Source organism: Pseudomonas sp. NFACC04-2 (genome assembly GCF_900119265.1).
Classification (GTDB): Bacteria; Pseudomonadota; Gammaproteobacteria; order Pseudomonadales; family Pseudomonadaceae; genus Aquipseudomonas; species Aquipseudomonas fluorescens_AA.
The window spans coordinates 1-55,065 of sequence record NZ_FPJC01000011.1 but is presented as its reverse complement, the minus strand read 5'-3'; the positions used below and the strand labels follow the sequence as shown (position 1 = coordinate 55,065).

Here is a 55,065-nt window from a genome sequence, read left to right as displayed (position 1 = left end):
CGCTGAAAACACCGATGACCCCGCACGGCTTACCGCGATTGTCGAAGCATTCCGCGACCTGTCTGCCGATTTGCCGATCGTGTGGCCAGTGCATCCGCGGACGAGAGCTGTTCTGCAGAAGAGCGGGCAATTGAATGATGCGCCTGAGAACCTGCACCTTATTGATCCAGTCGGTTATCTGGATATGGTACAGCTTGAGAAGCATGCAGCACTCATCGCCACTGATTCAGGGGGCGTTCAGAAAGAGGCGTTCTTTTACGGCGTTCCATGTGTCACGCTGCGAGATGAAACCGAGTGGGTTGAATTGGTCGAAGCCGGATGGAATCGATTGGTTTCGCCGAAGTCTTCGCAAGAAGTGACAACTGCCGTTCGTCAAGCCTTGGGTAGCAAAGGTCAGGCAGTGCAGCCATATGGTCAAGGCAACGCGGCCGAGCTGATCATACGCCGCCTTGTCGAGGACCTTGCTGAATGAAGAATGTCTGGATCCTCAACCACTACGCGCAGGAACCAGGGGGGGCCGGCGGTACTCGTCATTACCTGTTGGCGAAGAATCTGCCTGCGCACGGTTGGGAGGCTTCGATTGTCGCGGCCAGTTTGGAATACCAGTCTGGTCGGCAGCGTCTTGCAATTTCGGAGTCTACCAGGCTTGATCAGTATGGCGGCGTTCCCTTCCTGTGGTTGAAAACATCGGAATATGAAGGGAACGGTACTGCGCGCATGCGTAATATGCTGGAGTACACTTGGCAGGTTCTTAAACCCGGTAAACTTAATGCATTGAAGAAGCCCGACGTCATCATTGGCTCGAGCGTTCATCCGTTTGCGGCAGCCGCTGGGGCAGTGCTTGCGTGGCGATATAAAGTTCCTTTCGTTTTCGAAGTGCGGGATCTGTGGCCTGAAACGCTGATCGATATGGGGCGGTTAGAACGCAACAGCATGATTGCTCGGACACTTCGCGTATTGGAAAAGTGGCTTTATAAGCGTGCGAAGCGGATTGTAGTGCTGCTGCCTAAGGCGCATGAATACATAGAGCCTATGGGCATTGATGCGAAGAAAATCGTCTGGATTCCCAATGGCGTCGATCTCCAAGACTTTCCTCGCCCGGAGGATAAGGTGGGGGAAGGTGAGTTCACGCTTATGTATTTCGGAGCTCATGGTTCAGCCAATGGATTGGATAACGTTCTGCGTGCGCAGCATATCATCGAAGACAATCCCGAAATGTCGCATGTTCGGCTACGGATTATTGGCAATGGTCCGTGCAAGGCCGAACTGATCACCTTGGCTAAAGAGCTGGGCCTCAAACGCGTCAGTTTTGAAGACCCTGTTCCCAAGCGTGAGATACCAGCGTTGGCCGCCCAGGCGGACGCGTTTGTTTTCAACCTGATTAATGCTCCAGTGTTCAAATACGGAATCAGCTCAAACAAATTGTTTGATTTCATGGCCGGCCAGCGTCCGGTTCTGTTCTGCTGTGATGCGGGCAACAATCCCATCGAAGATTCTGGTTCCGGATATACGGTCGAGCCAGGTAACCCCAAGGCGCTAGCCGACGCGGTCGTCAGACTGTCCAGCCTGACGACCGCGGAGCGGGCGGCCATGGGGAATGCGGGAAGGCACTACATAGAAGTCGAGCATGGTTTCGACAAGCTTGCAGGAAGCTTGGCGCGTTGTTTGAATGAAGCTTGTGAGACCGGCAGATGAAGAGAGTCATGGACTTCACCGGAGCCCTTGTGGGCTTGATCATTTTGTCACCGGTCATATTGATCGTAGCAATATTGATCAAGCGCAGGCTTGGAGGGCCCGTGTTATTCCGGCAGGTTCGCCCCGGACGTGAGGGTAAGCCTTTTGAGATGATCAAATTCCGCACGATGCGTGATGCTTACGATCACAATAATGTCCCGCTGCCCGATGCACAGCGAATGACGCCGTTCGGTAGCTTCCTACGTTCCAGCAGCCTGGATGAATTGCCTGAGCTGTGGAATGTACTTAAAGGTGACATGAGCCTTGTAGGACCTAGACCGCTGTTGATGGAATATCTTCCGCTCTATAACGAGCGACAATACCTTCGGCATACGGTAAGGCCAGGCGTCACCGGTTGGGCACAGATCAACGGGCGAAACGCTTTGAGCTGGCCGGAAAAATTCGAACTGGATGTCTGGTATGTGGATAATCGCTCTTTTTGGCTAGATTTGAAGATAATCGCTTTGACGGTGAAGAAGGTCGTGAAGAAGGATGGTATTAGCGCTAGCGGGGAGGCCACTATGTCAAAATTCACGGGCAACCAGTAATGAAAAAACTTGCAATCCTTGGTGCAAGCGGGCATGGGAAAGTGCTCGCCGATACCGCCGAATGTTGCGGGTGGAGAGATATCACTTTCTTCGATGACGCATGGCCTTCTGTCACTAATAATGGCGTCTGGGCTGTGATTGGTACTTGCAATCAGTTGCTTGAGCGAGTCCGTGAGTTTGACGGGGTAATTGTAGCTATTGGTAATAATGCTGTTCGCGAGACCAAGCAGGCCGCACTCGCTCAGCATGGCGCTATTTTACTAACGCTGATCCATCCTGCCGCTTATGTCAGCTGCCATGCGACGGTAGGAGCGGGTACCGTAATATTTGCCGGAGCTGTTCTTAATGCCGGTGCCAGAGTGGGTTTGGGCGGAATTTTGAACACTGGGTGTAGTGTCGATCATGACTGCGTTCTAGGTGATTTCGTTCATATCAGCCCTGGTGCTAGGCTTGCCGGTGGGGTCGTGGCAGGAGATCGCGCATGGGTAGGCATAGGCGCGTGCGTAAGGCAGATGCTGACCATTGGTGCTGCCGGGGTAGTAGGTGCTGGAGCTGCTGTTGTGGCAGATGTGGCAGAAGGTACGACAGTGGTTGGCGTTCCGGCGCGGGTTTTAAAATAATTCCACTAATTTGGCCATGCGACGGTAGGCTGTGTTTTGTAGCCGTGCACTCTTGGCAGTTTGATGAATCAGGATTAGTTCATGCTGAATACCCCCTTTTCTCCGTGGCCATCTTTCTCTGAAGAGGAGGCAAACTGTGCTCGCGACATCATCCTTTCCAACAAAGTAAACTATTGGACCGGGGAGGAGTGTCGCCAATTTGAGCGAGAGTTTGCCGATTGGGCCGAGACTGATTATGCGGTCGCGGTGGCCAATGGTACGGTAGCGCTCGACTTGGCGCTGCAGGCACTGGGTATTGGTGCCGGTGATGAAGTGATTGTGACTTCCCGTACCTTTTTGGCCTCTGTTTCCAGCATCGTTAATGCCGGCGCCATCCCTGTGTTCGCGGATGTAAATGCGGATTCGCAAAATATTGATGCGTCAACCATTAAGGCAGTCCTGTCTCCTCGTACCAAAGCCATCATCTGCGTTCACCTTGCCGGATGGCCTTGTGATATGGACCCCATCATGGCCCTGGCGACTGAGCATGGGATCCGAGTAATTGAAGACTGTGCACAGGCGCATGGGGCTCGATACAAGGGTAAGGCGATCGGGTCGATAGGCCATATCGGTGCTTGGTCGTTCTGTCAGGACAAAATAATGACCACTGCCGGTGAAGGTGGCATGGTTACGACGAAAGATCGTGAACTTTGGGCCAAGATGTGGTCGTTCAAGGATCATGGAAAGAGCTGGGAAGCCGTGTATGAGCGACAGCATGCTCCCGGATTCCGTTGGCTGCACGAGAGCTTCGGCACCAACTGGAGAATGCTGGAGGTACAAGGCGGGATTGGCAGGATTCAGCTGAAACGGATGCCTCAGTGGCACCAGTCGCGGTTGGCTAACGCTCGCCGTATCTGGGATTGCGCGAAGGCTTTGCCGGGGTTGCGTGTTCCTGAGACTCCCAACGACATCGTGCATGCGGCGTATAAGTGTTATGTCTTCGTAGAACCGGATCAGCTCGCAGAAGGGTGGGATCGGGACCGAATTCTTAACGAGATCGGCGCTTGCGGCGTGCCTTGCTTTTCGGGTTCATGCTCAGAGGTCTATTTGGAGAAAGCTTTTGACAATACCCCGTGGCGACCCGAGGAGAGTTTGCCAGTGGCAGCGCGACTCGGAGAAACAAGCCTGATGTTTTTGGTTCATCCAACGCTGACGGAGGCCGAAATGGCCAAGACTTGCGAAGTGTTGACGATGGTCATGCATGACGCCGCTGGAAGATGAAATCCTGGGTGGTATCTCGCGCATGAGAACATGTGATTGCCGTAACATTTTCAAAGATCACGTTTGCACTGAGTCCGCTCCACGAATGAGTCCGCTCTATGACCCCCTACATTCCAAGCGAATAGCTGACGGCTGATGCTGTGTTCCCGATTTCCATCAGGAGCCCATCATCATGATGCGACCCAACACATGCGTCGAAAAAGTGTTTTATCAGCATTGTCCTGGGCTTTATGTCGCTACAGGCAGCTTGGGCGTCATCCAGGCTGCTTTGGGTCTGCTTGATCCGCTGGGTGTCTTTATTGCCGAGGCAACCGTTACTTCATCACGACGCCTGCTGCGAGGTGAAAAAACTTACGCGGGTCACCGTAGCCATGCTTATCAGCTTGCCTCCCGCCTATACGGTCGGCATTTGCCAGTGACGTCGGCGGTGGTGGCGATTAATATGTTCTGGTTGTTGCCCCTGGCGGCGTGTGTCGCATTGTGGAATGTGGATGGAATGTTGGCTTTAATCATTGCCTACGTGCCTTTTGTACAGCTGGCGGTCAGATTTAATCTGGCGAGCTCGAGAAGGCATAATTTAAAGGCAAAAGATCGCGTTTTGTTTATCGGTTGTCCAACGGTCGATGATGGAGCCGCGTTTATCAGGAATGGATAGGGTTTAGGAGTTGGCCGAGGTGCGTGAAGGGTTTATGGATAAATTAAGAACAGCGTTGCTGGGGCTGCCACGACGCCACAAACGCGCGATCCAGGTGGCTATGGACATCCTTCTCGTATGGCTCGCTTTGTGGCTGGCGTTTGTTGTTCGGCTGGGCGTCGACGCATTGGCAGCCCCAATTGAGACGCACCTTTGGCTTTTCACATTCGCTCCGGTGATCGCAATTCCGATCTTCATCCGCTTCGGGATGTATCGTGCCGTCATGCGTTATTTCGGCAACGACGCGCTGATTACCATCTGTAAGGCGGTCAGCCTTTCGGCCTTGTTACTGGCGCTTGTCGTGTATTGGTACAGCAATCACACCAACGTGGTCCCACGCTCCATCATCTTCAATTACTGGTGGCTCAGCCTGATAATGATTGGCGGGATGCGCCTGATGATGCGGCAATATTTCCTGGGTGACTGGTTCACCGCCGCCCAGCATGTGCCCTTCACCAACCGTGACGACGGCTTACCCAAAGTTGCTATATACGGTGCCGGTGCTGCAGGTAACCAGCTCGTGGCCGCGCTACGCATGGGGCGGGTGATGCGTCCGGTCGCGTTCATCGATGATGATCGCAGCATTGCAGAACGGGTGATTGCCGGGCTGCAGGTCTATCAGCCCAAACATATTCAAAGGATGATCGATGCGACCGGTGCCCAGGAGATTTTGCTGGCGATCCCGTCGTCGTCACGAGGTCGTAGGCGGGAAATATTGACGTTGTTGGAAGGTTTCCCGCTGCATGTGCGCAGTGTTCCAGGCTTCATGGACTTGGCGAGTGGCCGGGTCAAGGTGGACGACATCCAGGAAGTGGATATTGCGGATCTTCTCGGGCGCGATCCTGTGCCTGCACAGGCTGACTTACTTGAGCATTGCATCGCAGGGCAGTCGGTATTGGTTACCGGTGCGGGAGGCTCGATCGGTTCTGAACTTTGTCGGCAGATCCTGTCACTTAAACCGACAACGCTGCTGCTGTTCGAGCACAGTGAGTTTAATCTCTACAGTATTCTGTCTGAACTTGAACCGCGAATCGCTCGGGAATCATTGTCTGTTCGTTTGCTGCCCATCCTGGGTTCTGTACGGGACCAGGCCAAGTTGCTTGATGTAATGAAGACCTGGAATGTCGACACGGTCTATCACGCCGCCGCTTATAAGCATGTGCCGATGGTTGAGCACAATATTGCCGAGGGTGTCTTGAACAACGTGATCGGGACGTTGAACACCGCGCAAGCCGCGTTGCAGGCCGGTGTATCGAATTTTGTGTTGATCTCCACCGACAAGGCCGTGCGCCCCACCAATGTGATGGGCAGCACCAAGCGCCTTGCAGAACTGACCTTGCAGGCCCTGAGCCGTGAACTGGCGCCAGTGCTGTTCGGTGATAAGGCCAATGTCTCGCGAGTTAATAAAACCCGTTTTACCATGGTCAGGTTCGGCAATGTCCTGGGTTCGTCTGGGTCGGTTATTCCGCTGTTCCATAAGCAGATCAAGACCGGTGGCCCGTTAACCGTTACGCATCCCAAGATCACGCGTTATTTCATGACCATTCCCGAGGCCGCACAGTTGGTGATTCAGGCGGGCTCCATGGGCTTGGGCGGCGATGTGTTCGTGCTGGACATGGGCGAGCCGGTGAAGATTGTCGAGCTGGCAGAGAAGATGATTCACCTGTCTGGCTTGAGTGTTCGTTCGGAAAAGAATCCTCATGGCGACATTGCAGTGGAGTTCACAGGCCTGCGCCCTGGCGAGAAGCTTTACGAGGAGTTACTGATTGGCGATAACGTTGTCGCGACCTCGCATCCGATGATCATGAGCGCCAACGAAGATCATCTGCCGTGGGATGTGCTCAAGGCCAGATTGGCTGAGTTGCTGGTTGCCATCGAACACGATGATTATGCGAGGGTCCGCCAGTTACTTCGCGATACCGTCAGTGGCTACGCCCCGGACGGTGAGATTGTCGACTGGATCTACCAGCAGCGCCGCCTCGAACCGTGATTGTTACACAACCTGTAACGTACACGCTTTTGACAGCGCTCCATCATCGCCTAAGTTTGAGAAGCAGCTTGGGAAAAGCTGTTTCTCTCTTAACGATGTCATGGAGCGTCATTTATGCGTACAGGTTATTTCTACTCTCTGGTTTTTGCCTTCCTCACCAGCGTTTCTATCGCCGCAACTGCTGCGCCTGTGGAAAGTAGCGGTACGAAGGCTGCGCCGCAGATTATGGCTCAGACGTCGAAACCGCAGGCTCCCAAAGTGGATCTCAACGTGGCGGATGCTACTACGTTGGAGCACGAGATGGCCGGAATAGGCAGAATCAAGGCCGAGGCGATTGTTGCATATCGTGAGAGTAATGGCCCTTTCTCCTCAGTAGAAGAGCTATTGGAAGTAAAGGGGATCGGCAAGGCGATCTTGGACCGAAACCGTGACAAACTTGAAGCAAATTGATTTGATGCATTGAAAGACCGGTCATATGACCGGTCTTTGTATACAGGGGAATTGGCGATGGATACTCCATTGCATGACGTGTTGATCAATCATGGATTTAACGTACGCTCAGCCTAACGGGTCTGGGGTTTGAAGGGCTGGGTTCTAGGAAGATGTAAGGCAAGCGTCGTGCGAGCTATGTAGGCAGGAAGCTGAACGGAAGACCTTGATTCTCTAGCCTCTCTGTCAAGACCTGCACGCTATCGAGGTTTCCTTAATGTCGTGGTTAGTTTTCCCACTCATCATAACTGCGTCTTTTATGCTGACGTGGATCCTGCGTCGCTATGCGCTGTCGCATAGTCTTATCGATTTACCTAATGCGCGCAGTTCCCATACGACTCCCACTCCTAGAGGGGGAGGCGTCGCCATCGTATTGAGCTTTCTGACGGCCGTGCTGGCTTTGTTTCATTTAAATCTCCTATCTTCCGAGTATTTAGCCGCGTTGCTTGGAGCGGGCTCATTCGTAGCCATCAACGGCTTTTGGGATGACCACCGTGATATTCCTGCAAGGTGGCGACTTCTGGGCCATTTTCTTGCCGCATTCTGGGCGTTGTACTGGATTGGTGGTCTTGCTCCTATTTCCATTTTTGGACTGATTGTTGACTTGGGTATTATTGGTTACGTCGTCGCTGCGTTTTTTTTGGTGTGGATGCTCAATCTTTATAACTTCATGGATGGGATTGACGGCATCGCCGGGATTGAAGCGATATCCGTGTGCGCTAGCGTCGCCTTGTTGCATTTGCTGGAGGGGGATTCTCAGATCGAGGTGCCGCTCTTGCTTGGCTGCGCTGTCCTGGGGTTTCTATGCTGGAATTTTCCACCGGCCAAAATATTCATGGGCGACGTGGGGAGTGGCTTCCTAGGCATGACGTTTGGGATTTTCACGCTTCAGGCTGCGTGGGTATCGTCCGATTTGTTTTTTGCGTGGTTGATCCTCCTTGGTGTGTTCATTGTGGACGCTACTCTGACGTTGATACGTCGTTTACTGCGAGGAGAGAAGGTTTATGAAGCTCACCGCAGTCATGCTTATCAATTTGCCTCGCGTTATTGCGAACGGCATTTACCTGTGTCATTGGCGGCCGGAGCATTGACCATGATGTGGTTGTTGCCAGTCGCTTTCCTGGTAGTTGATGAGAAGCTGGAAGGCATTGTCGGATTGCTTGTAGCGTACTTACCGTTGGTGCTGCTGGCGTTAAAGTTCCGAGCCGGTGATGTGGAGGTTCGTTAATTGCCGGTTTTTTCGGCAAGACCATCATTAAACTAGAGCGCTTCTCGCCCAACCGTTGGATATGAGGAACGATGCCATGTACAAAGACTACCCAGCCGCCTACCAGGTCAGCAAAGGTTCAGCCCTGCAGGTGGATAAACCTTTCTACGAACGAATTCGCGCGCAGCAGGACAAACGCACCTTGATTGAACAGTTCGAAGTGCCAATCCGCACCGGCCGCGCCTGGCACGTACCTGCCGGTCATGTGTTCCGCGTCACGACCCCGGTGGGCCCGCAGGTGGGGGACTTCAACGTCTGGAACGCCCACGACCCACGGGAGCGCCTGTGGGCGGCGCGCACGCGGCAGCTTCAGGGTGCCCACGTCAGCACCCACGATCGGTTGTGGTCGAACCTGCCATTCCTGCGGCCCTTGGTAACCATCACCGATGACAGCCTGGCCGGCTATGGCATCGACGAGCATGGCGGGCGGCTGCATGATCTACTGGGAACACGCTGTGACCCGTACGTGAACAAAATGCTCACTGGCGAAGACTTTCATCACCATTGCCATTCGAACCTGACCCGTGCGGTCTTGCCCCACGGCCTGACCGAGTTCGACGTGCACGACGTGCTGAATATTTTCCAGTGTACCGGGCTCAATCATGACGACATGTACTTCATGAAGGCCTGTCCGGCGCAGAAGGGCGATTATCTGGAATTCTTTGCCGAGATCGATCTGTTGTGTGCCCTGTCCACCTGTCCGGGGGGCGATCTGTCGCTGGCGATGTGGGGGCCGGATGCGCAGGATCCTCTCAGCGTCTGTCGTCCGCTGGGTGTAGAGATCTATCGGTTGGAGGATTCATTGCTGCAGGGCTGGAGCCAGCCTGAGCGGGCGGCGTACAAAGGAATGCATGGCTTGCACATCGCCAAGGCGGATTGGGAGAAGTAGCGACATCGGCGCGGCAAGGCCCGTAGCTTCTGTGGCGAGGGAGCTTGCTCCCGCTGGGCTGCGCAGCAGCCCCAACAGTCACGACTCAATCGGCCTGGCACACCGAGCCAGTAGCTTTGAGAGCCGCTTCGCGCCCCAGCGGGAGCAAGCTCCCTCGCCACGGGTACGGTGTGTGAAGCTTCCTCACCACAAGAGTGGTGTGTGAGGCCGCGGTTAACGGTCCTTGGCTTCTTTCGCATCCATTTCCGCATTGCGCTCGGCAACACGCTTGCGCTGTTCTTCCGTCAATTCGACCTTGTTGGCGGTGTCGCGCAGCATCATCAGACCACCAACGATCGAGCCGATTGCAACAATCAGAATCAACCAGGCATACCAGGGCATAGGGCTCTCCTTGATGGCGTGATGGACGGACGAACATTCGCCAATCCATCGCACCTACCACTTATGAGCGAAGGTTGTTCGCAGTGGTTCCATACTACGCCCGTTCGGCTGGCTTCACCTCAAAGCCCGGTCAGCATCGCATCGGCGGGAGCGTCTGCGCGCAGTTGTGCAGTGAGGATGAAGTAGACGAAGCCAACTGCCATGAACCCGAGGAAAATCAGCCCGATCAGTGCGTTGAACCAGGCCATCGCCACCAGGCACACCAGCGCGAGCAACAGGGCGATCCCCGGCACGATCGGATAACCCGGTGCGCGGAAAGTACGTTCCAGGTTGGGTTCGGTTTTACGTAGTTTGAACAGGCTGAGCATGCTCATGATGTACATGACGATGGCACCGAACACGGCCATGGTGATCATTGCCGCGGTCAGGGTCATGCCGCCGAGGTTGATCAGGCCGTCGCTGTAGATCGCGGCGATGCCGATCAGTCCACCGGCGATGATCGCCCGGTGCGGGGTCTGGAAACGTGACAGTTTGGCCAGGGAGGCGGGCAGGTAGCCGGCGCGGGCCAGGGCGAAGAACTGCCGCGAGTAGCCCAGGATGATCCCGTGGAAACTTGCCACCAGGCCGAACAGGCCGATCCAGACCAGCATGTGCAGCCAGCCGGAGCTTTCGCCGACCACGGTTTTCATGGCTTGGGGCAGGGGATCGTTGATGTTCGACAGGGTGCGCCAATCGCCGACACCGCCGGCCAGGAACATCACACCCATCGCCAGGAACACCAGGGTCAGGATGCCGCTGATGTAGGCCTTGGGAATCGTGCGTTTCGGGTCCTTGGCTTCTTCGGCGGCCATGGCCGCACCTTCGATGGCCAGGAAGAACCAGATGGCGAAGGGAATCGCGGCGAACATGCCGGCAATGGCTGGCGCGCCGAACACATCGGAACCGGCCCAGCCGTTCAGGGCAAAGCTGCTGAAACTGAACGCCGGGGCCACGACGCCCATGAAAACCAGCAGTTCGGCCACCGCCAGGACGCAAACAATCAACTCGAACGTCGCCGCCAGTTTGACCCCGAGGATATTCAAGCCCATGAACACGATATAGGCGCCGACCGCCGCGTGTTTCGGGTCCAGCGCCGGGAACTGCACGTTCAGGTAAGCGCCAATGGCCAGGGCAATGGCCGGCGGCGCGAAGACGAATTCGATCAGCGTCGCCAGCCCGGCAATCAATCCGCCTTTCTCGCCGAAGGCGCGACGGCTGTAGGCAAACGGCCCGCCGGCATGGGGAATGGCAGTGGTCAGCTCGGTGAAACTGAAAATGAAGCAGGTGTACATGGCCGCCACCATGAAGGACGTCACCAGGAAACCGAGCGTCCCGGCCACGCCCCAGCCATAGCTCCAGCCGAAATACTCGCCGGAAATCACCAGGCCGACGGCAATGCCCCATAAGTGCAGGGTGCCCAGGGTGGGTTTCAGTTGTGTGTTCATCGGTGGCTCCCCTCGATCCATAGCAAAAGCGCTGGGGAGGGGCAGTGCAGTGGGCGTGCCAGTGTGGCGGGGGCGGTCGTAATGGGTGAAATCGTGTCGTATCGGGGATGTTCGCTGCCGGATGGCTTGGTTTTGTGCCCCAGTTCGGAGCGTCGGCGCCTGTCCGGGCCTCATCGCGAGCAAGCTCGCTCCCACAGGGTGGACACAGATTCTGTATTCACAACAGATCAGCCTGTGGGAGCGAGCTTGCTCGCGATTGGGCCAGCCCAGCCAACCAACCCCTCATTTTTTACACTTTCTTTATCCCCCAAGCCCTCTCTCGATCTCGTTCCTTTACAGCCTCCCTGCCGACAATCACTCCACACACGGCACGACGCCGTACCACGGAGAAATCCCATGAGTGTTCTGGACGGGGTGTCGCTGCTGCTGGCAGTGGCGCTGTTCATTTATCTGCTGGTTGCGCTGTTGCGCGCCGATCGGAACTAGGAGCGGCTATGCACGGTTATGACTACGGGCTGATCCTCGCCTTTTTCGCCCTGGTGCTGATTCCGGCACCGTTTCTGGGGCGTTTTTACTACCGGGTGATGGAAGGCCAGCGCACCTGGCTTTCCCCGATCCTCGGCCCGGTGGAGCGCGGTTGCTATCGCCTGGCCGGTGTCGATTCCAGCGCTGAGCAGAGCTGGCAGAAATACACCCTGGCCATGCTCGCGTTCAATCTGGCGGGTTTTGTGTTGCTGTTTGCGATTCTGCTGCTGCAGGGACATCTGCCCCTCAATAACGAGCAACTGCCCGGCATGGAGTGGACCCAGGCCTTCAACACGGCCGTGAGTTTCATGACCAACACCAACTGGCAGTCCTACAGTGGTGAAGCGTCCCTCAGCTACCTGAGCCAGATGGTCGGCCTGACCGTGCAGAACTTCGTCAGCGCCGCCACCGGCCTGGCCGTGCTGGTGGCGCTGTGTCGCGGAATCGGGCGCAAGTCCGCCACGACCCTGGGTAATTTCTGGGTCGACATGACCCGCGCCACTCTCTACGGGCTGTTGCCGCTGTGCCTGCTGCTGGCGTTGTTCCTGGTCTGGCAGGGCGTGCCGCAGACCTTCGCGCACTACGTGCACGGGGTCACCATGCAGGGCGCCGACCAGGTCATCCCGCTGGGGCCGGCCGCCAGCCAGATCGCGATCAAGCAACTGGGTACCAACGGCGGCGGTTTCTTCGGCGTCAACTCGGCGCACCCGTTCGAAAACCCGACGGCCTGGAGCAACTTGTTCGAAGTCGCTTCGATCATCCTGATTCCCGCCGCGCTGGTGTTCACCTTCGGCCATTACGTCAAGGACCTGCGTCAGAGCCGGGCGATCATCGCTTGCATGCTGGCGCTGTTCCTGATCGGTGGCGCGACGTCGCTGTGGGCCGAATACCAGCCCAACCCGGCTCTGAACGATCCTGCCGTCGAACAGACCGCGCCGCTGGAAGGCAAGGAGACGCGCTTCGGCACCACCGCCACGGTGCTGTGGTCGGTGACGACCACGGCAGCGTCCAACGGCTCGGTCAACGCCATGCATGACAGTCTCAACCCGCTCAGTGGCATGGTGGCGCTGGTGAACATGATGGTCGGCGAGGTGATCTTCGGCGGCGTCGGGGCCGGGCTCTACGGGATGCTGTTGAACGTGTTGATCGCCGTGTTCCTGGCCGGCTTGATGATCGGTCGCACCCCGGAATACCTGGGCAAGAAGCTGGGCGCCCGAGAGGTGCAACTGTTGGTGGCAACCCTGCTGGTGATGCCCGTCAGCGTGCTGGTGCTGGGTGCCGTCGCCGCGAGCCTGCCCGGGCCTGCCGCAGCGGTGAGTAACCCGGGTGCCCACGGGTTCAGCCAGTTGTTGTACGCCTACACCTCGGCGGGAGCGAACAACGGTTCGGCATTCGGCGGGTTTGGCGCCAACACACCTTTCCACAACCTGATGCTGGGCCTGGGCATGTTGATCGGCCGGTTCGGCTACATCCTGCCGGTACTGGCATTGGCTGGCAGCCTGGCCTTGAAGAAGACCGCGCCGATTGGCCAGAACAGCTTTCCCACCCACGGCCCGCTGTTCGTGACCTTGTTGACCGTGACCATCCTGCTGGTGGGCGGCTTGACCTTCCTGCCGACCCTGGCGCTGGGGCCGATTGCCGAACACCTGAGCATGGGCTTCTGAGGATCTGATGATGAATATGCCGATGAGCAAAACCGTCGCCGCCAAGGCGCCGGAACAACCGAAGACCCACCTGTCGGCCCTCTGGCGGCCAGCGTTGGTGCAAGCCTTCGTCAAGCTCGATCCTCGCCAGTTGCACCGTGCCCCGGTGATGCTGGTGGTGGAACTGACCGCGATCCTCACCACCGTGTTGTGCTTCATTCCCGACACTACGGTGCCGACGTTCGTCGCCGCGCAGATTGCACTGTGGCTGTGGTTCACCGTGCTGTTCGCCAACTTCGCCGAAGCCTTGGCCGAAGGGCGCGGCAAGGCCCGGGCCGACAGCCTCAAGGCCGGCAGCGAAGGTCTCAACGCACGTCGCCAGACTGCCAGCGGGTTCGAAACAGTCCCCGCCACTCGTCTGCGCAAAGGCGATGTGGTGCGCGTCGAGGCCGGCGACATGATCCCCGGCGACGGTGAGGTGATTGAAGGCATCGCTGCGGTCAACGAGGCAGCGATCACCGGCGAATCGGCACCGGTCATCCGCGAGTCCGGCGGCGATCGCTCGGCCGTCACCGGCAATACGCGGCTGGTCTCCGACTGGCTGCTGATACGCATCACCAGCAATCCAGGCGAGTCCACCCTGGACCGCATGATCGCTTTGGTGGAAGGCGCCAAGCGCCAGAAAACGCCGAACGAGGTGGCGCTGGATATCCTGCTGATCGGTCTGACGCTGATCTTCCTGTTGGTGGTGGTGACGCTGCAACCGTTCGCCCATTTCGCCAACGCCAGCCTGCCGCTGGTGTTTCTGGTAGCGCTGTTGGTCACCTTGATTCCCACCACCATCGGCGGGCTGCTGTCGGCCATCGGCATCGCCGGGATGGACCGGTTGGTGCGCCTGAACGTGATCGCCAAATCCGGCCGTGCGGTCGAGGCGGCGGGGGACGTGCATGTGCTGATGCTGGACAAGACCGGCACCATCACCTTTGGCAATCGGCGTTGTACGGCGGTCTATGTCGCCCCTGGTGTGAGTGCCAAGGAGCTGGCCGAAGGCGCGCTGTTCGCCTCGTTGGCTGACGACACGGCCGAGGGCAAGTCCATCGTCGAGTACCTGCGAGGTTTGCACCCACAGCCCGAGCCGGGCGTCGACGCACTGACGGCCGTGCCGTTCAGTGCCGAAACCCGTTTGTCCGGGGTCGACTATCAGGGGCGCATCTACCGCAAGGGGGCCGTGGACTCGTTGCTGGATTTCATCGGTCTTGCACGCAATGAATTGCCGTCGGCCCTGGCGCGGGAGATCGACAAGATCGCCCAGAGCGGCGGTACGCCGTTGCTGGTGTGCGCGGACGGCAAGCTGCTCGGCGCTATCCATCTCAAGGACGTGGTCAAGCCCGGCATCCGTGAGCGTTTTGCCGAGCTGCGCAAGCTGGGGATTCGCACGGTGATGGTCACCGGCGACAACCCGCTGACTGCCGCCGCGATTGCCGCCGAGGCCGGTGTCGACGACGTGCTGGCGGAGGCCACGCCGGAGAAAAAACTGGCGCGTATCCGTCACGAGCAAAATGACGGTCGGTTGGTTGCCATGTGTGGCGACGGCGCGAACGATGCCCCGGCCCTGGCCCAGGCTGATGTCGGCATGGCGATGAACGACGGCACCCAGGCCGCGCGCGAAGCGGCCAACATGGTCGACCTCGACAGCGACCCGACCAAACTGCTCGATGTGGTGCAGATCGGCAAGGAACTGTTGGTGACCCGTGGGGCGCTGACCACCTTTTCCATCGCCAACGACATCGCCAAGTATTTCGCCATCCTGCCGGCACTGTTCGCGTCGATTTATCCACAGCTCGGCGTGCTGAACGTGATGCACCTGAGCAGCCCGCAGAGCGCGATTTTGTCGGCCATTGTCTTCAACGCCTTGATCATCGTCGTGCTCATCCCTCTGGCCCTGCGCGGCGTGCGCGTGCAAGCGGCAAGCGCGGCGGCACTGCTGCGGCGCAATCTGTTGATCTATGGGCTGGGCGGGATCGTGGTGCCGTTCGTGGGGATCAAGGCGATCGATATGTTGCTGACGGCGTTGCACCTGGTTTGAGCCTGATGTTCGGCGCACAGATTTTTTGTGCCAGGAGAGGTTTTGTGGCGAGGGAGCTTGCTCCCGCTGGGTTGCGAAGCAACCCCCAGGAAATTGACTGCAACCAGCCTGACACGTAGCTGTGGCTGATTTTGGGGCTGCTTTGCAGCCCAGCGGGAGCAAGCTCCCTCGCCACGATGATTTTTTTGATTCGAGGATTTTGAAATGTCCACTCTGATTCGCCCGGCCTTGAGCCTGTTATTGCTGATGAGCCTGATCACCGGTGTCGCCTACCCACTGGTGGTCACCGGCGTGGCGCAGGTCGCCTTTCCCGCCCAAGCCAACGGCAGCCTGATCGTCGATGCCGCCGGCAAGGTCCGTGGCTCGACGCTGATCGCCCAGGACTTCACCGGCGATGCCTGGTTTCATCCACGGCCATCGGCCGTTGCCTTCGCCACGGTCGCCAGCGGTGCCAGCAATTTCTCCCCGAGCAATCCGGCCCTGGCCACACGGGTGATTGATGACGCCCGCAAACTTCAGGTGCCTGGTCAGGGCCCGGTGCCGTTGGCATTGCTGACCACCTCCGGCAGCGGACTGGATCCGCACTTGCCTCCGGCGGCAATTGCCTATCAACTGGCGCGTGTCGCCGCCGCGCGCAACCTGCCGGCCTCGACCTTGCAGCAATTGCTCGACGACAACATCGAGCAACCCCTGGTGGGCCCACCGGTGGTGAATGTGCTGGCGCTGAACCTGGCCTTGGAAAAACTATAGAACCTGTGGGAGTGAGCTTGCTCGCGATGAGGGTGTATCAGTCTCCCTCAATGGTGGCTGACCTACCGCTATCGCGAGCATGCTCGCTCCCACAGGATGGCTGAACCCATTCGAAACAAGAGAATCCCCAGCATGAGCGACTCCGGCCGCGCCGATGCACTGTTAGCCAATCTGCCCCGTAACGGCCGTGGCCGGCTCAAGGTCTTCCTCGGCGCGGCCCCCGGTGTCGGCAAGACCTACGCCATGCTGCAAGCGGCTCACACCCAACTGCGCCAAGGTGTTACGGTCATCGCCGGGGTAGTGGAGACCCACGGTCGCAGCGAAACCGAAGCGCTGCTCGGCGGCCTGGCGCAACAGCCGATGGTGCGCTCGGAATATCGCGGCGTGATGCTCGAGGAAATGGATCTCGATGGCTTGCTCGCCGCCCGGCCGCACTTGGTCCTGGTGGACGAACTGGCCCACAGCAACGCCCCCGGCAGCCGCCATGCCAAGCGTTGGCAGGACATTCAGGAATTGCTCGCGGCGGGCATCGACGTCTACACCACGGTCAATGTCCAGCATCTGGAAAGCCTCAACGACCAAGTACGCGGCATCACTGGCGTGCAGGTTCGCGAGACGTTGCCGGACTGGGTTCTGCAGGAAGCCGATGAGCTGCTGCTGATCGACCTGCCACCCCGTGAGCTGCTGGAGCGTCTGCGCGATGGCAAGGTCTACGTGCCGGAACAGGCCCGGGCGGCGATCGATGCGTTTTTCTCCCAGACCAACCTGACCGCGTTGCGTGAGCTGGCGATGCAGACCGCCGCCGCCCAGGTCGACAATGACCTGGCCCTGGGCTATCGACAACTGGGCCAGGCCGCGCCGGCGGTGCGCGGACGCTTGCTGGTGGGGGTGGACGGTGATGTGCAGGCTGAACGCCTGGTGCGCCATGCCAGCCGCGTCGCCCAGCGTCGGCATCTGCCGTGGAGCCTGGTGCACGTGGACAACGGCATCGCCCGTGACGAGGCCTCGCGCCAGCGCTTGCAGAATGCCCAGCAACTGGCTGAACGCCTCGGCGGCGAAGTGGTGCTGCTGCGCGCCGGCGAAGTGGCCAGGACGCTGATCCAGCACGCCAGCGAACGTCGCGCCACGTTGGTGCTGGTGGGCCAGTCCCGGCCGCGCCTGCGCCGACGGCTGTTTGGCGGCGGCCTCGCTTCGCGCCTGCTGCGCGATGCCCGGGGCCTGGAAATCAACGTGCTGGACAGCGATGAGCAACCGCGTCCTGCCCGTGTGCACTCAGGCGCCGTCCAGACCAGGTTCGATTATGTGCTGGCGTTGCTGGCGACCGTGGTGGCCAGCGCATTGGCCTGGGGCATCTCGGGATTGCTGGCCTTGCCCAATATCTCCCTGGTGTTCCTGATGGCAGTGTTGCTGGTGGCCGTACGCAGCAGCCTCGGCCCGGCGCTGGCCTGCGCGGCGCTGTCGTTCCTGGCCTACGATTTCCTGTTCATCCCACCGAACTTTTCCCTGACCATCCAGCGCGAAGAAGACGTGCTGACGTTGGTGTTTTTCCTGCTCATGGCGGCCCTGACCGGCAACCTGGCCGCTCGCCAGCGCCGCCAGTTGCAGGCCCTGCGCGACACCCAACAGGAAACCGGCGAATTGCTGGACCTGTCGCGCAAACTCACTGCCGCCACCGACCGCCAGGCCGTGATCAGCGCCGCCGCGCAGCACCTCAACGGTTGGCACGACTTGCAGCTATGCCTGCTCAACCGCGACAGTCAGGGCGGTTGGAAGGTCGAAAGCGGCGAGCCGTTGACCCTCACCGAGGCCGAGCGCGCGGCGGCCGACTGGTCCTGGCAGCACGATCAGTCGGCCGGCGCCGGCACCGGGACACTGCCCTCCGGGCGTTGGTGGTGGTGGCCGTTGTCGGCGGAGGGCGGGCCGCTGGCCTTGCTGGGTGTCTGCCCGAAAGAAGGCCAGCCCCTGAGTGGTCAGCGTCGCCGTTTGCTGGCGGCCCTCAGTCAGCCATTGGCCCAGGCACTGGCTCGGGCGCAACTGGCCCAGGACCTGGAAGCGGCGCGTCTGCACGGCGAGACCGAGCAACTGCGTAGCGCTTTGCTGGCTTCCGTGTCTCACGATCTGCGCACACCGCTGACCGCCATGCGCGGCAGCATCGACAGCCTGTTGGCGCTGGGGGAGGCGATCCCGCTGGCTGATCGTCGCGAGCTGCTCGAAGGCACTCGCGATGAAGCCGAGCGGTTGGATCGCTACATCCAGAACTTGCTGGACATGACTCGTCTGGGCCACGGTGCTTTGAAACTGGCGCGGGACTGGGTGGCGCCGGCCGATATCGTTGGCAGTGCGCTGAATCGCCTGCGAGCGGTGTTGGCGCCCCTGACGCTCACGGTCGAGGTGCCGGCTGAATTGCCCTTGCTGTATGTGCATGCGGCGTTGATCGAGCAGGCCCTGGTGAACGTACTGGAGAACGCGGCGCGGTTCTCGCCAGCCCAAGGACGCCTGCTGCTGAGCGCCGGGGCTTGCGACAATGAGGTGTTTTTTGCGGTGGCCGATGAAGGCCCCGGGATCCCAGAACAGGAGCGGGAGAAAATCTTCGATATGTTCTATACCGCCGCGCGCGGTGATCGGGGCGGGCAGGGCACAGGGTTGGGATTGGCGATCTGCCAGGGCATGGTCGGTGCCCACGGCGGGCGAATCAGCGTGGCCGATGGCCTCGACGGACGCGGCACTTGCATCACGTTGCACTTGCCGTTGCAGGCGCAACCGGGCATGGACGATGAAGCTTGAGCCTGGCTGAGATACTCTCTTGTCACTTGCGTGCCTTTCCACTGGATTGCAACGAACGAACCTCATGAGCCAGATCGCGACCCTTTTGGTCATTGATGACGAACCGCAGATCCGCAAATTCTTGCGCATCAGCTTGAGCTCCCAAGGCTACAAGGTGCTGGAAGCCGGCACCGGTGCCGAAGGGCTTGCCCAGGCGGCGCTGAACAAGCCCGATCTGCTGGTACTCGACCTGGGCCTGCCGGACATGGACGGCCAACAGGTGTTGCGCGAGTTTCGCCAATGGTCGACGGTGCCGGTGCTCGTGCTCTCGGTGCGGGCCAGCGAAGCGCAGAAAGTCGAGGCGTTGGACAACGGCGCCAACGATTACGTGACCAAGCCGTTCGGCATCCAGGAATTCCTCGCCCGCATCCGTGCCTTGTTGCGCCAGGCCCCGGCCGGCGAGCCACAGGAAGCCGCGCTGAAGTTCGGCCCGCTGACGGTGGACCTGGCCTATCGACGAGTGCTGCTGGACGGCACCGAAGTGGCCTTGACCCGTAAGGAGTACGCCGTCCTGGCGCAACTGGCGCGGCACCCGGGGCGGGTCATCACCCAGCAGCAGTTGCTCAAGGACATCTGGGGCCCGACCCACACCGAAGACAGTCATTACCTGCGGATCGTGGTCGGTCACCTGCGCCAGAAGCTGGCCGACGATCCGACCCGACCGCGGTTCATCGTGACCGAGGCGGGGGTGGGGTATCGGTTGTTGGGGGAGGGCGCTGTTTAGCCTTGAATAGGCTTCAAGTCGTGCACTAATGTGGCGAGGGAGCTTGCTCCCGCTGGGCTGCGCAGCAGCCCCGATACAGCCAACTCAATGAACCTGATACACCGAGCATTCGCTTCTGGGGCGCTTCGCACCCCAGCGGGAGCAAGCTCCCTCGCCACAAGGGCTCAGCGAGTGTGTTCAATTCTGTTCACGCTCATAGCGGTCCAGGGTATCGCTGGCAATCTCCCGCCCCAGGGCGATCAACTCCGGCGCCTTGTAGAACTCGAAAAACCGGCACACCCGTTTCGGCACGTTGATCAGCACATCCGGCGGGTAACCGGCGATCTTGTACTGGGCCAGCGAGGTCTGCATCACTTCGAAGCTCTGGTTGATCAAGTCCAGCAACGAAGCCGGACCGACGTTATCGATGATGAATGAGCCGGTGGCGGATTTCGGTGCGCCTTCGTTCTCTGGCGCGGCAGCCGGTTGTTGGCCCTCGGGCTCGGCCGAGTCGATCCACGGGTTGATGTCGGCGGCCTCGGCTTTCAAGGCTTCCTGCTCCAGCAGTAACAACTGCTCGGCCTGCTTGCGGCGAAACGGCAGGCGCGAGCCCAGGGAACTGACCAGGGTGTCGAAGCGGCGCCTGAACGCGGCGGGGCGCGGGATCACCGGTAATCGGTACTGTTTCTGGTTGGTGGCGTTGAGGTTGACCGCGATAATCAAGTCGCAGTGGCTCGACACCACCGGCACGATCGGCAACGGATTGAGCAGGCCGCCATCCACCAGCATGCGATTGCCTTGCATCACGGGTGTGAACAGGCTGGGAATCGCCGCCGAGGCGCGCATTGCCTGGTGCAGGCAGCCTTCCTGGAACCAGATTTCCTGCTGGTTGGTCAGGTCGGTCGCGACGGCGGTGTAGGGGATACGCAAGTCTTCAATGTTGAGTTCACCGACGATCTTGCGGATCTGCCCAAAGACCTTCTCGCCGCGGATCGCCCCCAGGCGAAAACTGACGTCCACCAGACGCAGGACATCCAGGTAATCCAGGCTTTCGATCCAGTTGCGATACTCATCGAGCTTGCCCGCCGCATAGATCCCCCCCACGACAGCCCCCATGGAACAGCCGGCGATGCAGGCAATATCGTAGCCACGTCGTTCGATTTCTTCGATCACCCCGATATGGGCATAGCCCCGGGCGCCACCCGAGCCCAATACCAATGCGATACGTTTTGTCATGACCCGGCCTCTTGTCGAACAGACTTCAACAATGCACTCATCGACGGCTCGGCTCAATCGTTGTGGCGAAGACGTCGTTTTTTGACACGCTGCGACGGCATTTGCGTATGCTCGGCCACACTTGAATTTACGCGGTCAAGCAAGGCACTTTTCGCCGTTGCCACCGTCTTAACAGCACGACTGTTGACCTGACCTGAGGTGTTATTGATGAAAGCCCGGATCCGCCTGCCCTTGGTGGCATCTTTGATGATTTTGGCCCTGGCCGGTTGCGCAGGCAAAACCGCTTACCGCGACAGTTGTGGCAGCCAGCTCGACAGCGCCTGGCGTGAACTGGACCTGGCCAAGGCCGAAGGTTTTGCCGGCACCGTCAGCTACTCCAAGGCCTTGTCCCTGCTGACGGGCGCCAAGACCCAGCAGCAATTCGAAGCGTTCGAAGGCTGCTCCAAGAAAGCCGAGAAGGCGCGTTTCTACATTCGCGAATCCCGCGCGGGACGATAAAGGCAGCCGCAAGCTACAAGCTGCAAGAGGGCGATACCCGCTGCTTCCACTTGCAGCTTGCAGCTCAAAGCTGCGTACGGAGTACGTTCCATGATCGATCGGCTGGTGGCCCGCATACTGGGCCTGGAAGTCCGCCTGTTGGCCTGTCAGGCCCGCTTGAATGCCCACACCGACAGCGAAGCGCTGCATGACCTGCGGACCACGGTACGCCGTTTGCGCAGCCTGCTTCGTCCGCTGCGCGGATTGCCCGGCGTCGAACAACTGGAAACAGCGGCTTCGGCGGTGGGCACCCTGACCACGCCCCTGCGCGACCGGGAGGTGTTGGCGGCTTACCTTGAACAACATGGCCAGGCCGAGGCGGCGCGGCGACGCCAGGTACAAATGGCCGATGCCTATCCCGCCGTGGCCGCGAGTGTTGAACTGGCCCAGTTGCTGATGATGCTCGATGCCTTCCCGCGTTTCGTTCGCGCCGCCCAACGTGAGGGGCTGCTGAAGGGCTTGCGCAAACGCATCGAAAAGCGCCTGGACAAACAGTGGAAGAAACTCGGCGAAGCCCTGCGCGATCCCGCCCATGACCGCCACCGGTTGCGCCTGCTGATCAAGCGCGTGCGCTACGCCATCGAAGCTTATCCTGAGCTCGACCGCCTGCCCGAAGCCGCCATGCCACGGCTCAAGTCCGCCCAGGGCGCGCTGGGCGACTGGCACGATTGCTGGCAATGGCTGGCCAGGGCCAAGGAAGAAACCGACCTGCAAGCTTGCGTGCCCACCTGGCACGCCACGATGGAAAAGGCCGAGGCCAAGTCCGACAAGGTGCTCGACAAATTGATTGCGAGTTGCTTCGAAAAGTCCTGAATCCACCCCGTTTCCCACTGTGGGAGCGAGCAAGCTTGCTCCCACAGTGGGGTGGGGGTGGCTTCGAGATCCTCGGCTTTTCTGTCAGCCTCTTTGGCCGGAATGAGCCCTGTGCCGCCTGCCTGGGCTGGTTAAGATGCCGTCATCCTTTTCCCCCGTTTTCGAGGTCGTCATGCACTTTTCCGAGTTGATCGATGCCGTGCGCCGGCAGCCAGGTGCGGTAACCATCGCGCCAGAATGGGGCCAGGGCCGGGCCACTTTTGGCGGTTTGGTGGCGGCGCTGCAATATGAGGCGATGCGTGCCCAAGTGCCGGCGGATCGCCCGGTGCGTTCCCTGGCGATTACCTTTGTCGGCCCGGTCGAGCCCGACGTGCCGGTCAGTTTCGAAGTCGACGTGTTGCGAGAAGGCAAGGCGGTAAGCCAAGTGTTGGGACGCGCGGTGCAGAACGGTCAGGTGGTGACTGTGGTGCAAGGCAGCTTTGGTGCCTCGCGCTCGTCCGTGGTGGCGGTACAGGCCGATCCCGCGCCGGAATTCAAGAGCGTGGAGCAATCCCAGGAGCTGCCTTACGTCAAGGGCATGACCCCAGAGTTCATGCGGCACCTGGCGATGCGCTGGAGCGTCGGCGGCGTGCCGTTCAGCGGCAATAAATCACGGAGCATGGGCGGCTGGGTGCGCTTGCGCGGCGATGTGCAGGAGCAGCCGCTGAACGAAAGCCATATCCTGGCCTTGGTGGACGCCTGGCCCCCGGCGTTGTTGCCTCATCTCTCACAAATGGCTCCGGGCAGCACGCTCACGTGGACCATCGAGTTCGTCCAGCCGCTGCTGGATCTCACGACCCTGGACTGGTGCAAGTACCTGGCCGAGATCGAACATGCCCAGGACGGCTACGGCCATATTGCCGCGAAGTTCTGGAGCGCCGATGGCCGCTTGATCGCCCTGAGCCGGCAGACGGTAACGATCTTCGGGTAAGGCCGCTTTGGCTAAGGTTTACGGTGGTGACGGTGGCGATCACGCCAGGCGCGCCACCAGCCCCCGCTGAGAAAGAACCGTGGAAAAGTCAGGAACTGCTCCACCAACAGGCGTGACACGGCATCCTTGCGATCGCTGAACGGCTCGGAAGCCTGGGCCTCCAGGCTGTGTCCGTGACGCTGCAATCCGAGTGCCGCGAGCAGGCCGATGACGCCGATGGCGATGTCCCCCAGGCTCAAGCTGAACACGCCCGTCACAATCAGCAGAAACGCGATGATGAACAGCGGCACGGCAATCAGGTGCAACACCAGGTTGGTGGGGTGGCGATGATTGTCGGGGTAGGCGCGCCATTGCCAGGCTGGAAGATTGGGATGACGTTTGCCCATGATGCTATTCCCTCTATTCGTGTGCACTTATGCTTGAAGAATAGGTGCCTGCCAGGGCGCCTGCGAATCGAGGTTGGTTATCGGGGCGATAGAGTTTCAAAGATTACATTTGAGTTGACTGTACTGGCCTCTTCACGAGCGAGCTCGCTCCCACATGGGGTCTGCCGGGTTCACAAACTTTTGTGTCCGACTCGATCCCATGTGGGAGCTTGCTCGCGAAGGCGTCCTCAAAGTTTGAGCTGCCCGATCGCCTTGCTCAACTCGCCCGCCAACGTTGCCAATTCATCGCTGGTGGTGGCTGAATCGACGGTCTGGCGCACAGTGTTTTCGGTCACGTCGCGAATGCTCACCACCGCCCGGTTCATTTCCTCGGCGACATGGCTTTGTTGCTCGGCCGCAACCGCGATCTGGGTGTTGCTCTCGCGCATTTGGGCCACCGCTGCGGTGATCTGTGCCAGCGCGTCGCCGGCCTCGCGGGCCTGCTGCACGCAATCGTCGGCCTTGAGCGAACTCTCCTGCATGAAGTCCACCGCGTCCCGGGTGCCGGCTTGCAGGGCCGAGACCATGGTGGTGATTTCATCCGTGGAGGCCTGTACCCGCTTGGCCAGGTTGCGCACCTCGTCGGCCACCACGGCAAAACCTCGGCCCATTTCCCCGGCCCGCGCCGCTTCGATGGCCGCGTTCAGGGCCAGCAGATTGGTTTGCTCGGCGATGCTGTGGATCACATTGACCACGCTGTTGATCTTCTGACTGTCTTCGGCCAGGCGCTGGATCATTTCGGCGGTCTGCTGCACCCCCGCCGACAACCCGGTGATCGACTGTTGCACCCGGCCGACTACTTCGTGACCGTTGCCGGCCAAGGTGTCTGCGGTTTTCGACAGGTCGCGGGTGGCGCCGGCGTGCTGGGCGATGTGATAAACCGTGGCGGACATTTCGTTGATCGCCGTGGCTGCCTGATCGGTTTCGCTTTGCTGGCCGAGCATGCCGTGGCGAACATCGTTCATGCTCGACGCCAGGCGCGCCGCACCACTGTCCAACTGCCGGGCAGTGCTGGCAACGGTGTCGACCACCCGTTGATAACCGGCCTGCATGGCGTTGAACGCAGCCGCCATCTGGCCCACTTCGTCCTTGCAGGCCAGCGGCACACGGGCGGACAGGTCACCGGTTTTTTCCACATGCAGCATCACGTCCTTGAGCGTGTTGAGCTGGCTGAGCAAAAAGCGGATCAACAACTGCGATGCGCCCAACATTGCCAGCATCAATACGAACACGGCCATGGCGTATTGGCTGAAGCGTTCACCGAACACTTGGCTCAGGCTTACCCCTTGAGCCAACACCGCGAGTGATTGTCCGTCAGCTCGACGGATCACTTGGGCACCCAGCAACGGATCGTCGCCAAGCAGCGGCCCGGCATCGAGTTCGACCCAGCCATCGGCCTGAACCAGCGAAGTCAACGGTCGTTCGTTGAACACCGGAACCTGGTCGCGCCGGAATGCCAAGAGATCCTCAGCCCTGGGCAACGGTTGCCCGGCAGGCCAGGCATTGAGCACCTGTGCTTGGGCCTGGGCGTTTGCCTGGGCTGCGTGGTTGCGCGCCTGCTGTTCGAGGTGCACCGCGTAGAGCACCAGGAGCAAGGTGGTGATAAAGGCGACCGCATTGACCGCCCAGAATTTGTATTTCAACGAGATATTGCTAAGCCAGGCACCCATGGAAGGTTTTCTCTGATAGCGTAAACAGCATTGGCAAGGTGCCATTATTCTGCCGCTATTCAGGCGCCGGGATTTTGATGTGGGTCAACAGACAGCGGGGTCCCAGGGTTTTGATGTGGGCCAACAGACAACAGAATCCCTTGTGGGAGCGAGCTTGCTCGCGATAGCGGTGTGTCAGTCAGCCAATGAGCAAGCTGGTGCGCCACTATCGCGAGCAAGCTCGCTCCCACAGGGGGTTGCAGGGTTCAGGAGATCGTGGGCAGTCCAAAGAACGCTCGGGCGCAGGCGCTGCTGTGGGCTGCCAGGTCTTCCTGGGTTTCGCCCCGGTGCAAGGCCACTTCGCGCAGGACTTCCGTCAGGTAGGCCGGCTCGTTGCGCCCGTTCTTGGGTTTGGGCCGCAGCGTGCGGGGCAGCAGGTAGGGCGCGTCGCTTTCGAGCATCAGCCGGCCACGGGGTATTTCGCGCACCAACGGGTGCAGGTGCGTGCCCCGGCGTTCGTCGCAGATCCAGCCAGTGATACCAATATGCAGGTCGAGATCGAGGTAGCTGTACAACGCCTTTTTTTCCCCGGTGAAGCAGTGCACCACCGCTGCCGGCAATTGATCGCGAAACTCCCGGAGAATGTCCAGCAAGCGCTGGTCGGCGTCGCGCTCATGCAGGAAGATCGGTAATTGCAGCTCAACCGCCAGGGCGAGGTGTTCCTCTAGGACCTTTTCCTGCTGGGGGCGGGGCGAGAAGTCTCGGTTGAAATCCAGTCCGCATTCACCCACCGCACGCACGCGGCTGTGCATCAGCAGGTCCTTGAGGTGCCGGGCGCTATCGTTGGTCCACTCGCTGGCGCTGTGGGGGTGAATGCCAGCGGTGGAAAACAGTCTTTCCCCGGTCTCGTCGAGGTGTTGGCACAATTGCAGGGCTTGTTCGCTGCCCTCGATGCTGGTGCCGGTCAAGACCAGTTGGCAGACCCCGGATGCATAGGCACGCTCAAGCACCGCCTGGTGTTTGTCGGTGAAACTGGGGTTGGTCAGGTTGACGCCGATATCGATGAGTTGCATGGTGCTACCTCGGCCCAAAGGCCGGAAAGCATATCAGAGCTGTAGATTTATAAGAAAAGCCAAGAACTACAATGAGTTGAGGCTGTCTGTTAAGGCCGCGAGACACATAGGGTTGGTATAAAAGCCATCACTGTGCCAGTCTTCCGCACTTTTTCAGCGCCCCTGGCGCTCTGTTTCTGTCGACTCAGCCTCGTGTTTCATGGAGGCGGTCCGCAGTGTTCCTTCCGGAGAGTGGATGACACGTCCCCAGGTATTGTTACTGTTGTGTTGTTCGCTGCTGTTGCCGATACCGGCCGAAGCACGGCTGCCCGGGCCGGTGCAGGCGGCGCCGGGCACGGTGCGTGACCTGGCGCAGATCCGCAGCAGCCGTGTGTTGAAGGTTTTGGTCAACCAGAGCCGCAACAGCTCCGGTGAAGTCCAGGGGCAACCCATTGGCGTCGAATACCATCGGCTGCGTGCTTTCGAGCAATATCTCAACGGTCATGCCCGGGACGGCCAGGAAATCACCCTCAAGATCATTCCCAAGGCCAAGGACCAACTGCTCGGTGCCTTGCAGCGCGGGGAGGGCGATCTTGTCGCGCCGGGTGAGCTGCTTGAGCCTCAGGCCGGCCATGCTGTCAGCGCCAGCAATCCGATCCGTACCGACGTGCCTTTGCTGTTGGTGGGCATCAAGGGAGAGAAGCGTTACACACGCGTGGAGCAACTTTCCGGCAGGACCCTGGCCCTGCCCAACGGCAGTGCGGCCGGGGATGCCGTGAGCCAGATCAACCAGAAACTGGCGCTGCTCAAACTGCCGCCAGTGAAGATCGAATGGGTCGATCCTACCTTGGCCGTGGAAGATGTCCTGGAGATGGTCCAGGGCGGGATTTTCCATTTGACCATCGTCGAGCAACCCATTGCCGAGCGCTGGGGCAAGATCCTGCCCAAGCTGCGCTTCGACCGCCAGGTGCTGATTGGCGAGCCGGGTGACGAGTATTGGTTTGTTCGCCGTGACGCCGCCATGCTGCGGGCGAGCATCGACCGGTTCCTGGCGACCTATAAGGTGCCCGACAATCAGGACGCGGCATTCCTGCGCATCTACCGGCGTTTGTACCAGGTTCACTATCCGCTGGCCCGGGCCAATCGCCAACGCTTGGAAAAGCTGCGCCCGGTGCTGCAAAAACATGCCGATGCCCAAGGCATGGACTGGCTCAACCTGGCGGCTCTGGCTTTCAAGGAATCCGCCCTGCAACCCAATGCCCGCAGCGGTGCAGGCCCCACCGGCCTGATGCAGATCACCCCGGCGGCAGCCCAGCGGGTCGGGGTCGATAACATCCAGAACGTGGACGCCAACGTGCAGGCCGGCGCCAAGTACCTGGCCCTCATCCGCCGCAAGTTCTTTGCCAGCCCCAAGCTCAACGATCGCGAACGCATGGCCTTCGTCCTGGCGGCCTACAACATGGGCCCCGAGCGCGTCCAAGGCATGCGAGCCGAGGCCCGGCGGCGGGGGCTGAACCCCAACCAATGGTTTTTCCAGGTCGAACGCATTGCCATGGAGCAGGTAGGAATGGGGGCCGTCAGCTATGTTAATAGTGTGAATAAGTACTACCTGGCGTTTGATCGTGAACGGGAGTCCTTGGAACCGAAGGAGCAAAAGGTTGCATTGCGTAAATGATCGAATAAACTGATTGGTATTACGGGCTTTTTCCGCTTTTAGCATGAGTTTTATTGATTAGTATAGCGACCACTCTCTACTACTCCCAAGGAATGACCTATGAGCACTCTCATCAACAAAGTTCTGTTCACCCGCGCCGGCTATGGCTTGACTGTCCTGCGCATCGCCGTCGGTGTCATATTCGCCGCCCACGGCGCGCAGAAACTCTTTGGTCTGTTCGGTGGCTACGGCCTTGCAGGCACGGCGCAGTGGATGGAAAGCATCGGCCTGACCCCGGGCTATGTGATGGCGACACTGGCGGGAGGTACGGAGTTTTTCGCCGGGCTGGCGCTGATCGTCGGTCTGCTGGCGCGTCCTGCGGCACTGGGCCTGGCCTTCCTGTCGCTGGTGGCGATTTTCTCCGTGCACATCGGTAACGGCTTGTTCATGGCCAACAACGGTTATGAATTCGCCCTGGCGTTGCTGGCGGGCAGTATTGCCGTGCTGATCGAAGGGGCGGGCAAGTTGTCGGTCGATCGCGCCATCGCGGGTTGAGTGCACGATTGGAACCCGAGGCCCGTCTTGTACGGGCCTTTTTTATGGGGAGTGATTCTTGACACTGGCCGGTCAGCTTCTCTAGGATGCCGTTCATGCGCCGATTTAAACAGCTACTTGCGGGGCGCCAGGTGACTCATCACGTTGCCGATAGAAGCCGAAAGACACGGCTTCGAAATACCGCTAAAGCGCTGGTTCGGTGTTGCCTCTCACCTGCCATGCAGACTTTCGAGGCAGAGACACGACACGATGAACGCACCCAGTCCCCTTGTACGTCTTGCGCCGATCACGGCGAACCTTGTGCAACGCAATCCGAAAATTCTCCTGGGCGGCACTCACCAGCCAACACTCTTGCGTTACCTCGACGGCTGGCCGCGTCGCAACCACGGGCCTGCCGCTTTCCTGATCCAGTTTGTCGAAGACGGTGAGTCACTGGCGCGTTTTGCCAATGACAGCTTCGACCTGGCTGTCATCCAGTCCCCCAGCGCAGCGGACGCTCCTGAAATGATCCGGCAACTGACCCGTGTCGCACGGCAGGGCTTGATCACGCGCCGTTGAGGTGAGGGTCACGGATACGCGATGTCCACGATGTAGACCCGTTTTTCGCCCGTGGGCGTCTGGACGCTGACCTCGGCGTCCAGGGCCTTGCCGATCAGCGCCCGTGCCAAAGGCGAGTCGATGCTGATCAGGTTCTGTTTCAGGTCCAGCTCGTCCGGGCCGACGATGCGGTAGCGTGATTCCTTGCCGTCCTCATCTTCAACCGTGACCCAGGCGCCAAAATACACCCTGTTCGGATCGCTGGGTTTCTCACTGACCACTTTGAGCGCTTCGAGGCGCTTGGTGAGGAAGCGCACGCGACTGTCGATTTCCCGCAGCATTTTCTTGCCGTAGGTGTATTCGGCATTTTCCGAACGATCACCCTGGGCCGCCGCCTCGCTGACCGCCTGGGTCACCTGGGGACGGCGCACATGCCACAGCTCATGGAATTCAGCGCGCATCCGCGCTTCACCCTCGGGGGTGATCAGCGCGGTGCCGGCGGTGCGGGGTGGGCGATAACGGCTCATGGCAACTTCTTTTGATAGCGAAGCCGGGAGTCTATCAACCCTCGCGCAATACTGTCAGCGGGCTGGCGTTGAGCGCCCGACGGGTGCCGAACACCCCGGCCGCACCGATCAACAAAGCCCCCAGCAGCGGCAATACCAACAGCCATGGATGCGGATGCCAGGGCAGGTCGAAGGCGTAGCGGTAAAGCACCAGGCTCACCAGCTCCGAACCCAGGGCCGCAAGCAGGCCACTGACGGCGCCCAGCAGGCCGAACTCGATGCGCCGGGCCTTGACCAGCAGGGGGCGTTCGGCGCCCAGTGCGCGCAACAGCGCGCCTTGGCGGATTCGTTCGTCGAGGGTCGCCTGCAGGCCGGAGAACAACACCGCCATTCCCGCCGCCAGCACGAACAGCAACACGTACTCCACGGCCAGGGTCACCTGGGCCAGGATGCTGCGCAGTTGTTCGAGCAAGGCCTCGACTTGCAGGATCGTCACCGCCGGAAAGGCCCGGGACAGGTCGACGATCTGTTGGTCGTGTCCCGGCGCCAGGTAGAAACTGGTGAGGTAGGTCGCCGGCAGGTCTTTCAATGTACCGGGTTGGAAGATCATGAAGAAGTTGGGTTGGAAATTGTCCCAGTTGATTTCCCGCAGGCTGGTGACCTTGGCTTCACGGTTGACGCCGCCCACGCTGAAGACCAGGCGGTCACCCAACTTGATCTTGAGGTTCTCGGCTACTTTGCCTTCCACCGAAACCCCCGGGACATCGTCCGCAGGTTGCTGCGGCCACCAGGTCCCTGCAGTGACGACGTTGCCCGCTGGCAGCTCCGCGGCCCAGGTCAGGCTCAGGTCGCGCTGCAGCGCCCGGTCACCCGCCGAGTCCTTGGTGACGAACTCCGTGGCCGGTTCGCCATTGATGCTGATGAGGCGGCCGGGCACCACGGGGTAGAGCGGGGCCGATTGTGCGGACAATTCCAGCAGTTTGTCGGTGAAGGCCTGCTTGTCGTTGGGCAGGATGTTCAGGGCGAAGTAGTTCGGCGCGTTCTTGGGCAACTGGTTTTGCCAGGTGTCCAGCAGTTCACCACGCAGCAACGCGATCAACGCCATGGACAACAGGATCAGGCCGAACGCCAAGGCTTGACCGGCGGCTGCCAGGGGATGGCGCAGCAATTGGCCGAGGCCCAGGCGCCAGGGCAGGGCGGCGCGGGCCAGCAGGCGACGCAGGCTCTGGAGCAGCAGCAACAACAAGCCGCCCAGCACCAGCGCGGCAACGACGCCACCGCCCAGCAGGGCGAAGGTCAGGACCAGGTCCAGGCTCAGGCGCCACATGATCAGGCCCAGGGCTCCCAATGCGGCACCGTAGATCACCCAGGAGCTGGAGGGGATCGGCAGCATGTCCCGGCGCAGCACGCGCAACGGTGGCACTCGTCCCAGCGCAGCCAGTGGCGGCAGGGCGAACCCCGCCAGCGCCACCAGCCCGGTACCGATCCCGGCGATCGCCGGCAGCAGGCCACCCGGCGGAACGGTGGTGGGCAGCAGGTCATGCAGCAGGGCGAACAGGCCCAGTTGGGCGACCCAGCCGAGCAGGGCGCCGCTGATACTGGCGAGCAGGCCCAGCACCGTCAATTGCAGGCTGAACAGCACCATGGTTTCCTGGCGTGAAAGGCCCAGGCAGCGCAGCAGCGCGCTGGCATCAAAGCGTCGGGTGGCAAAGCGGTTGGCCGAGAGCGCGACGGCGACCCCGGATAGCAACACCGCCACCAGACTGGCCATGTTCAGGTAGCGCTCGGCCTTGCCCAGGGCGCCGCCGATCTGACGGTTACCGTCGCGGGCATCCTGCAGGCGCTGGTTGGCTTCAAGGCCAGGTTTGACCAGGTCGCGGTAGGTTTGCAAGGCCGGTGCCGGACCGCGCCACAGGTCGCGATAGCTGACACGGCTGCCCGGTTGCACCACGCCGGTGGCTTCCAGGTCCTTGAGGTTGATCAGTACTCGCGGGGTGAGGCTGTAGAAATTGCCGGCGCGATCCGGTTCATAGGTCAGCACTCGGGCCAACCGCAGGGTTTGGTTGCCAACGTCGATGCTGTCGCCGATCTTCAGGTCCAGTGCCGTCAGCAGCCGTGCCTCGACCCAGGCCTCGCCAGGGTTCGGACGGCCGCCGGTTTCTTCCGACGCGAAGGGGGCTGGGCTGCTTTTCAGCTCGCCGCGCAGTGGGTAGGTGTCATCGGCCGCCTTGACGCTGGACAACTGGATGCCATTGTCGGTGGCCACGACACTGGAGAACTCCACCACCCGGGCGTGTTCCAGGCCCAGTTCGGTGCCGCTGCGTATCTGCTCCGGACGGGCCGGCGAGCTGCCTTCGAGCAGCAGGTCGGCGCCGAGGAATTCGGTGGCGCGCATCATCATTGCGCCGTTGAGGCGGGCACCGAAGTAGCCGATGGCGGTACTTGCCGCCACCGCCACCAGCAGGGCGAAGAACAACACCCGCAACTCACCGGCGCGAGCATCGCGAAGCAATTGACGGACAGCGAGACTGAACAGGCGCAACAGCGGCAAGCGTGCCATCAAGGCTCCAGAGGGGCGACCATCTCGCCGGCTTCAAGTCGGATCAGGCGCCGGCAGCGATGGGCCAGGCGTTCATCATGGGTGACCAGCACCAGGGTCGTGCCGCGTTCCTTGTTCAGTTCGAACAGCAGGTCGCTGATGCGCTCGCCGGTGTGGCTGTCGAGGTTGCCGGTGGGTTCGTCGGCAAACAACACGTCGGGCTCGGCGGCAAAGGCGCGGGCAATCGCCACACGTTGCTGTTCGCCGCCGGAGAGCTGGCGCGGTGAATGGGTCAGGCGCTGGCCCAGGCCGACGCGCTGCAACAGTTGTGTGGCGCGTTCACGGGCATCCTTGCGGCCGTCCAGTTCCAGCGGCAGCATGACGTTTTCCAGTGCATTGAGGCTGTCGAGCAACTGGAACGACTGGAAAACGAAACCGACATGCTCGGCGCGGACCCGCGCACGCTGGTCTTCATCCAGTGCGCTGAGGGCCTGGCCGGCGAGTGTGACCTCGCCGCTGCTGGGCAGGTCGAGGCCGGCCAGCAGGCCCAGGAGGGTGGATTTGCCGGAACCGGACGCGCCGACGATGGCCAGGCTGTCGCCTTTGTTCAGTTCCAGGCTGAGTTCGTGCAGGATGGTCAGTTCACCTTCCGCGCTGGCGACCACTTTGCTAAGGTCCGTCGCGGTGAGAATGCTTGAGCCCATGGAGAATCCGATGCGTGTGTGGTTTTTGAGTGCCGGCCTGGCCTTGATGTGCATGGTCCAGAACGCAGCGGCGGGTACAGTCCTGATCGTTGGCGATAGTATCAGCGCGGCTTTCGGCCTGGATACCCGGCAAGGTTGGGTAGCGTTGCTCGAACAACGGCTCAAGGCCGAGGGTTTTGACGATAAAGTGGTCAATGCGTCCATCAGTGGGGACACCAGCGCCGGAGGCCAGGCGCGGCTGCCGGCGCTGCTTGCAGCCCATAAACCGGACCTGGTGATCCTGGAGCTGGGTGGCAACGATGGCTTGCGCGGGCAGCCGCCAACGCAATTGCAACAAAACCTTGCAGCGATGATCGACAATTCCCGCGCAAGCGGTGCCAAGGTGTTGTTGCTGGGCATGCAACTGCCGCCCAATTACGGGCGCCGTTACACCGATGCCTTCGCCCGGGTCTACAGCACCCTGGCCGAGGAGAAAAAAGTGCCGCTGGTGCCGTTTTTCCTCAAGGATATCGGAGGTGTTCCCGGCATGATGCAAGGCGACGGATTGCACCCGTCCGTCGCGGCCCAGGGCAAGTTGCTGGAAAATGTCTGGCCGACGCTAAAACCGCTGCTTTGACGCTTTTCTACAGGCGGGCTTTCGGCTAATGTGGCGCCCCCGATTTGGAGCCCCCGATGCCGCGTCCCGCCTGGTCCCTGTTTGCCTACCAACTGATCGAGCCCGACGAGCAGCTGGATCTGTTCGCCTGCCAGGAAGTACGGGTGCATCTGGTGACCCGGCAGTTGGAACTCGGTGGCTCGGCCGACCGCACCCTTTGCGGTAGCCTGCTGCCGGCCCAGCCGCGCTGGTCGAGCGTCGATCGCAAGATTTTCCAGGATCATCGCCTGTGCTCGCTGTGCCGGGCGATCCTGGAGTCCCAGAAGCGCGGCACCTCGCCGATCTGGCCGGAGCTGCGGTTCGAGTTGTAATCCTCGGATTCCAGGCTGTCCTTGTGGGAGTGAGCTTGCCCGCAATGACGGTGGCATATTCAATATCGGTGCAGGCCGACCCACCGCTATCGCGAGCAAGCTCGCTCCCACAGGGGGGCTTGAAAGTCCTCTAACCTGTTGCACATCGGACGCTTGATTGCCGCTCTCCCCGAAATAATGGGTGGCAGTGTACAATCGCCGTTTTAATACCCTTGTTCGATCTGCGAAGGATTTCCCGGATGTTGCCGCGCTTGCCTGCCGTCGCCCGCTGCCTGTCTCTTGCCGCCCTGTGTATGGCGGGCCCCGTTGCCGCACTCGAACTGCCTCTGCCACCGCCGGGTGAAGACATCATTGGCCAGGTGCAAGTCATCAAGGCCAAATACGAAGATACCTTTGCCGACCTGGGCACCACCTATGACCTGGGTTACAGCGAGATGGTCGCCGCCAACCCTGGAGTCGATCCCTGGTTGCCGGGCGCTGGCACCGAGATCGTGCTGCCCACTCGCTTCATCCTGCCGCCGGGCCCGCGCGAGGGCATCGTGATCAACTTGGCCGAGTACCGTCTCTACTATTTCCCCAAGGGGCGGAACGTGGTGTACACCTTCCCGCTGGGGATTGGCCGTGAGGGCTGGGGGTCGCCGATCGCACACACCAGCATCATTGCCAAGACACCGAACCCGACCTGGACTCCGCCCGCATCGATCAAGGCCGAACACGCTGCCGACGGCGACCCGTTGCCGAATGTCGTGCCCGCCGGGCCTGATAACCCGCTGGGCCCTTTCAAGTTCACCCTGGGCACCCCGGGCTACCTGATCCATGGTTCGAACAAGAAGTTCGGCATCGGCATGCGGACCAGCCACGGTTGCTTCAGGATGTTCAACAACAACGTACTGGAAATGGCCAGCATGGTGCCGGTGGGCACGTCGGTGCGGATCATCAACGACCCCTACAAGCTGGGCTTGAGCGGTGGCAAGGTGTACCTGGAAGCGCATACGCCACTGGACGACAAGGGCAACCCGTCGGTGGTGGACAAGCACACCGCGGTGATCAATGCGATGCTCAAGCGCGAAGACATCACCAGTAACCTGCGCATGAACTGGGACGTGGTGCGGGACGTGGTGGCGGCGGAAGATGGCCTGCCGGTGGAAATTGCCGTTCCCAATACCTCGGCACCGATGGTCTCGAGCGCGCCGATCGACTTGCAGCAGTAAAGCTCGAAAGCAACCCGCCGACGTTTCGCGATGTCGGCGGGTTTTTTATCGCCTGCTTAAACGCCAAGCAATAAAAAAGCCGACCCAAAAATGGGTCGGCTCGATAACAATCCCGAAGGACTATTACTTGCGGCTAGCTTTTTCCAGCATGCGCAGAGCACGCTCGTTAGCTTCGTCAGCAGTCTGTTGTGCTTTTTGAGCAGCAGCCAGAGCTTCATCAGCTTTACGGTAAGCTTCGTCTGCACGAGCCTGGGAACGAGCTGCTGCGTCTTCGGTAGCAGTCAGACGTGCTTCGGTTTCTTTCGATGCGCTGCTGCAACCGGTAGCCAGAACTGCGGCCAGGGCCAGAGCAGAGAATTTCAGAACGTTGTTCATCGGTTTCCCCTTCAAGGACTTTCTATTAGTGACTGTCTCCCCAGACTGAGGAGTTAGCCGGCGTACATACTACCCATTACTTGTAGTAAGTAAACTGACGTAGCGCAAGAAGCAAAAAAATTGTAGGCGGTGATTCTTTTTCGAGCAACTTTTCTTAGGGTTGTTGAAAAAATATACAGCCCCGAGCCCTTGGCTGGAGTGCGTCGACGAAAAAAGGTTCCGCAGCAGGGGAGAACTCTTGCAGTCCTCGCTAACGTCGTTGTTTATTGATTCACCTACACTTTTGTACATTTTTTGTGCAACGTCCCAGGCATCTTTATTGGTATTGGCGGTGACTTTAACTACGCGCGCTCGTCTCAAGACTCAACAACTGGCGATGTTCAGCTATTGCACCGTGACCGACTACCGCTCGACGATGGCGCTCAATCGATAAACCCGACCAGGTTTACCCCTTCGATGACAGGTGTGCCTTGAGCATTTGCGTCATTGGTGCCTACTATTCACGACGTGCTCGGGTTTGAGCGGATCGATTTTGGCGCTCGGTGACCAGGAAGGCACGGGGTGGCGTAGATGTTCCTTCGCCGGAAAAACATCGGTAAGGTAGGGGTCGGCATTCAGACCCGCGAGGAGTAGTGATGAGCGAGGCGGTTACCATCCACCATGACCAGGCTGGTCATCAGTTCGAGACCAATGTGGACGGTCATCGTGCCTATCTGACCTATATGGACCTGGGCAAGCAGACCCTGGATATCTATCGCACCTTCGTGCCCAACGCCTTGCGCGGCCGGGGCATCGCGGCAGCGCTGACCGAAAGGGCGCTGCAATACGCTGAAGAGATGGGCTACACGGTGATCCCGTCCTGCTCTTACGTGGAGCGTTACATGGAGCGTCACCAGCGGCACGCGGCGAAGCTCTGAGAAAACGGATTCCCCATAAAAAAACGCCGGACTGAAAAGTCCGGCGTTTTTTTATGCCTTAAAGGGAAGCAAAAGATCGCAGGCTTCGCCAGCTCCTACATCCCCAGCCCAAATACATGTAGGAGCTGTGTAGGAGCTGTCGAGTGAAACGAGGCTGCGATCTTTTCAACTACGCTGCCGCTTCGGCAACACGTCCTTGAGTTTGGCGTGCATGCTGCGCAAGGTGTTCTCGGTCGCGCTCCAGTCGATGCAGGCATCGGTGATGGAGACGCCGTACTGCAAGTCGGCGAGGTCTTTCGGGATTGCCTGGCAGCCCCAGTTCAAGTGGCTTTCGACCATCAGGCCGATAATTGACTGGTTGCCTTCCAGGATCTGGTTGGCCACGTTCTCCATCACCAGCGGTTGCAGCGCCGGGTCCTTGTTGGAGTTGGCGTGGCTGCAATCGACCATGATGTTCGGCTTGATCTTGGCTTTGTTCAGCGCCTGCTCACACAGCGCGACGCTGACCGAATCATAGTTCGGCTTGCCGTTGCCGCCGCGCAGCACCACGTGACCGTAGGCGTTGCCCTTGGTGGTGACGATCGACACGCCACCTTCCTGGTTGATGCCCAGGAAGCGGTGCGGGCTGGAAACCGACTGCAAGGCGTTGATCGCCACGGTGAGACCGCCGTCGGTGCCGTTCTTGAAGCCCACCGCCGACGACAGGCCGGAGGCCATTTCGCGGTGAGTCTGGGATTCGGTGGTGCGCGCGCCGATGGCCGACCAGCTGATCAAGTCCTGCAAGTACTGCGGCGAGATCGGGTCCAGGGCTTCGGTGGCGGTGGGCAGGCCCATTTCCGCCAGGTCCAGCAGCAACTGGCGACCGATGTGCAGGCCGTCCTGGATCTTGAAGGAGTCATCCAGGTATGGGTCGTTGATCAGGCCTTTCCAGCCGACGGTGGTCCGCGGTTTCTCGAAATACACGCGCATGACCAGGTACAAGGTGTCGGAGACTTCCGCCGCCAACACTTTCAGGCGCTCGGCGTATTCGTGGGCGGCCTTGATGTCATGGATCGAGCAGGGGCCGATGACCACGAACAGGCGATGGTCGGTGCCGTCCAGGATGTTGCGAATGACTTCCCGGCCCTTGGCCACGGTGCGCAGGGCAGCATCGCTCAGGGGGATATCGCGCTTGAGCTGGTCAGGCGTGATGAGGGTCTCGTTGGAGGCGACGTTAAGGTCATTGATCGGTAAATCAGCCATCGTGTTACTCGTCAGGTCACGGGTGCCGGCCGCCAGCGATCCCCGCGCGGCGGTGCACAGCGGATTTTAAGCGCGTCGGGGAGCCGAACCTTATCGCGTTACGAGGTGGCTCGACAATGGGCTGGGGCCGGTTTAATGCCCTATAGGCCAGGGAAAAGGCCTTGGCGATGGCTCTGCAACAGATTCGTGAGCGGATGTAATGAAGATTGCATGCCATGCTGCTCGCGCCGATAGTGTGCAGGGGATTTTTACCAGGAGAGTTGCAACGATGCAGGCAGGGGTTAAACCGCGGATCGGGATGATCGGCACCGGGGCGATTGGCGGGTTTTATGGCGTGATGCTGGCGCGTGCCGGTTTTGACGTGCACTTTCTACTGCGCAGCGAGTTTGCTGCCGTGGCCGAAGCCGGTTTACGAATCGACAGCGCGGTCCATGGCGCGCTGGCCCTCGACCCCGTCCAGGCCTATCGCTCGGCAGCCGATATGCCGCCCTGTGACTGGCTGCTGGTCGGCGCCAAGACCACCAGCAATGCCGACCTGGCTCCGGCCATTGCCCAGGCTGCCGCTGACGGGGCAAAAGTCCTGTTGCTGCAGAACGGCCTGGACGTCGAGGACGATCTTCGACCGTTGTTGCCCGATTCGCTGCATCTGCTGGGTGGCCTGTGCCTGATCTGCGTGCATCGCGTCGGCCCTGGCGTCATCGCCCACCAGGCACTTGGCGCGGTCAACGTCGGTTATCACAGCGGTCCCTGTGCCGATCAGGCGCAACGCATGGCGATCGTCGAAGAGGCGGCGACGTTGTTCCGCAGCGCCGGTATCGAGGCCCAGGCCATGCCTGGCTTGCAACAGGCGCGCTGGCAGAAGCTGGTGTGGAATGTGCCATACAACGGTCTTTCGGTTTTGTTGGGCGCCAGTACCACGCCGTTGATGGCCAGCGCTCATAGCCGCGAATTGATCCAGGCGCTGATGGCGGAGGTGGTCCGCGGTGCGCAAGCCTGCGGGTATCACATTGCGCCGGGTTATGCCGAGTATCTGTTCGCGATGACCGAGAAGATGCCCGACTACTGGCCGAGCATGTACCACGATTATTCCCACAAGCGGCCGCTGGAGCTGGACGCGATCTACGGCCGGCCCTTGGCGGCGGCGAAAGCGGCAGGGTGTGAGCTGCCGAAAATCGAAGCCTTGTATCAGGCGTTGGCGTTCATGGATCGCTGTAACCGCTGAGCGGGGCGAAAGGGGAGTGGCATGGCAAACAACATCGACGACAAACTGGTGCTGGCGATTTCGTCGCGGGCGTTGTTCGACCTGAGGGAAAGCCACAAGGTGTACCTGTCGAGTGGCGTCGAGGCTTATCGGCAATACCAGATCGAGCATGAAGACGAAGTCTTGGCACCCGGTGACGCGTTCGCTCTCGTGCAGAAACTGCTGGACCTCAACGAGCACCTGGGGCGTGCCCGGGTCGAGGTGATCCTGGTGTCGCGCAACAGTGCCGACACCGGCCTTAGGGTGTTCAACTCGATCCATCATTATGGGCTGGCGATCTCGCGCGCGGCCTTCGTTGGCGGCCGCAGTCCTTACCCGTACCTCAAGGCATTCGGCTGCGACCTGTTCTTGTCCACCCACGCTGAAGACGTGCGCAGCGCCCTGGACGCCGGATTTGCCGCGGCGACCATCCTGTCGGGTGGGGCCAGTCGCGCCGCCAGCGCAGAACTGCGCATTGCCTTCGACGGCGATGCCGTGCTGTTTTCCGATGAGTCGGAGCGTGTCTACCAGGCCGGTGGTCTGGAGGCTTTCCAGGCCAGCGAGCGCCAGGCTGCCCGTGAGCCGCTGCGAGGCGGGCCGTTCAAGGGCTTCCTGGCGGCGCTCAACGCGCTGCAGCGCGAATTTCCCGAGGACGCCTGCCCCATCCGTACGGCCTTGGTGACCGCCCGTTCGGCACCGGCCCATGAGCGGGTCATCCGGACTTTGCGTGAGTGGGATATCCGTTTGGACGAGTCGCTGTTTCTCGGCGGCTTGACCAAATCGGCTTTCCTGGAGGCCTTTGCCGCCGATGTGTTTTTCGATGACCAGACCGGCCACTGCGAATTGGCCCGGGAGGTCGTCGCCACCGGTCACGTGCCCCATGGCATCAGTAACGAAATAAAGCCCTGACTGCCCCTGAGTCGGGACGTCAGGCCGCACGTCGCAGTCCCCAAGGCGCTGCTAAGCTGAATCAATCTCCGCCATTCTGGCACGTGAGGAGGTCACATGATTCGTTCGATGCTGTACGCCACAGACCTGGGCCTTTATGCCCCTTATGTGATGCAGCATGCCTTGGCGCTGGCACGGACGTTTGAAGCCGAGTTGTATGTGGTGCATGCGGTAGAACCGATGGGGCTGTTCGCCGAATCGGTGTTGCAAAGCTATCTCGATGAGCAGGCGCTGAACGAATTTCATCGCCAAGGTCTGAATACGGTGATGGCCAATATCGAACAGCGGGTGCTCGACAGTTTTCGTGAGGAATTGGGGGAAGGGCAACAGGACTTGAAACTGATCAGGTCGGTCAGGGTGTACCAGGGCGATCCTTCCCAAGTCATCCTGGAGCAGGCTGCGAAACTCTCCGTGGATTTGCTGATCGTAGGCAGTCATTGCCAAGGGGCGAACGGTGAAACCCCCTTGGGCAGGACCGCTGCCCGGGTATTGCAGTTATCCCGGGTACCGGTCTACCTGGTACCGCTGGTCCAGCGTCGACGTCAGGGCGAGGCTTGAGGCTAAATGATGGCGTTTTATAAAAAGTTCTAGATTTATTGTCGAAACCTTCCATATAGTTATATACCGTCGCTGATGCCCGTGGCGTCCAACTGCTTTGAGGGATACATATGAAGCTTCAACAACTGCGCTACATCTGGGAAGTGGCGCACCACGACCTCAACGTTTCCGCTACTGCCCAAAGCCTCTACACGTCGCAACCCGGCATCAGCAAGCAGATCCGCCTGTTGGAAGACGAACTGGGCGTCGAAGTCTTCGCCCGCAGCGGCAAGCACCTGACCCGCGTGACACCGGCCGGTGAGCGTATCATCACCACGGCTGGCGAGATCCTGCGCAAGGTCGAAAGCATCAAGCAGATCGCCCAGGAATTCTCCAACGAGAAAAAAGGCACCTTGTCGATCGCCACCACCCACACCCAGGCCCGCTATGCGCTGCCGCCGGTGATCAGCAACTTCATCAAGCAATACCCCGATGTGGCGCTGCACATGCACCAGGGGTCGCCGATGCAGATCGCCGAGATGGCTGCCGACGGCACGGTGGATTTCGCCATTGCCACCGAGGCCCTGGAGCTGTTCGGGGACCTGGTGATGATGCCGTGCTACCGCTGGAATCGCTGCGTGGTCGTGCCCCAGGGGCATCCGTTGACCAAGCTGCCGAAGCTGACCCTCGAAGCCCTGGCCGAATACCCGATCGTCACCTACGTATTCGGTTTCACCGGTCGTTCCAAGCTCGACGAAGCCTTCAGCCATCGTGGCCTGACGCCGAAAGTGGTGTTCACCGCCGCCGACGCCGACGTGATCAAGACTTACGTCCGCCTGGGCCTGGGCGTGGGCATCGTCGCGAAGATGGCCGTCGATACCAAGCTCGACAGTGACCTGGTGGTGCTGGATGCCAGCGAACTGTTCGAATCCAGCGTGACCAAGATCGGTTTCCGTCGTGGCACTTTCCTGCGCGGTTTCATGTGCGATTTCATCGAAAAATTCGCGCCGCACCTGACCCGGGAAGTGATGGCCAAGGCCATCCAGTGCCACAACAAGCAGGAACTCGAAGAGTTGTTCGACGGCGTCGAACTGCCGGTGCACTAAAAAACGTGACCTGCCTAGATCGCCTCGGTGACAGTGAACTGTTGCCGGGCGCCCGCGACCACGATCTCCACCTCATCCCCTTCGAACTTGCCCAGCAGGCCTCGGCCCAACGGTGAGCGAGGGGTGATGACGGTGATCGGCTGGCCTACCAGCGAGACCTTCAAGCCTGCCGCATCCGGCCCGAGGAAGAGCCATTGCTGGCGGCCATGCTCATCTTCCAGTCCGATCAATGTGCCGACCTGAACGCCGCGCTGCTCGTCGTAAGGCCTCAATGTCAGGTTTTGACAAAGGGTGAGCGCCTGGCGGATTTCTTCCACGCGCCGGGCTTGTCCGGCGGCGAGATAGGACGCCTCGAGGCCCAGGGTGTCGTATTTGTTCTCGGCGATGTTTTCTTCGTGGGTCGCGGTTTCGTAGGCGGTTTGCGCGGCGCGTTCGGCGATATCGAGATCAATCTCGAGCTTGTCGAGAATCAACTGGTGGACGGTCTGTTTGTTCATGTCATTCGCAGAATTGCAGCACGTTGGCGCGACTTTTTTCACTGGGCGCAGTCTGGTCCTGTTGCAGCCAGAACTGGCACTTGGGGTTGGACAGATTGCGAGGATTGCTGCGGGCCTGATCAAGCGCCTGGCGCTGCTCGTTCCTTTGCAGGTTTTGCTGATATTGCTCGAACATCGGCGTGGGCGGCTCGGGGGGCGGTTGTACCACCGGTGGTTGCGCCAGTTGATGGACGGCGGCGGCCACCGGTGCCAGCTGTTCGTTGAACAGGAATCTGGACAGTAGCCAGCCCGTCAACACGATGGCCAGGAACCCCAGCCACAAGCCCAGGGCAATGCTGAAGGTCAATTGCAAAGCCGTAAGGCGCGAGGGTGTCGAGTGATCGGGCATGGCTGCTTCCTGGCAGGGTCATGGGCAGGCGCTGATTGTCGCATGAAGATTAATCGCCGTCGGCTCTTCTGCGCGATCGGTTTATTCGGGACAATCAGGCCTTTCACAGGGAGTCGGAAATGGCTGTGCGCTGGGATATTTTTTGCACCGTCGTCGATAACTATGGCGACATCGGTGTCACTTGGCGCCTGGCTCGGCAATTAGTGGCCGAGCACCAATGCGCGGTGCGCCTGTGGGTCGACGACCTGCGTGCCTTCAAACGGCTATGTCCGCAAATCGATATCACCCTGTCCGAGCAATGGCAGCAGGGCGTACAAGTGTGCCACTGGCCCGCGCACTGGCAGCCCACTGAAGCCGCCGAGGTAGTGATCGCCGCGTTTGCCTGCCAGTTGCCGAGTGCCTACATGGAAGCGATGGCCGAGCGCCAGACGACGCCCTTGTGGATGAATCTCGATTATTTGAGCGCCGAGGACTGGGTGATCGGTTGCCATGGCTTACCGTCAGTCAAATACAAACACGTGCAGAAATATTTCTTTTTCCCGGGCTTTCGGGAGGGAACGGGTGGCTTGCTGCGTGAGGCCAGTCTGCTGGAGCGCTGTCGGCAATTCCAGCAGGATGCCGAAGCGCAACGCAGTTTCCTGCAGGGATTGGGCGTCGAGCGGGCGCCGCAAGCCTGCCTGATCTCGCTGTTTGCCTACGAGAACGCCGGGCTGGCGAGCTGGTTTGACGCAATGGCAGCCGATACCCAGGCATTTCATGTGCTGGTTCCCGAAGGGCGAGTGCTGGGCGACGTCGAGCGTTGGCTCAGTGTCGAAGGCCTGAAGGTCGGTGCGCTGCATCGCCGCGGCGCACTGACGGTGCAGGTGCTGCCGTTCGTTCGACAGGATCAGTACGACCAGTTGCTGTGGTGCTGTGATTTCAACGCCGTGCGTGGCGAAGACTCCTTCGTGCGCGCGCAATGGGCCGGTCGGCCGCTGCTCTGGCATATCTACCAGCAGGAAGAAGACGTCCACCTGGAAAAGCTCGAGGCATTTCTCAGGCTCTACAATCAGGGGCTTTCACCGGCCGCGCAAAAAGCGACCAGTGGTCTCTGGCGGGCCTGGAATGCCGGCCAGGACATGGCCGAGCATTGGAAAACCAGCCGTGAACAGCACCGGGAACTGGCCGAACATGCCCAAGCGTGGTGTCTGGAACAGGCCTCGCGACCCGATCTTGCCGCAGCGCTGGTGAAGTTTTATGTAAATTGGATATGATACGCGGCCTAGATTTTTGTAAATCCCATCCAAATTCGGATATTCGCAATGAAAACTGGTAAAGAACTGAAACCCGGGACCGTGATCCGTCTCGAAAACGATCCTTGGCTGGTTCAGAAAGCTGAGTTCACCAAGTCGGGTCGTAACAGCGCGATCATGAAGACCAAGCTGAAGAACCTGCTGACCGGTTACAAGACCGAGATCGTCTACAGCGCCGACGACAAACTGGACGACGTGATCCTCGACCGCAAAGAAGCGACCCTGTCCTTCATCAGCGGTGACACCTACACGTTCATGGACACCACTGACTACACCATGTACGAGTTGAACGCCGAAGACATCGAAAGCGTTCTGCCATTCATCGAAGAAGGCATGACCGACGTCTGCGAAGCCGTGTTCTTCGAAGAGCGCCTGGTTTCCGTAGAACTGCCGACCACTATCGTGCGTCAGGTTGACTACACCGAAGGTTCCGCTCGCGGTGACACTTCCGGCAAGGTCATGAAGCCTGCCAAACTGAAGAACGGTACCGAACTGTCGGTCGCTGACTTCATCGAAATCGGCGACATGATCGAGATCGATACCCGCGAAGGCGGTTCCTACAAAGGTCGCGCCAAGTAAGCGAAGCCTTTTGTATGAAAAAGCCCGACCATTGAGTCGGGCTTTTTTATTTCAGGACTGAATACCAGATCCCTTGTGGTTCCATCATCACTTGAGGTGCTGCTTGAGCTCTTCGGACACCTGCAACATCGCCGAACGCACCGCAGGCACCTGGCTGACCACGTTGAGCAAGCCATAGTCGTGGATCATGCCGTTGTAGCGCACGGCCGTGACGGGAACACCGGCCGCGTCCAATTTGCGGGCATAGGCTTCGCCTTCATCGCGCAAGACGTCGGCCTCGGCGGTCTGCACCAGCGCTGGCGGCAGGCCCTTGAGTTGCGCGGTGCTGGCCCGCAGCGGCGAGGCATAGATCTCGCCGCGTTGCCCGGCGTCGGTGGTGTAGTTGTCCCAGAACCACTTCATCATGTTTTTACTGAGGAAGTGCCCTTCGGCGAACTGGTTGTAGGACGCCGTCTCGAAGCTGGCATCGGTCACCGGCCACAGCAATGCCTGGAAACGGATCGCCGGCGTACCCTTGTCCTTCGCCATCAAGGCCACGACCGCCGCCATGTTGCCGCCGACGCTGTTGCCCACCACGGCCAGGCGCTTGCCGTCGACGTTGATTTGCTTGCCGTGTTCGGCCACCCACTTCGTCGCGGCGTAGGCCTGGTTGATCGCCACCGGGTAATGCGCCTCGGGTGAGGGCGTGTAGTTGACGAACACCGCGACGGCACCGGACCCCGCCACCAGATCCCGGACCAGTCGTTCGTGAGTCGGGAAGTCGCCCAGTACCCAGCCACCGCCGTGGAAGAACATGAACACCGGCAACTCACCCTTGACCCCGGCGGGGCGAACGATGGTCAGGCTGATCGGCTGGCCATCGACCTGGATGGTTTTCTCGCTGACGTCGGCCTTGGGCAAGGTCATCTTTACTCCCGCCTGGGCGCCTACCAGGACGGCGCGGGCGTCCTTGGGCGACAGCTGCTCCAGTGGCTTGCCGGTGCCGGCATTGAGCGCGTCGAGAAACGCCTGGGTGTTGTGTTCGACGATGCCGTCGGCGAAGGCGCTGCTGACGCTGAGGGCGAGAAGGGTGCCGGTCAGGGCTTTGCTGAATGTGTTCATGTGCATCTCCTTAAGTTCGGGGCCAGGGTTGGTGGTCAGACGGTCACGTGCAGGCGCACATCCACGTTTCCGCGGGTGGCGTTGGAGTACGGGCAGACGCGGTGAGCCGCGTCCACCAGGCTTTGGGCGTCGGCCTGGTCCAGGCCTGGCAGGCTGATGTGCAGGTCGATGTCAAGGCCGAAACCACCGGGGATCTGGCCAATGCCTACGTGGGCGGTAATCGAAGCGTCGTCCGGGATCTTGCGTTTGCTTTGGCTGGCCACGAATTTCAGGGCGCCGATGAAGCAGGCCGAATAGCCAGCGGCGAACAATTGCTCAGGGTTGGTTGCCGCACCGCCCGCACCGCCGAGTTCCTTGGGCGTAGCGAGTTTGACGTCGAGGATGTTGTCACTGGAAATCGCACGACCGTCACGGCCGCCAGTGGAAGTTGCGATTGCGGTGTAGAGCGTTTGCATGATGGGAGCCTCGCTTCAGGGTTGATTTTGTTGCGCTAAATGTTTGCGCGCCAAGTAGGTGTGAAGCGAATGTATAGCGCTAATATTTTGTGCGCAAGATAAATTTTCGAGGTGAGTAAGAAAAGGCAAGCTGAAAAGGCTTGTAACCCTTGATATAGAGCGGTTTCTTGATGTTTAAAATTTTTTCAGCTGTGGGCTGGTAGGGAGGCCGCTATCGCGAGCAAGCTCGCTCCTCAAAGGAGGTGGGAGTGGGCCGCAAATCCAATGTGGGAGCGAGCTTGCTCGCGATAGCGGTGGGTCAGTTGGCGCAGATATCGGATGTACCGGCGCCTTCGCGAGCAAGCCCGTTTTCGCAGGGGGGAGTCAAAGGCTGTCTTGCAAATGCCCGCGTAGCGCTTGCAGGTCAAGCTGCAGCTTCTTCAACTGTTCCAGGGTCTGGCCGCTGGCGGCGAGGATGCATTGGGGGATGTCGAGGGCTTTTTCCCGCAGGGCACGGCCTTGTTCGGTGAGTTCGACAATGACCACACGTTCGTCCTCACGGCTGCGGGTCCGGCTCAACAGGCCTTCGGCCTCCAGGCGCTTGAGCAATGGGGTCAGCGAGCCGGGGTCGGTAAGCAGGCGTGTGCTGATTTCACCGACGGTCAATCCATCCTTTTCCCACAGCACCATCATCGCCAAGTATTGCGGATAGGTCAGGCCCAGGGCCTGTAGCAGCGGCTTGTAGACCTTGGTCATCAGCAGCGACGTGGAGTGCAGGGCGAAACAGACCTGGTTGTCGAGCAACAGGGCTTCGCAGGCTTCGGGGGTGTCGCGCAGGGTGTTCATGGCAAAACCTTCAATCAATGATCGTTACGAATCTAGCGGGCGAATCTTTAATGCGCCAGATAATTCTGACATTTCGGATAGATGTTACGTTTCCCCGCTGGCGCCGACTGCGTAGGATAGGCGCCTGAGGAAAAGGGGAGTCTTCTGTGTTCGAATTTGCACTGTTCTTGGTGTTTGGTGCCGTGTTGGGCACCTTGGGGGGATTGTTCGGGATCGGTGGCGGCCTGATTGCCATTCCGGTGCTGGGTGTCTGGTTCGGCCTCGACCAGCAAATGGCCCAAGGGACGGCGCTGGTCATGGTGGTGCCCAATGTAATGCTGGCGTTGTGGCGCTACCACCAGCGCAATCGCATCGAATTGCGCCATGTCCTGCCGTTGGCTTCCATGGGGTTCTGCTTTGCCTGGCTTGGCTCGATCTGGGCCGTGGGGATTGATGCCGATAGCATGCGGATCGGCTTCGTGGCGTTCCTGATCGCGCTGACGCTCTACAACCTGGTCCGCATGTTCGCCGCCACCGCACCTGCTTCGGCGCAAATGCGGTATGGCTGGCCGTGGCTCGGCGTGCTGGGCGCCGCATCCGGCACCATGGGCGGTCTGTTCGGTGTCGGTGGTGCCGTTGTCGCCACCCCGATCCTGACCAGCATTTTTGGCACCAGCCAGGTGGTTGCCCAAGGCTTGTCCCTGGCGCTGGCCTTGCCCAGTACCGGCGTGACCCTCGCCACGTACGCGTTTCACCACGAAGTGGACTGGAGCATCGGCCTGCCGCTGGCCGTCGGTGGCCTGCTGAGCATCAGTTGGGGGGTGAAAGTCGCCCACGCCTTGCCGGAGCGGCTGCTGCGCGGGCTGTTCTGCGGTTTCCTGGTGCTGTGCGCGGTGTTGCTCGCCTTTAAAGTTTGAATCCTTCGACGATGTGTTCGGCCAGGCACTCGGTGATCGGCGACGGGTTATGCAGGTTGCGGATCAGCATGATGCTGGCCTCGGGCAGTTCCGGCAGGTCTTCGGCCTCGCCCAGTACGCGCATGTCCGGGGTCAGCAGGCTTTCCAGTTGCGCCGTGATTGCCAGGCCGGCGCCCACCACCGCCATGAGCGCCGACAGGCTCGAGCTGTTGTACGCCACGCGATAATCGCGGCCCATGGCATCCAGCGCATTGCAGGCCCATTGCCGGCAGAAACAATCGCTGTTGAACATTGCCAGCGGCAGCGGTGTTTGTTCATGGACGTTGAAGCAGGCGGCTTCGGCCCAGACAAACCGCTCCTTGCGCAGCAACTGGCCGATTTCGTCCCCCGGTTTACGGGTGACGATGGACAGGTCCAAGTCCTGGCGCAGCAGTAGCTGCTTGGACGACTCGCAGTGCACTTCGATTTCGATCAGGGGATAGAACTGGGCGAAACGTTGCAGGATACCCGGCAGGAAGCGCATCACGTAATCGTCCGGCGTGCCGATGCGCACCGTGCCGACCATGTGCGGTTCTCGCAGGGTATTGAACACCTCGCTGTGCAGCTTGAGGATCCGCCGGGCGTAACCCAGCAGCACCTGGCCTTCAGCGGTGAGCTTGACCTGGCGCCCGTCACGCTCGAACAACCGTCGCTGCAAGACGTCTTCCTCCAGCCGCTTCATCTGCATGCTGACGGCAGACTGAGTGCGATTGACCAATTCCCCGGCCCGAGTGAATCCGCCCTGGTCGGCGATGGCGACAAAGGTACGCAGCACTTCCGTATCGATGCTCGGGTAACTCGACAATTGATCAATCTCCGAGATGTATTGCATAAGAAACATTCGTTGGATTGATCTTAGCGTTAGCGCGAGACTTGAGCCATCCCCAACGGAGGACATCACGATGAAAGGTCAAAAAGGTTATCTACTGATAGACAAACTCTCCCACGGCTTTTCCATCAGCGCCTTGTTGCACAAGTTTAGCCGCTGGTACGAATTGCACCATGAGCGCGAACTGCTGGCCGGAATGAGCGACGAGGCGCTCAAGGACATCGGCGTGAGTCGTGCCGACGTGGAGAAGGAAGTGGTTCGGCCATTCTGGGATGACCCCATGCACAAATGAGCCATCCTTTCCTACACAAACCCCTTATTGGTGAGGTAGGTTGCGAGCAGACAAGGAGATCTCCATGCCCGCGACTGTGTCCTTTACCCTCAAACAGGCCCGGCGTCTGGCGTTGGCCGCCCAAGGATTCGATGGGCGTTCATCGCCAGCTTCGGTGCAACCCGCGCGCCTCAACCGTCTGATCGAACGCCTCGGCGTCCTGCAGATCGACTCCGTCAATGCGCTGGTGCGCTCGCATTACCTCCCGTTGTTCTCCCGCCTCGGTCACTACCCACGCGATTTGCTCGATCAAGCTGCCTGGAGCCTGGGCCGACGCCGCACGTTGTTCGAATATTGGGGCCATGAAGCATCGCTGCTGCCGATGTCCATGTATCCACTGTTGCGCTGGCGCATGGATCGGGCGGCGCGTGGCGAGGGCATCTACCAGCAATTGGCGCGTTTCGGTCATGAACGCCAGGATGTCATCCGTCGTGTCCTGGCGTCGGTCCAGGAGCAGGGCGCCCTGGGCGCCGGCAGCTTGTCCACGCGCCAGGAGAAGGCCGGCCCCTGGTGGGACTGGAGTGCAGAGAAACATGCGCTGGAATGGCTATTCGCGGCGGGCGAAGTCACGGTGGCGGGGCGGCGAGGGTTCGAGCGGCTCTACGACTTGCCGGAGCGGGTACTGCCGGCTTCGATCCTGCAGCAACCGTTGCCGGACGAAGCCCAGGCCCAACGCGCCTTGCTGGTACATGCCGCCGACGCCCTGGGTGTCGCGACCGAGAAAGACCTGCGCGACTACTTTCGCCTCGATCCGACCGACAGCCGCGAACGGCTGGCCGAGCTGGAGGAGGCCGGGGAGCTGCTGCGTTGCCAGGTGCAAGGCTGGAAGCAACCGGCGTGGTGCCGACCCACGGCGAAAATCCCTCGCAAGGTCGCCGCCAGTGCCTTGTTGTCGCCGTTCGATTCGCTGGTCTGGGAGCGTGGTCGTACCGAGCGATTGTTCGATTTCCGCTATCGGTTGGAGATCTACACCCCTGTCCACAAGCGGATGTACGGCTATTACGTATTGCCTTTCTTGCACAATGAACGCATCGCAGCTCGGGTGGACCTGCGGGCGGAGCGGGCCCTGGGGCGGTTGGCGGTGCATGCGGTGCACGAGGAAGAGCCGGGGCTGGACGAGGAGGGGATGCAGGCCTTGGCGGTGAACCTGCGGCGCATGGCCCAGTGGTTGGGGTTGGAGCGGGTCCAGCTTAACTGTCAGCGGGTGGGTGGGGTGCGGTTGGCGGTGGCATTGGCTCAGCTCGGTGGTGACTGAGCGGGCGCTATCGCGAGCAAGCTCGCTCCCACATTGGATCCGCTGTGAACACAAAGCCTGTGGTCACCCGAGCCCCCTTGTGGGAGCGAGCTTGCTCGCGATAGCAGTCTAACCGGCGAAGAAGAACCTACCGCCGAACCTGCTTCAACGTCTCCGCAATCAAAAATGCCAGCTCCAGCGACTGATCGGCATTCATCCGCGGGTCGCAATGGGTGTGGTACCGGTCCGAGAGCCCGTCCTCGGTGATCGGTCGTGCACCGCCAATGCATTCGGTGACGTTTTGGCCGGTCATTTCGATGTGAATCCCGCCGGCATAGGTGCCTTCGGCTTCGTGGACCTGGAAGAACTGCTTCACTTCGCCGAGGATCTGCGCGAAGTCCCGGGTCTTGTAGCCGCTGCTGGCCTTGATGGTGTTGCCGTGCATCGGGTCGGAGCTCCACAGCACCTGCTTGCCTTCACGTTGTACGGCGCGCAACAGCGGCGGCAAGTGTTCGCCGACCTTGTTGGCGCCCATCCGGGCGATCAGGTTCAGCCGGCCGGGGTCGTTGTCCGGGTTGAGCACGTCGATCAGGCGGATCAGGTCGTCCGGGTCCATGCTCGGGCCGACCTTGACTCCGATCGGGTTGTTCACCCCACGCAGGAATTCCACATGGGCACCGTCCAACTGACGGGTGCGGTCGCCGATCCAGAGCATGTGGGCCGAGCAGTCGTAATAGTCGTTGGTCAGACTGTCACGGCGCACGAAGGCTTCTTCGTAATTGAGCAGCAGCGCTTCGTGGGCGGTGAAAAAACTGGTTTCGCGCAGTTGCGGCGAGCTGTCCATGCCGCAGGCGCGCATGAATGCCAGGGTTTCGTCGATGCGGTCGGCCAGGTGGCTGTACTTTTCCGCCAGGGCCGAGTTGGCGATGAAGTCCAGGTTCCACTTGTGCACCTGGTGCAGATCGGCGAACCCACCCTGGGCGAAGGCGCGCAGCAGGTTCAAGGTGGCGGTGGACTGGTGGTAGGACTGCAACAACCGCTCCGGGTCCGGTACGCGGCTTTTTTCGTCGAAACCGATACCGTTGACGATGTCGCCCCGGTAGGCCGGCAGGGTCACGCCGTCGATGGTTTCGTCATTGGCCGAGCGTGGCTTGGCGAATTGCCCGGCCATGCGCCCGACCTTGACCACCGGGCAGCCAGCGGCAAAGGTCATGACGATCGCCATCTGCAAGAGCACCTTGAAGGTGTCGCGGATCTTGGCCGCCGAGAACTCGGCAAAGCTTTCGGCGCAGTCGCCGCCTTGCAGCAGGAACGCCCGGCCCTGGGTCACTTCGGCGAACTGACGGCGCAACTCCCGGGCTTCACCGGCAAACACCAAGGGCGGATAACTGGCCAGGGTCTGCTCCACCTGCAACAGGTGCGCGGCGTCGGGGTAGCGGGGTTGTTGCTGGATCGGCAGGGCACGCCAGCTGTCAGGGCTCCAGGGTTGGCTCATCATGATCTCTAGGTGATTTACGCTCGGACGGCCATGTTATCAGCAAATTAGTACGTGACCTGTTCCGGTTGCTTCGCGGACAATCGCGCCCTTGTCCCGTATCCGCAGGCTCATGCCGGCACGGCAACCATCAGGAGATGAAATGACAGAGGAGCGCGTCGAGCATTTGCTCGCCGAGGTGCATGACGAGTTCGGCATGATTCGCGTATTCGAAGTGGCCGATTACCGGTTTCTGGAGTTTGGCGATGCCATCGAGCAAAGCTGCGTGTTCACAGCCGATCCGAGCTGGCTCGAATATGACTACACCCGCGCCATGCTCATCGGTGCGCTGTGTCACGAGCAGCCGGAAAGCGCGCTGTTCCTGGGGCTGGGGGCCGGAACGCTGACCCAGGCCTGCCTCAAGTTCCTGCCACTGGAAGACGTCGAGGCCATCGAACTGCGTCCCGACGTGCCGCGCCTGGCCATCGAATACCTGGGGCTGGACGACGATCCGCGACTGTACATCCGCGTTGGCGATGCGTTGGAATTGCTTGAAACGGCGGAGCCGGCGGACCTGATTTTCGTCGACCTCTATACCGATGTCGGACCAGGCGTCGGGCACCTGGCCTGGGGGTTCCTGGAAAACTGCCAGAAGCGCCTCAACCCGGGCGGCTGGCTGGTGATCAACCAATGGGCCACCGACGACGGCAAGCCATTGGGCGCGGCGCTCTTGCGCGGTTTGTACCACCGGCACTATTGGGAACTGCCGGTGAAGGAGGGCAATGTGATCCTGATTGTGCCGGCGGACCTCGATCAGGAACTGGACATGCAAGGACTGGTCGCCCGGGCCGAAGGGCTGGCGCCGCGGCTGGGCTATTCGTTGCAGTCGTTGATCAAGGCCATTCGCCCGGCGACATGACACAATCCCAGAGCACGACGAAGATCCTGTGGCGAGGGGATTTATCCCCGCTGGGGCGCGCAGCGGCCCTATCGAGGTTGGACCATTCGCAAATGTCTCAGATAAGTCGGGGGGCGCTTCGCAGCCCAGCGGGGATAAATCCCCTCGCCGCAACGAAGTTTGTGTCGTCGGGAGGTGAACCGTTTTAGCTGGCTGCCCAAGGCCTTGTGACAGCGAGCCCCATAACGGGGTTTGGCAATAAAAAAAGCTCCCTTTTCGGGCGAATTCCGGTATAGTGCGCGCCGGCCTTTAGCCGGGCCGCGTCAAGGTAGCGCAATTCTCCGAAGTCAGCTTCGGTGCATGTCCGCACAACGGATGCTTCCACGACGTTCTTTTTCCATTCATTCGTTTTCGCAAATCCCCGCCGACAAAGCAGCCAGGGCGACTCTTGAGTCTCAACACGGCATGCGCAGCTTTGGAGCATGGGTCTTTGCGGATGCACTTAGAGGCAGACCCATGACCCAGGAAACCGGCGGCTTCGCCGCTTTTAATCTCAACCCGAACATTCTTGCTGCCGTCACCGCGACCGGCTACGAAGAACCTTCGGCGATTCAGCAGCAATCGATCCCGATCATCATGGCCGGCCACGACATGATCGGCCAGGCGCAAACCGGTACGGGTAAAACCGCTGCGTTCGCCCTGCCGATCCTGCATCGCATCGATCCTGCCAAGCGCGAACCGCAAGCCCTGATCCTGGCGCCAACCCGTGAGTTGGCGCTGCAAGTAGCCACCGCTTTCGAAACCTACTCCAAGCAAATGCCTGGCGTTACCGTTGTGGCCGTTTACGGCGGCGCCCCGATGGGCCCTCAACTGAAAGCTATCCGTAATGGCGCGCAGATCGTTGTCGCCACCCCGGGCCGTCTGTGCGACCACCTGCGTCGTGACGAAAAAGTCCTGGCTACCGTGAACCACCTGGTTCTCGACGAAGCCGACGAGATGCTCAAGCTGGGCTTCATGGATGACCTGGAAGTCATCTTCAAGGCTCTGCCCGCGACCCGCCAGACTGTATTGTTCTCGGCCACCCTGCCGCAATCGATCCGTGCCATTGCCGAGCGCCACCTGCGCGATCCGCAACACGTGAAGATCCAGACCAAGACTCAGACCGTCACCGCGATCGAACAAGCTCACCTGCTGGTTCACGCCGACCAGAAGACTTCCGCCGTTCTCAGCTTGCTGGAAGTGGAAGACTTCGATGCCCTGATCATGTTCGTGCGCACCAAGCAAGCGACCCTGGACCTGGCCAGCGCTCTGGAAGCCAAGGGCTACAAAGCCGCCGCGCTGAACGGTGACATTGCCCAGAACCAGCGTGAGCGCGTGATCGATTCCCTCAAGGATGGCCGCCTGGACATCGTTGTGGCGACCGACGTCGCTGCCCGTGGCCTGGATGTTCCGCGCATTACCCACGTGTTCAACGTGGACATGCCGTACGATCCGGAATCCTACGTTCACCGTATCGGCCGTACCGGCCGTGCCGGTCGCGAAGGCCGCGCGTTGCTGCTGGTCACTCCTCGTGAGCGCCGCATGCTGCAAGTGATCGAGCGTGTGACTGGCCAGAAGGTGGCTGAAGTTCGCCTGCCGGACGCCCAGGCCGTTCTCGATGCCCGCATCAAGAAACTGACCAACAGCCTGTCGCCCCTGGTGGCTGACGCCGAATCGACCCACGGCGATCTGCTCGATCGCCTGACCGCCGACATCGGTTGCACCCCACGTGCCCTGGCCGCGGCACTGCTGCGCAAGGCCACCAATGGCCAGGCGCTGACCCTGGCAGCAATCGAGAAGGAACGTCCCCTGGTGCCGAACAGCGCACCGCGTGGCGATCGTCCCGAGCGTACCGGTGATCGTCCGGACCGTGGTGATCGCGAGCGTCGTGCACCGATCCCGCTGGCCGAAGGTCGTGCGCGCTGCCGTACTGCGCTGGGTGCCCGTGACGGCATCGCCGCCAAGAACCTGCTGGGTGCCATCCTCAACGAAGGCGGCCTGGCCCGCGAAGCGATCGGCCGCATCCAGGTGCGTGACAGCTTCAGCCTGGTCGAGCTGCCGGAAGATGGTCTGGAGAAGTTGCTGACCAAGCTGAAAGACACCCGCGTCGCTGGCAAGCAACTCAAGCTGCGTCGCTATCGTGAGGATTGATCGGCTCTTGGGCTGATTGATCGAACATGAAAAATCCCCGACTGGTTCGGGGATTTTTTTGCCTGTTGTTTGGTGTGCTTTCAGGGTGGAGGCCAATCGCGAGCGAGCTCGCTTGTATGTTTAGACTTGAAGGGGTGGGCGGGACTAAAAGCTCGATTCCGACTCTAGCCAGTACGGACCGTGGGAGACTTCTCGTCCCGCCCCTTCTACCTAAAGCGCCGATAAGGAATTCATCGGTAAAACCGACGATAGAGGCAAGCCAGCGCTACGGTAGACCCCGACAAGTATCTAAACCCTAGCTCCGAGGATTCGAGATGACAATCCTTACCTCCTCAACGGTTATCGGTATTGATGTAGCCAAGGCCGAAATCGTCGCTTATCGCGAAGATCTGAACAGCACTCAAGTGATCGACAACACCCGCGAAGCTATTG

At 60.4% G+C, this 55,065-nt stretch carries 55 protein-coding genes (1 of these 55 only partly in view); 37 read left to right on the top strand and 18 right to left on the bottom strand.

The annotated features are described in order from the left end of the window. The 10 genes from wecB to BT125_RS16055 all read left to right on the top strand — a co-directional run. Window positions 1–472, top strand: the final stretch of a protein-coding gene (gene wecB / locus BT125_RS16100) for a non-hydrolyzing UDP-N-acetylglucosamine 2-epimerase (RefSeq protein WP_072408407.1). 620 nt of this gene lie to the left of the window's left edge; 472 of the gene's 1,092 nt are visible here — the last part of the coding sequence; the start codon falls outside the window, past its left edge; its stop codon occupies window positions 470–472. Then, on the top strand, window positions 469–1,695 hold the full coding sequence (locus tag BT125_RS16095; RefSeq protein WP_072408405.1) for a glycosyltransferase family 4 protein: 1,227 nt from the start codon (window positions 469–471) through the stop codon (window positions 1,693–1,695). Before wecB ends, BT125_RS16095 begins: the two co-directional genes overlap by 4 nt. Window positions 1,696–1,703: 8 nt before the next feature. Further along, entirely contained in the window at window positions 1,704–2,282 is a 579-nt protein-coding gene (locus BT125_RS16090; RefSeq protein WP_371857813.1) for a sugar transferase, read from the top strand. Continuing rightward, the gene (locus BT125_RS16085) at window positions 2,282–2,902 is read left to right on the top strand and encodes an acetyltransferase (RefSeq protein ID WP_072408401.1); all 621 of its coding nucleotides are present in this window, start codon (window positions 2,282–2,284) and stop codon (window positions 2,900–2,902) included. The genes BT125_RS16090 and BT125_RS16085 overlap by 1 nt, the downstream gene beginning before the upstream one ends. Window positions 2,903–2,983: 81 nt before the next feature. Further along, window positions 2,984–4,162, top strand: coding sequence for a DegT/DnrJ/EryC1/StrS family aminotransferase (locus BT125_RS16080; RefSeq protein ID WP_072408399.1), 1,179 nt, complete (start codon window positions 2,984–2,986; stop codon window positions 4,160–4,162). A gap of 172 nt (window positions 4,163–4,334) precedes the next feature. After that, a complete protein-coding gene (locus BT125_RS16075; RefSeq protein WP_072408397.1) occupies window positions 4,335–4,817 on the top strand; it encodes an MraY family glycosyltransferase in 483 nt (160 codons plus the stop codon). Between the two features lie 34 nt (window positions 4,818–4,851). Next, window positions 4,852–6,846 carry a polysaccharide biosynthesis protein gene (locus tag BT125_RS16070; RefSeq protein ID WP_072408585.1) on the top strand — a complete coding sequence of 665 codons (1,995 nt, stop codon included), beginning with the start codon at window positions 4,852–4,854 and terminating at the stop codon, window positions 6,844–6,846. 114 nt (window positions 6,847–6,960) lie between these two features. Beyond that, a complete protein-coding gene (locus BT125_RS16065) occupies window positions 6,961–7,296 on the top strand; it encodes a ComEA family DNA-binding protein (protein ID WP_072408395.1) in 336 nt (111 codons plus the stop codon). A 256-nt stretch (window positions 7,297–7,552) separates the two neighbouring features. Next, window positions 7,553–8,563 (top strand): MraY family glycosyltransferase, encoded by a 1,011-nt coding sequence (locus BT125_RS16060; RefSeq protein ID WP_072408393.1) that lies wholly within the window; start codon window positions 7,553–7,555, stop codon window positions 8,561–8,563. 76 nt (window positions 8,564–8,639) lie between these two features. Then, window positions 8,640–9,491 (top strand): urea carboxylase-associated family protein, encoded by an 852-nt coding sequence (locus tag BT125_RS16055; protein WP_072408391.1) that lies wholly within the window; start codon window positions 8,640–8,642, stop codon window positions 9,489–9,491. Window positions 9,492–9,704: 213 nt separating this feature from the next. On the opposite strand, the gene BT125_RS16050 is transcribed toward BT125_RS16055, so the two are convergent. Both BT125_RS16050 and eat read right to left on the bottom strand, forming a co-directional pair. After that, window positions 9,705–9,872, bottom strand: coding sequence for a DUF2897 family protein (locus BT125_RS16050; RefSeq protein WP_072408389.1), 168 nt, complete (start codon window positions 9,870–9,872; stop codon window positions 9,705–9,707). A 119-nt stretch (window positions 9,873–9,991) separates the two neighbouring features. Then, window positions 9,992–11,356, bottom strand: a complete 1,365-nt coding sequence (gene eat / locus BT125_RS16045; RefSeq protein ID WP_072408386.1) for an ethanolamine permease — start codon at window positions 11,354–11,356, stop codon at window positions 9,992–9,994. Window positions 11,357–11,752: 396 nt separating this feature from the next. Here eat and kdpF point away from each other — a divergent pair, with 396 nt between their 5' ends. The 6 genes from kdpF (at window position 11,753) to BT125_RS16015 (ending at window position 19,907) form a co-directional block, all read left to right on the top strand. Next, window positions 11,753–11,842, top strand: a complete 90-nt coding sequence (kdpF, locus tag BT125_RS16040) for a K(+)-transporting ATPase subunit F (RefSeq protein ID WP_003218754.1) — start codon at window positions 11,753–11,755, stop codon at window positions 11,840–11,842. A gap of 8 nt (window positions 11,843–11,850) precedes the next feature. Continuing rightward, on the top strand, window positions 11,851–13,545 hold the full coding sequence (gene kdpA, locus BT125_RS16035; protein WP_072408384.1) for a potassium-transporting ATPase subunit KdpA: 1,695 nt from the start codon (window positions 11,851–11,853) through the stop codon (window positions 13,543–13,545). Between the two features lie 10 nt (window positions 13,546–13,555). Next, entirely contained in the window at window positions 13,556–15,610 is a 2,055-nt protein-coding gene (kdpB, locus tag BT125_RS16030) for a potassium-transporting ATPase subunit KdpB (RefSeq protein ID WP_072408382.1), read from the top strand. A gap of 204 nt (window positions 15,611–15,814) precedes the next feature. Next, on the top strand, window positions 15,815–16,360 hold the full coding sequence (gene kdpC, locus BT125_RS16025; protein WP_072408380.1) for a potassium-transporting ATPase subunit KdpC: 546 nt from the start codon (window positions 15,815–15,817) through the stop codon (window positions 16,358–16,360). Between the two features lie 132 nt (window positions 16,361–16,492). Continuing rightward, the gene (locus tag BT125_RS16020; RefSeq protein WP_072408378.1) at window positions 16,493–19,144 is read left to right on the top strand and encodes a sensor histidine kinase; all 2,652 of its coding nucleotides are present in this window, start codon (window positions 16,493–16,495) and stop codon (window positions 19,142–19,144) included. A 64-nt stretch (window positions 19,145–19,208) separates the two neighbouring features. Then, window positions 19,209–19,907 carry a response regulator gene (locus BT125_RS16015; RefSeq protein WP_072408376.1) on the top strand — a complete coding sequence of 233 codons (699 nt, stop codon included), beginning with the start codon at window positions 19,209–19,211 and terminating at the stop codon, window positions 19,905–19,907. A 177-nt stretch (window positions 19,908–20,084) separates the two neighbouring features. Here BT125_RS16015 and BT125_RS16010 read toward each other — a convergent pair whose 3' ends face one another. Beyond that, entirely contained in the window at window positions 20,085–21,122 is a 1,038-nt protein-coding gene (locus tag BT125_RS16010; RefSeq protein WP_072408373.1) for a patatin-like phospholipase family protein, read from the bottom strand. A gap of 207 nt (window positions 21,123–21,329) precedes the next feature. Between BT125_RS16010 and BT125_RS16005 the strand changes: the two genes are divergently transcribed. The 3 genes from BT125_RS16005 to BT125_RS15995 all read left to right on the top strand — a co-directional run bounded on the left by BT125_RS16005 (window position 21,330) and on the right by BT125_RS15995 (window position 23,442). Further along, the gene (locus BT125_RS16005; RefSeq protein WP_060738562.1) at window positions 21,330–21,620 is read left to right on the top strand and encodes a hypothetical protein; all 291 of its coding nucleotides are present in this window, start codon (window positions 21,330–21,332) and stop codon (window positions 21,618–21,620) included. Between the two features lie 90 nt (window positions 21,621–21,710). Next, entirely contained in the window at window positions 21,711–22,472 is a 762-nt protein-coding gene (locus BT125_RS16000; RefSeq protein WP_072408371.1) for a CHAD domain-containing protein, read from the top strand. 172 nt (window positions 22,473–22,644) lie between these two features. After that, window positions 22,645–23,442: an acyl-CoA thioesterase gene (locus BT125_RS15995; protein ID WP_072408584.1), complete on the top strand. Its 798-nt coding sequence runs from the start codon at window positions 22,645–22,647 to the stop codon at window positions 23,440–23,442. 11 nt (window positions 23,443–23,453) lie between these two features. On the opposite strand, the gene BT125_RS15990 is transcribed toward BT125_RS15995, so the two are convergent. The 3 genes from BT125_RS15990 to BT125_RS15980 all read right to left on the bottom strand — a co-directional run bounded on the left by BT125_RS15990 (window position 23,454) and on the right by BT125_RS15980 (window position 26,589). After that, complete coding sequence (locus BT125_RS15990; RefSeq protein ID WP_072408369.1) at window positions 23,454–23,828, bottom strand: terminase; 375 nt, start codon at window positions 23,826–23,828, stop codon at window positions 23,454–23,456. Between the two features lie 227 nt (window positions 23,829–24,055). Continuing rightward, window positions 24,056–25,537, bottom strand: a complete 1,482-nt coding sequence (locus BT125_RS15985; RefSeq protein ID WP_072408367.1) for a methyl-accepting chemotaxis protein — start codon at window positions 25,535–25,537, stop codon at window positions 24,056–24,058. 245 nt (window positions 25,538–25,782) lie between these two features. Beyond that, window positions 25,783–26,589 carry a TatD family hydrolase gene (locus BT125_RS15980; protein WP_072408365.1) on the bottom strand — a complete coding sequence of 269 codons (807 nt, stop codon included), beginning with the start codon at window positions 26,587–26,589 and terminating at the stop codon, window positions 25,783–25,785. A gap of 235 nt (window positions 26,590–26,824) precedes the next feature. On the opposite strand from BT125_RS15980, the gene BT125_RS15975 reads away from it, so the two are divergent. The 3 genes from BT125_RS15975 to BT125_RS15965 all read left to right on the top strand — a co-directional run bounded on the left by BT125_RS15975 (window position 26,825) and on the right by BT125_RS15965 (window position 29,335). Beyond that, a complete protein-coding gene (locus BT125_RS15975) occupies window positions 26,825–28,243 on the top strand; it encodes an MltF family protein (protein ID WP_072408363.1) in 1,419 nt (472 codons plus the stop codon). A gap of 99 nt (window positions 28,244–28,342) precedes the next feature. Then, window positions 28,343–28,777 (top strand): DoxX family protein, encoded by a 435-nt coding sequence (locus BT125_RS15970; protein WP_072408361.1) that lies wholly within the window; start codon window positions 28,343–28,345, stop codon window positions 28,775–28,777. A 249-nt stretch (window positions 28,778–29,026) separates the two neighbouring features. Continuing rightward, entirely contained in the window at window positions 29,027–29,335 is a 309-nt protein-coding gene (locus BT125_RS15965) for a hypothetical protein (RefSeq protein WP_024618163.1), read from the top strand. Window positions 29,336–29,343: 8 nt separating this feature from the next. Here the strand turns inward: BT125_RS15965 and greB are convergent, their stop codons facing one another. The 3 genes from greB to BT125_RS15950 are packed head-to-tail and all read right to left on the bottom strand — an operon-like array spanning window position 29,344 to window position 33,063. Beyond that, window positions 29,344–29,841, bottom strand: a complete 498-nt coding sequence (gene greB, locus BT125_RS15960) for a transcription elongation factor GreB (protein WP_072408359.1) — start codon at window positions 29,839–29,841, stop codon at window positions 29,344–29,346. Between the two features lie 34 nt (window positions 29,842–29,875). Next, window positions 29,876–32,380, bottom strand: a complete 2,505-nt coding sequence (locus tag BT125_RS15955; protein ID WP_072408357.1) for an ABC transporter permease — start codon at window positions 32,378–32,380, stop codon at window positions 29,876–29,878. Next, complete coding sequence (locus BT125_RS15950; protein ID WP_072408355.1) at window positions 32,380–33,063, bottom strand: ABC transporter ATP-binding protein; 684 nt, start codon at window positions 33,061–33,063, stop codon at window positions 32,380–32,382. The genes BT125_RS15955 and BT125_RS15950 overlap by 1 nt, the downstream gene beginning before the upstream one ends. A 10-nt stretch (window positions 33,064–33,073) precedes the next feature. Here BT125_RS15950 and BT125_RS15945 point away from each other — a divergent pair, with 10 nt between their 5' ends. From BT125_RS15945 to BT125_RS15935, 3 genes are all read left to right on the top strand, one after another. Further along, entirely contained in the window at window positions 33,074–33,679 is a 606-nt protein-coding gene (locus tag BT125_RS15945; protein ID WP_072408353.1) for an arylesterase, read from the top strand. 56 nt (window positions 33,680–33,735) lie between these two features. Continuing rightward, entirely contained in the window at window positions 33,736–34,029 is a 294-nt protein-coding gene (locus tag BT125_RS15940; protein WP_003199347.1) for a hypothetical protein, read from the top strand. A gap of 239 nt (window positions 34,030–34,268) precedes the next feature. Next, window positions 34,269–35,240, top strand: coding sequence for a L,D-transpeptidase family protein (locus BT125_RS15935; RefSeq protein WP_072408351.1), 972 nt, complete (start codon window positions 34,269–34,271; stop codon window positions 35,238–35,240). A gap of 123 nt (window positions 35,241–35,363) precedes the next feature. Here BT125_RS15935 and oprI read toward each other — a convergent pair whose 3' ends face one another. Then, complete coding sequence (gene oprI / locus BT125_RS15930; protein WP_003183784.1) at window positions 35,364–35,615, bottom strand: outer membrane lipoprotei OprI; 252 nt, start codon at window positions 35,613–35,615, stop codon at window positions 35,364–35,366. 635 nt (window positions 35,616–36,250) lie between these two features. On the opposite strand from oprI, the gene BT125_RS15925 reads away from it, so the two are divergent. Next, window positions 36,251–36,532, top strand: a complete 282-nt coding sequence (locus BT125_RS15925) for a GNAT family N-acetyltransferase (protein WP_053120470.1) — start codon at window positions 36,251–36,253, stop codon at window positions 36,530–36,532. A gap of 165 nt (window positions 36,533–36,697) precedes the next feature. Here BT125_RS15925 and BT125_RS15920 read toward each other — a convergent pair whose 3' ends face one another. Beyond that, complete coding sequence (locus BT125_RS15920; RefSeq protein WP_072408349.1) at window positions 36,698–37,774, bottom strand: 3-deoxy-7-phosphoheptulonate synthase; 1,077 nt, start codon at window positions 37,772–37,774, stop codon at window positions 36,698–36,700. Window positions 37,775–38,042: 268 nt separating this feature from the next. On the opposite strand from BT125_RS15920, the gene BT125_RS15915 reads away from it, so the two are divergent. The 4 genes from BT125_RS15915 to cysB all read left to right on the top strand — a co-directional run bounded on the left by BT125_RS15915 (window position 38,043) and on the right by cysB (window position 41,605). Continuing rightward, window positions 38,043–38,996 (top strand): putative 2-dehydropantoate 2-reductase, encoded by a 954-nt coding sequence (locus BT125_RS15915; RefSeq protein ID WP_072408347.1) that lies wholly within the window; start codon window positions 38,043–38,045, stop codon window positions 38,994–38,996. Window positions 38,997–39,017: 21 nt separating this feature from the next. Beyond that, window positions 39,018–39,923, top strand: a complete 906-nt coding sequence (locus BT125_RS15910; RefSeq protein ID WP_072408345.1) for a 5'-nucleotidase — start codon at window positions 39,018–39,020, stop codon at window positions 39,921–39,923. Between the two features lie 96 nt (window positions 39,924–40,019). Further along, window positions 40,020–40,520 (top strand): universal stress protein, encoded by a 501-nt coding sequence (locus BT125_RS15905; protein WP_060738547.1) that lies wholly within the window; start codon window positions 40,020–40,022, stop codon window positions 40,518–40,520. A gap of 110 nt (window positions 40,521–40,630) precedes the next feature. Next, window positions 40,631–41,605 (top strand): HTH-type transcriptional regulator CysB, encoded by a 975-nt coding sequence (cysB, locus tag BT125_RS15900; protein ID WP_003199376.1) that lies wholly within the window; start codon window positions 40,631–40,633, stop codon window positions 41,603–41,605. A gap of 14 nt (window positions 41,606–41,619) precedes the next feature. Here the strand turns inward: cysB and BT125_RS15895 are convergent, their stop codons facing one another. Then, on the bottom strand, window positions 41,620–42,102 hold the full coding sequence (locus tag BT125_RS15895) for a GreA/GreB family elongation factor (RefSeq protein ID WP_060738546.1): 483 nt from the start codon (window positions 42,100–42,102) through the stop codon (window positions 41,620–41,622). A gap of 1 nt (window position 42,103) precedes the next feature. After that, entirely contained in the window at window positions 42,104–42,490 is a 387-nt protein-coding gene (locus tag BT125_RS15890) for a hypothetical protein (RefSeq protein ID WP_072408343.1), read from the bottom strand. 119 nt (window positions 42,491–42,609) lie between these two features. Here BT125_RS15890 and earP point away from each other — a divergent pair, with 119 nt between their 5' ends. Then, on the top strand, window positions 42,610–43,743 hold the full coding sequence (earP, locus tag BT125_RS15885) for an elongation factor P maturation arginine rhamnosyltransferase EarP (protein WP_072408341.1): 1,134 nt from the start codon (window positions 42,610–42,612) through the stop codon (window positions 43,741–43,743). Window positions 43,744–43,791: 48 nt separating this feature from the next. Next, on the top strand, window positions 43,792–44,361 hold the full coding sequence (locus BT125_RS15880) for an elongation factor P (protein WP_003199385.1): 570 nt from the start codon (window positions 43,792–43,794) through the stop codon (window positions 44,359–44,361). An 87-nt stretch (window positions 44,362–44,448) separates the two neighbouring features. On the opposite strand, the gene BT125_RS15875 is transcribed toward BT125_RS15880, so the two are convergent. The 3 genes from BT125_RS15875 to BT125_RS15865 all read right to left on the bottom strand — a co-directional run bounded on the left by BT125_RS15875 (window position 44,449) and on the right by BT125_RS15865 (window position 46,742). Continuing rightward, the gene (locus BT125_RS15875) at window positions 44,449–45,462 is read right to left on the bottom strand and encodes an alpha/beta hydrolase (protein WP_072408339.1); all 1,014 of its coding nucleotides are present in this window, start codon (window positions 45,460–45,462) and stop codon (window positions 44,449–44,451) included. Between the two features lie 35 nt (window positions 45,463–45,497). Then, a complete protein-coding gene (locus BT125_RS15870) occupies window positions 45,498–45,917 on the bottom strand; it encodes an organic hydroperoxide resistance protein (RefSeq protein ID WP_072408337.1) in 420 nt (139 codons plus the stop codon). A 363-nt stretch (window positions 45,918–46,280) separates the two neighbouring features. Then, window positions 46,281–46,742 (bottom strand): MarR family winged helix-turn-helix transcriptional regulator, encoded by a 462-nt coding sequence (locus tag BT125_RS15865; protein ID WP_053120491.1) that lies wholly within the window; start codon window positions 46,740–46,742, stop codon window positions 46,281–46,283. 146 nt (window positions 46,743–46,888) lie between these two features. Between BT125_RS15865 and BT125_RS15860 the strand changes: the two genes are divergently transcribed. Next, window positions 46,889–47,638: a sulfite exporter TauE/SafE family protein gene (locus BT125_RS15860; RefSeq protein ID WP_060738540.1), complete on the top strand. Its 750-nt coding sequence runs from the start codon at window positions 46,889–46,891 to the stop codon at window positions 47,636–47,638. Here the strand turns inward: BT125_RS15860 and BT125_RS15855 are convergent. After that, a complete protein-coding gene (locus BT125_RS15855) occupies window positions 47,628–48,482 on the bottom strand; it encodes a LysR substrate-binding domain-containing protein (protein WP_027912697.1) in 855 nt (284 codons plus the stop codon). The two genes, BT125_RS15860 and BT125_RS15855, sit on opposite strands and share 11 nt — an antisense overlap. Window positions 48,483–48,579: 97 nt before the next feature. On the opposite strand from BT125_RS15855, the gene BT125_RS15850 reads away from it, so the two are divergent. Both BT125_RS15850 and BT125_RS15845 read left to right on the top strand, forming a co-directional pair. Continuing rightward, entirely contained in the window at window positions 48,580–48,798 is a 219-nt protein-coding gene (locus BT125_RS15850; RefSeq protein ID WP_072408335.1) for a DUF1127 domain-containing protein, read from the top strand. Between the two features lie 64 nt (window positions 48,799–48,862). Next, window positions 48,863–50,092: a winged helix-turn-helix domain-containing protein gene (locus tag BT125_RS15845; RefSeq protein ID WP_072408333.1), complete on the top strand. Its 1,230-nt coding sequence runs from the start codon at window positions 48,863–48,865 to the stop codon at window positions 50,090–50,092. Window positions 50,093–50,219: 127 nt separating this feature from the next. Here the strand turns inward: BT125_RS15845 and BT125_RS15840 are convergent, their stop codons facing one another. Beyond that, window positions 50,220–51,566, bottom strand: coding sequence for a class II 3-deoxy-7-phosphoheptulonate synthase (locus BT125_RS15840; protein ID WP_053183144.1), 1,347 nt, complete (start codon window positions 51,564–51,566; stop codon window positions 50,220–50,222). Window positions 51,567–51,708: 142 nt separating this feature from the next. On the opposite strand from BT125_RS15840, the gene BT125_RS15835 reads away from it, so the two are divergent. Then, a complete protein-coding gene (locus BT125_RS15835; RefSeq protein WP_025212625.1) occupies window positions 51,709–52,464 on the top strand; it encodes a spermidine synthase in 756 nt (251 codons plus the stop codon). A 495-nt stretch (window positions 52,465–52,959) separates the two neighbouring features. After that, the gene (locus BT125_RS15825; RefSeq protein WP_072408331.1) at window positions 52,960–54,633 is read left to right on the top strand and encodes a DEAD/DEAH box helicase; all 1,674 of its coding nucleotides are present in this window, start codon (window positions 52,960–52,962) and stop codon (window positions 54,631–54,633) included. Window positions 54,634–55,065 lie beyond the last annotated feature (432 nt).

What these genes read in the sequence shown, in the direction of transcription:
- BT125_RS16070 (WP_072408585.1), top strand. Translation starts at nt 4,852, where the DNA reads ATGGATAAATTAAGAACAGCGTTGCTGGGGCTGCCACGACGCCACAAA.
- BT125_RS16015 (WP_072408376.1), top strand. Translation starts at nt 19,209, where the DNA reads ATGAGCCAGATCGCGACCCTTTTGGTCATTGATGACGAACCGCAGATC.
- kdpF (WP_003218754.1), top strand. Translation starts at nt 11,753, where the DNA reads ATGAGTGTTCTGGACGGGGTGTCGCTGCTGCTGGCAGTGGCGCTGTTC.
- BT125_RS15925 (WP_053120470.1), top strand. Translation starts at nt 36,251, where the DNA reads ATGAGCGAGGCGGTTACCATCCACCATGACCAGGCTGGTCATCAGTTC.
- BT125_RS16080 (WP_072408399.1), top strand. Translation starts at nt 2,984, where the DNA reads ATGCTGAATACCCCCTTTTCTCCGTGGCCATCTTTCTCTGAAGAGGAG.
- BT125_RS16085 (WP_072408401.1), top strand. Translation starts at nt 2,282, where the DNA reads ATGAAAAAACTTGCAATCCTTGGTGCAAGCGGGCATGGGAAAGTGCTC.
- BT125_RS15905 (WP_060738547.1), top strand. Translation starts at nt 40,020, where the DNA reads ATGATTCGTTCGATGCTGTACGCCACAGACCTGGGCCTTTATGCCCCT.
- cysB (WP_003199376.1), top strand. Translation starts at nt 40,631, where the DNA reads ATGAAGCTTCAACAACTGCGCTACATCTGGGAAGTGGCGCACCACGAC.
- BT125_RS15980 (WP_072408365.1), bottom strand. Translation starts at nt 26,589, where the DNA reads ATGCAACTCATCGATATCGGCGTCAACCTGACCAACCCCAGTTTCACC.
- BT125_RS16055 (WP_072408391.1), top strand. Translation starts at nt 8,640, where the DNA reads ATGTACAAAGACTACCCAGCCGCCTACCAGGTCAGCAAAGGTTCAGCC.
- BT125_RS15910 (WP_072408345.1), top strand. Translation starts at nt 39,018, where the DNA reads ATGGCAAACAACATCGACGACAAACTGGTGCTGGCGATTTCGTCGCGG.
- kdpA (WP_072408384.1), top strand. Translation starts at nt 11,851, where the DNA reads ATGCACGGTTATGACTACGGGCTGATCCTCGCCTTTTTCGCCCTGGTG.
- BT125_RS15940 (WP_003199347.1), top strand. Translation starts at nt 33,736, where the DNA reads ATGCCGCGTCCCGCCTGGTCCCTGTTTGCCTACCAACTGATCGAGCCC.
- BT125_RS15890 (WP_072408343.1), bottom strand. Translation starts at nt 42,490, where the DNA reads ATGCCCGATCACTCGACACCCTCGCGCCTTACGGCTTTGCAATTGACC.
- BT125_RS16005 (WP_060738562.1), top strand. Translation starts at nt 21,330, where the DNA reads ATGAAAGCCCGGATCCGCCTGCCCTTGGTGGCATCTTTGATGATTTTG.
- BT125_RS16090 (WP_371857813.1), top strand. Translation starts at nt 1,704, where the DNA reads ATGGACTTCACCGGAGCCCTTGTGGGCTTGATCATTTTGTCACCGGTC.
- BT125_RS15895 (WP_060738546.1), bottom strand. Translation starts at nt 42,102, where the DNA reads ATGAACAAACAGACCGTCCACCAGTTGATTCTCGACAAGCTCGAGATT.
- BT125_RS15870 (WP_072408337.1), bottom strand. Translation starts at nt 45,917, where the DNA reads ATGCAAACGCTCTACACCGCAATCGCAACTTCCACTGGCGGCCGTGAC.
- BT125_RS15845 (WP_072408333.1), top strand. Translation starts at nt 48,863, where the DNA reads ATGCCCGCGACTGTGTCCTTTACCCTCAAACAGGCCCGGCGTCTGGCG.
- BT125_RS15835 (WP_025212625.1), top strand. Translation starts at nt 51,709, where the DNA reads ATGACAGAGGAGCGCGTCGAGCATTTGCTCGCCGAGGTGCATGACGAG.
- BT125_RS15950 (WP_072408355.1), bottom strand. Translation starts at nt 33,063, where the DNA reads ATGGGCTCAAGCATTCTCACCGCGACGGACCTTAGCAAAGTGGTCGCC.
- BT125_RS15935 (WP_072408351.1), top strand. Translation starts at nt 34,269, where the DNA reads ATGTTGCCGCGCTTGCCTGCCGTCGCCCGCTGCCTGTCTCTTGCCGCC.
- earP (WP_072408341.1), top strand. Translation starts at nt 42,610, where the DNA reads ATGGCTGTGCGCTGGGATATTTTTTGCACCGTCGTCGATAACTATGGC.
- oprI (WP_003183784.1), bottom strand. Translation starts at nt 35,615, where the DNA reads ATGAACAACGTTCTGAAATTCTCTGCTCTGGCCCTGGCCGCAGTTCTG.
- BT125_RS16065 (WP_072408395.1), top strand. Translation starts at nt 6,961, where the DNA reads ATGCGTACAGGTTATTTCTACTCTCTGGTTTTTGCCTTCCTCACCAGC.
- BT125_RS15840 (WP_053183144.1), bottom strand. Translation starts at nt 51,566, where the DNA reads ATGAGCCAACCCTGGAGCCCTGACAGCTGGCGTGCCCTGCCGATCCAG.
- kdpB (WP_072408382.1), top strand. Translation starts at nt 13,556, where the DNA reads ATGAATATGCCGATGAGCAAAACCGTCGCCGCCAAGGCGCCGGAACAA.
- BT125_RS15965 (WP_024618163.1), top strand. Translation starts at nt 29,027, where the DNA reads ATGAACGCACCCAGTCCCCTTGTACGTCTTGCGCCGATCACGGCGAAC.
- BT125_RS16000 (WP_072408371.1), top strand. Translation starts at nt 21,711, where the DNA reads ATGATCGATCGGCTGGTGGCCCGCATACTGGGCCTGGAAGTCCGCCTG.
- kdpC (WP_072408380.1), top strand. Translation starts at nt 15,815, where the DNA reads ATGTCCACTCTGATTCGCCCGGCCTTGAGCCTGTTATTGCTGATGAGC.
- BT125_RS15990 (WP_072408369.1), bottom strand. Translation starts at nt 23,828, where the DNA reads ATGGGCAAACGTCATCCCAATCTTCCAGCCTGGCAATGGCGCGCCTAC.
- BT125_RS15850 (WP_072408335.1), top strand. Translation starts at nt 48,580, where the DNA reads ATGAAAGGTCAAAAAGGTTATCTACTGATAGACAAACTCTCCCACGGC.
- eat (WP_072408386.1), bottom strand. Translation starts at nt 11,356, where the DNA reads ATGAACACACAACTGAAACCCACCCTGGGCACCCTGCACTTATGGGGC.
- BT125_RS15880 (WP_003199385.1), top strand. Translation starts at nt 43,792, where the DNA reads ATGAAAACTGGTAAAGAACTGAAACCCGGGACCGTGATCCGTCTCGAA.
- BT125_RS15995 (WP_072408584.1), top strand. Translation starts at nt 22,645, where the DNA reads ATGCACTTTTCCGAGTTGATCGATGCCGTGCGCCGGCAGCCAGGTGCG.
- BT125_RS15920 (WP_072408349.1), bottom strand. Translation starts at nt 37,774, where the DNA reads ATGGCTGATTTACCGATCAATGACCTTAACGTCGCCTCCAACGAGACC.
- BT125_RS15945 (WP_072408353.1), top strand. Translation starts at nt 33,074, where the DNA reads ATGCGTGTGTGGTTTTTGAGTGCCGGCCTGGCCTTGATGTGCATGGTC.
- BT125_RS16020 (WP_072408378.1), top strand. Translation starts at nt 16,493, where the DNA reads ATGAGCGACTCCGGCCGCGCCGATGCACTGTTAGCCAATCTGCCCCGT.
- BT125_RS15985 (WP_072408367.1), bottom strand. Translation starts at nt 25,537, where the DNA reads ATGGGTGCCTGGCTTAGCAATATCTCGTTGAAATACAAATTCTGGGCG.
- BT125_RS15865 (WP_053120491.1), bottom strand. Translation starts at nt 46,742, where the DNA reads ATGAACACCCTGCGCGACACCCCCGAAGCCTGCGAAGCCCTGTTGCTC.
- BT125_RS15825 (WP_072408331.1), top strand. Translation starts at nt 52,960, where the DNA reads ATGACCCAGGAAACCGGCGGCTTCGCCGCTTTTAATCTCAACCCGAAC.
- BT125_RS15975 (WP_072408363.1), top strand. Translation starts at nt 26,825, where the DNA reads ATGACACGTCCCCAGGTATTGTTACTGTTGTGTTGTTCGCTGCTGTTG.
- BT125_RS15875 (WP_072408339.1), bottom strand. Translation starts at nt 45,462, where the DNA reads ATGAACACATTCAGCAAAGCCCTGACCGGCACCCTTCTCGCCCTCAGC.
- BT125_RS16010 (WP_072408373.1), bottom strand. Translation starts at nt 21,122, where the DNA reads ATGACAAAACGTATCGCATTGGTATTGGGCTCGGGTGGCGCCCGGGGC.
- BT125_RS16075 (WP_072408397.1), top strand. Translation starts at nt 4,335, where the DNA reads ATGATGCGACCCAACACATGCGTCGAAAAAGTGTTTTATCAGCATTGT.
- BT125_RS16060 (WP_072408393.1), top strand. Translation starts at nt 7,553, where the DNA reads ATGTCGTGGTTAGTTTTCCCACTCATCATAACTGCGTCTTTTATGCTG.
- greB (WP_072408359.1), bottom strand. Translation starts at nt 29,841, where the DNA reads ATGAGCCGTTATCGCCCACCCCGCACCGCCGGCACCGCGCTGATCACC.
- BT125_RS15970 (WP_072408361.1), top strand. Translation starts at nt 28,343, where the DNA reads ATGAGCACTCTCATCAACAAAGTTCTGTTCACCCGCGCCGGCTATGGC.
- BT125_RS15915 (WP_072408347.1), top strand. Translation starts at nt 38,043, where the DNA reads ATGCAGGCAGGGGTTAAACCGCGGATCGGGATGATCGGCACCGGGGCG.
- BT125_RS15955 (WP_072408357.1), bottom strand. Translation starts at nt 32,380, where the DNA reads ATGGCACGCTTGCCGCTGTTGCGCCTGTTCAGTCTCGCTGTCCGTCAA.
- BT125_RS16095 (WP_072408405.1), top strand. Translation starts at nt 469, where the DNA reads ATGAAGAATGTCTGGATCCTCAACCACTACGCGCAGGAACCAGGGGGG.
- BT125_RS16050 (WP_072408389.1), bottom strand. Translation starts at nt 9,872, where the DNA reads ATGCCCTGGTATGCCTGGTTGATTCTGATTGTTGCAATCGGCTCGATC.